The sequence below is a fragment of the Variovorax sp. 05N34 genome, assembly GCF_056397405.1.
In genome coordinates, this window is the sequence record NZ_JBFTNI010000002.1 from 223,516 (window position 1) to 278,616 (window position 55,101).

The window sequence follows — 55,101 nt, forward strand, 5'->3', positions numbered from 1 at the left end:
ATGTTACCTGCGAAGCCGCGTTCCACAGGGAAGACGCACGTTGCCGCGGAAGGGGAATCAGCTTCCGAAGACCCAGCGTCTCCACCACGGACGAGGCGGCGCCGGCGGTTCTTCGGCAAGCTGGTGCATCAGGCTGGTCCTGACGCGGCGGCGCAATTCGACCTCCAGCGCATGTGCGACGCCGTAGGCCGACTTCTCTCCACGCGAGGCGCGGGCGCGCCACTCCGTTGCATAGGCTGCCAGCGCTTCTTCGTCGAGGCTGGCGAGTTCTTCACTGGAGGGTATGGCGGACATGAATCGATGATCGAAAAAAAGCGGGCTGCAAGATCGAGAATCTACACGAGTGAGTGCGCGCGAGCTTCGCGCGCTTGCTTGACTCGCATTCTTGGCAAACCAGAAAGGAAAAATGAATGTTCAATCACGTCATGATTGGCAGCAACGACATCGAACGCTCCAAACGGTTCTACGATGCGGTTCTTCGTGTGATTGGCGCGGAGGGCGCGCCTGTTCGCAACGTTTCGGCGACAGGTCATGTTCGTCTGTTCTATCGCCATGACGGAAACACGCTGGCGATCAGCGAGCCCATCGACGATCAACCTGCCACGTGCGCAAACGGAGGAACCATCGCATTCAAGTGCGCGAGCCCCGAACTGGTGAAAGCGGTTCACGACGCGGCCGTGGCGCATGGCGGCATATCTATCGAAAATCCACCAGGACTGCGCGACGATGCGTTGGGCAAGTATTACCTCGCCTACGTACGCGACCCGGACGGCAACAAGCTTTGTGCCATTCATCGGGTGCGTTCCTAGGCTGTACGGATCGTCTAGCTTTGTGATGTCCTGGCGCGCAACGCCCAGGCGGCGAGGCTGGCGACCTGCCACCAGATCAGCCCCCAAACGATGATGACCGCCAGCCATCCAAAGGGTGAAGGACTTGCCCAGCCCCACGCTTGCGCGGAGGCGTAGACAGGCAGCCCTATCACCTTCAGGAGCGTGAGAGGCAAATAGACCGAGTTCCCGATGAAAGAGGCAAACGGCCCCGGCGGAAACAGAAAGCCGCTCACGTGAAGAAGCACGAGCATTGCGAAGATGTAGCGACTACGCATGAAGGTGGATGATCGCACGGGATTAGAGTAGCCGACAGCCACCCTGCGTCCGGACCTGGAGCATGGCTTCAGGCTTGGCATCTCCACGCCCCTGTACGAACCGCTCGATGCAGAGCATCGATATTTCATGTCCAAACACCCACACCCGTTTCGCGCTGAATGGGCGCCCAGCATTCCACGCGAGCTCATGGCCGGCGCGGTCGCCACGTTCGCCCTCATTCCAGAGGTCATTGCTTTCTCCTTCGTCGCAGGTGTCGATCCTGCTGTCGGACTGTTCGCCTCTTTCGTCATCAGCATCGTGATCGCCTTTGCCGGGGGAAGGCCGGCAATGGTTTCTGCCGCAGCAGGCTCCGTTGCCTTGGTTGCTGCTCCACTCGTACATGCGCATGGCGTGCAGTACCTTCTTGCCGCCGGCATCCTCGCGGGCGCTGTTCAAATCCTGTTCGGGTGGCTGCGCCTCGGCGCACTGATGCGATATGTGTCGGGCTCCGTTCGCACCGGCTTCGTCAACGCGTTGGCGATTCTGATTTTCTCGGCGCAGATGCCGCACCTCATCGGCGCCAACGGCGCCACATGGGTGATGGTCGCTGTCGGCCTGCTGATCATTTACGGATTGCCAAGGCTGACGACCATCGTGCCGTCGCCGCTGGTCTGCATCGTCGTGCTCACCCTCGTTGCGCACTGGATGCATCTGCCATTGAAGACGGTGGCCGACCTGGGCCATCTGCCCGACGGCTTGCCGACGTTCGGCTTGCCTCAGGTACCGCTGTCTTTGGAGACTTTGAAACTCATCGCCTTGCCGGCTGTGGCCATCGCGATGGTGGGACTGCTCGAATCCATGATGACGGCCAGCGTTGTCGACGAGCTCACGGACACTCCGAGCTCCAAGAACCGCGAGTCCACCGGCCTCGGTATCGCCAACGTTGCCGCGAGCTTGTTCGGAGGAATAGCTGGCTGCGGAATGATTGGGCAGACGGTGAGCAACGTTCGCTATGGCGGACGCGGACGTTTGTCGACGCTGTTCGCGGGCGCCTTCCTGCTGATCCTCATGGTGCTTCTGAAACCCTGGGTGTCTCAAGTGCCCGTCGCCGCATTGGTCGCCATCATGGTGATGGTGTCTGTCTCTACGCTGGATTGGGGTTCTGCGCGTGCGCTCTTGAAGCACCCGAAGCTTTCGAGTGTCGTGATGGGCGCAACTGTGGCGGTGACCGTTGCCACTGCCAACCTGGCCGCCGGGGTGACTGTCGGCGTGCTGTTGAGCGGCTTGTTCTTCACCTTCAAGGTCTCGCGTCTGCTTGTTGTCGTGAAGACAGGAACCGAAAGCTTGACCTATCGGGTCTCCGGACAGGTCTTCTTTGCATCAGCGGACATGCTGGTCGATGCGTTCGACGTGCGGGACGTCGAGGGCAAACCCGTCTGCATCGACGTCAGCGAAGCCCACTTCTGGGACATCACCGCCGTGAACGCCTTGGACAAGGTGTGTCAACGGCTGCGTAAACATGGAAGCCCGGTGGAGGTTGTCGGCTTGAATGAACAAGGCCGAATGTTGGTGTCGAAGCTGGACCTCGGTATCGAGTAGCCGGCATCTTCAGTCGCATGGCTGAAAGCGCTTGCACTCGGCGGTGGCGTGAATCGATGTCACGGTGTTCTCGCCATCGATGTGCCTCGAGGTGAACTTGACCCATGATCCTTCCGGGATATCGGCGAGCAGAGAGCGGTCGGGCAGTCTGAAGGTCTGCGTCGCGAAGGGAATCTTGGACCCGGGCAACAGCCTCAACCGAACGTAGAGCTTGCCGCCGGAGTCTTCGTACGATGATGAGAGTCGCGCTCGCGTGAACACCGGGGCTTGCTCGCTGGCCTGCGCCGCAGCGCCGCTCATTGCAATGACGCTCATCGCGGCCGCAATGGTTCTGCACAAGGCTCTCGACATCGTTGACTCCTTGAGTTGGCTCGCATTCTGCATTTCCCGTCAACTTCTATTCGAGAGTGTGATCAGCTTTCAGTTGCCCGGGAGGCGATAGGAAAACTCATAAATGTGAGTGCCATCCGCGACACTGATCTTGAACTCACCCTCGATACCAGTCAGATCTTCTGTTCCTGAGTCCGGCACGACGGTGACAGATAACGAGGCCAGGCCGCGATTCATGGTGCCAGTGTGTTGCAGAACGAATGAGCCGTTCTTTCCCGCCAGAACGCCAGTGACCCGCTCAATGGCAACGTAGGCGGCTGAACCTTTGATGCTCGTCCCGGCACTCAGCATTTGGCCGCGTGTCGTTGCTACGAGGTCACCTGATATCTGCTTGTTGATGGTCAAACGACCCAGTAGCTTCGGCTCTACGTCGTCCCCTTCGAAGGGCATCGGTAGGAGAGTGACGGCGAATGTACCTTTTGCTGTTTCGGTCATTGAGGCTTTCATGTGCACGCGGAGTAGCCACGGCGAGAGTCAAATGGTGGCGAACGCAACCTTCAGTCGGTATTCATGCTACGCCAGCGAAGCCGGTCCGCGTCGCGATGACGACCTTTACTCATTCATGCTCGCACCAATCCGAGTTTGCGCAGCTGCGTCTCGAGTTCGGCTGTCGTGGTCCAAGGCAGGATTTCCGAGTTCTTTCGCTCGTCCGGTGGATTTGACGGCAGGCCATCAGACCATCCCCCATGTCCGACGAGAGGCAGCAATGGCCGGCCGTGCAGCCACGCAAGACAAACTTCGGAAATAGTGCCGGCCCTGCCCCCGATGACGATGCAGGCATCACCAGACAAGGCCATGAGCAAGTTGCGCGCGTCACCCATGCCGCAGGGCACAACTACCGTTGCTGGCCAATCCGGCGGCGGCATCTGGTCAGGTGGCACGATGCTCAACACCAGACCGCCTGCGCCCATCGCACGCTCGGCAGCAACTCTGGTTGCGGGACTACCGCAGCCGCTGACCAAAGTCATGCCGAGCGAAGCGAGGAGCGCCCCCGCTTCGCCGGCCCGCTCAAACGCCGAGGAGCCGGGTTCGGCACTGCCAAGAACACTAACTTGAGGCCGGCGAATGAATGGTGTCGTCATGGTCTGACTGTAGCGGGCCGGCAAGCGCGCCTATATCGAAGGTCTTGATCCGCGGGCCGCCCTCGAAACCATCGATGTTCCACACCGCCTGCGGACCGGTCCCACCCAGCGCCCGCCGGCACACAACGCTGCCATCGTCCAGGTCGAGCTTCACGTGCAGCGTCCATCCACTGCCGGTCTTGTCAGGCTCGACGCGCACCAGCGCATAACCGTTGCCGGTACCGACAGCCGCCGTAACGGCCTGGCCCTTGATCTCGCGACCTCCGAATTTCATGTCGACCGGCCCGTCCAGCCAGAACTCTTCCGGCCGCGAATTGGCAAAGGGCCAGGGCGAATACAGGCCCGACGAGACGATGGAGATCACTTCCACCGGTCCGTGCCGCCCCGTCATCCACAGGCTGGACACGCTGGACATGTGGCGGTCGCCGGCCAGCAGGATGACCTGTCGCACCGGGCTGTCGCGCAGCAGTTCCAGCAGGTCGAACTGCGACTTCGGATAGCCGCTCCAGTCGTCCAGGCCGATGCGCTCGGGCCCCCTGCCGAAGACCGCGGCGCGTGGAAGCGGCAGCAGCGCGACCGATGACACGATGAAAGCGGGTGAATCGGAAGGAAGGTCTTTCACGATCTTCGCCAGATCGAGTCCATCCTGGATGAGCGCGTCACCCAACAGGTGCGCGCCGGTCGTGGGACGCAGCACGCGGCGCTGGCGCTGGCTGCGCGTATCCAGCACCTTGAAGAGACGGCCGGCGACCTTGATGTCGTAGTTCAGTTCGTCGAGCGCCGGGTCCTTCGCCGGGTCCTCCACCCACTTGTGCTGGTTGGCGCGATAGGCGCGCAGGGCCGCCCTCTCCAGCCCGCCATTCAGGGAACCTGGCTCCCAGTTGTCTCCCACTTCGTGGTCGTCGAGCATGGGATAGGTCGGAAGCCGGCGCGTCGCGGCACGCCAGGAGGCAAGCCCGAAGCCCTGGAAGTAGGCGTGCTCGACAGAATCCTTGCCCGCCGGATCGAACAGGCCGGCGGTCTCGTCCACGTACACCTGATCACCCACCAGCAGCAGCAATTGCGGTCGTTCACCGGCCGACGCGCTGTCCACCTGCTGGACCAGCCGCGCGCAGGAGCGCTGAGCCGGGATTTCGTCGAACAGCCCGGGCGGGTATTGGCAACTGGCGAGCGCAAAGCTGAGTGGGCTCCGGGCACCGGAGGTGTCCATCGCCGCCTCGATCCAGGCCGGATCGAGGCGCACGACTGCCGCGTCGAGGGCGTCCGGCAGCCGCTCGCAGCACTGCGGCGTCAACAGCTCCATCACCTTCCTTCGCGTCTCGCCGACGACAGATCTCCTGGGCGAATGAAACAGCGCGTTCACCTCCTCCCAATCAGAGATGTCGAACACGCGCAGCAGCGGCAGATCGTTGTGCACCGTGACGACCGCGAAGCCTGCGTACTTGGGCAGCTCGCTGGCGACCAGCATCACTTCCAATGCACGATGGCGCAGCTCGTGATTGGACGTTGGGTCGATCACCATTTCGTCAAAGCAGAAGCACAGCTGCGCGCCATCGCGTTTCAAAGGGACGTAGACCACCCCCAAGCTCGTGGCACGCGCCGGCGGCGGCAGCACTGCGAGCCGGCAGTGCAGCAGCTTGCCGTCATCGGCTGGACCAACGCGCCCCAGCACAGGCCCCTTCCAGGGCAGTTCGACACGCAATGCCGGTTCCTCCGGATCGGGCGGCTCGGGGTCCAGGCGGCTGCATTCGTCGAGGAAGCGAACCACGTGTTGAAACACCTCCTTGTCCGCGTGCTCGCCGATCAGGCAGTCCTGGTGCCCGTAAGCGTCCAACACCACCAGGCGATGGTGATGATCGTCCTCGCGCACGATGTCACCGCTCTCGCGAGGCGGCTTTTCGAACCAGTCCTTTTTCTTGTTGCCGAAGACGGCGCGCAGAAGGATGAAACTGTCCCAGGCGCCGCGCCAATCGAAGACCGCGTTCTGGCGGCCGTGCAGGAGCATCACGGGAAAGGCAAAGCGCTCGGCAATGTGCTTCTGCGTCACCACCCGGTTCATGCCCTGCGCATCGGTCAGCAACTGCTCGCGCGCATAGTGGCTGACCTGCGCGAGCCCCTTTGCCATGACCCAACCGTAGATGTCGCCCAGATAGGGCAGCAGTGGGTCGCCGATGTTCGCCAGACGCATGGTCTGGCCGAAGATGCCATCTGCGCGATGGCGCACGGCTGCGAAGCCGGGGACCTTGTGAAGGCGTCCGCTCTCGCCATCATGGTCGGGATAGGGGAAGGTGGCCAGCACTGCGTCGGCCAGCAGCACCGCGGGTGTCCGCTCCGCCGGCGTCACGTCGAACTGCTCGGTGCCGAGGTACTGCTCCAGGTAGCTGGCCAGGTAAGCGCGAAAGCGGTTCATCGGGCTGGCGCGCAGCAACGGGCCGACCTGCGAGAGCACCACGGCGCCAATGGATTTGTACAGCTTGTCTTCATTGCGCAGCAGTTCCACACAGAACATCGCCGAGCCGATGCAATGGGCCACCACATCGAGCTGCGCCGCCCCGGAGAGGCCCTTCACATGCGCAATCGCGTCGGGGATGTCTTCGCGCGAGACCTCGTCGAAGGACCAGTACCGGCGATGGTCCAGGTTGAGGCCGATGCTGGTGCGCAGGTCCAGCACCCAGACGTCGCGCCCGGCCTTCATCAGGGTGCTGACCAGATTGTTCGGCAGCATGACGTGCGCGAAAGTGGAGCCGCTGGCGCCGTAGCCGTGGATCAGCAGCACGGGCCGCGCGCCCGGGGGGTCTTTCCGGGGGCGGTAATGCGACAGCTTCCGCAACGGCAGCGCGTCCGTGGTCGTGTACTTCGTGAGATCGAAGTGCGGCACGTCATACACGACAGGGTCGACGCCATCCACCTTTCCCGGCATTCGGCCGTTTTCGCGCGCGGTCTTGTGGTTGTCGTCCGGCGGCAGGAAGCTGACCAGGTGAATGTGCAAGATCACGCGCAGCAACCACAGGCCCAGTTCGGCCAGATCGCCCAGCGCATTGGGCGCATCCTGCTGCGCCGTGATCTTGAGCAGCGGGATGAACTGCTGCACGAAGAAGTCCAGGTCAAGGCGCAGCACACCGCCGTCGTTCGCGCCCATGTCGAGTCGGCCTTCGCTCAGCTGCCGCCACGGGTTGGCGTCCTCCGTCAGGGCCAACCGCTTGGTGAAGTGCATCGTCCGGCCCTTGCGCACCGGCGCGTCCTTGTCGGCCTTGGTCACGGTCCATGCGTAGCGCAGCAGGCGCGCTTCGCCAAAGTGCGTACACAACACGCCCAGGATGTACTCGGCGCCCGGGCTGTGGCCCAGCAGATCCGCCAGCTTGCGCCGTACCAGGCCAAGTACGCGCAGCATGCGATCCTCGCGGTTGGAGGATTCGCGCACCAGCAGCTGGACCTGGCCGGTGCAGGCGGCGGTCGAGGGCGTGCCGTCCGCGGCGGTGAAGCGCAGCGTCACTGCGCGCTGAGCCACCGTGCGCGGCAGGCGGCGCAGGTCCGACGCGGCGAAGGGCGCGAACTCGGCCACGGCTTCCAGCGCAAAGGGCTTGCCATTGACGTGAATGTCCCCTCGCAGGCACTCGCGAATGATCAACTGGGTGGGCAAGGGTGCGGCCGCATGGCTTCGGTCGCGCCGCACCGGGCGCGGCACGCTTTGCAGCCTGGAACTGCCGCGCAGGACCAGGCCCCAGTCCTTCGACAGCATGGGAATGGAGCGCTCGGCCAGCGCCGCGATGGTCAGCGCCGGGTTGATGCCCAAAGCCACCGGAATGATCGAGCCGTCCAGCACCGCCAGGCCGGGCAGCAGACCCGCCTTGGCGAAGACGCGTCCATACGAGTCGACCACGCCAGCGTCGACGGCGTCGGCCATCGGGCAGCCACCCAGCGGATGCACGGTAGCAGCACCGATCTTGGCACCCAGCGGACCGACGTCGGGCAGCGGCTGCCACAGCGGATTGGGCAGCACCCGGCCGCCCAGGCCGCCGAGCCCGAAGAGCCCGCCGTGCGCATGGTGCAGGGCGTCCATCTGCTGCGCGAAGACGGGCAGGTCGCCGACGCCGAGCCACGAGATACCCACCTGCCCATCGCTCAGGGGCGTGTCGGCGTCGCCGGGCTTCAACTCGATCAGGCCGTCGGCGCCGTCGTCGCCCATCATTCCGTACACCGCGGTGTACTCGAGTGCGGCGTCGCTGACCGCCAGCGGATCGTCCAAGGCATCGTTTTCGCTGTGGAGCCGCGAGTCGTCCTCCAACAGCCCGTGCAGGGCTTCGCTGCAAGTCACCACTTCGGCGAACGCGCGGCGCAGCGCGGCTGGAATGCCGAATTCCTCGATCACCACCGGCCGGCCGACTCGGCCCTTCTTGCGCAGCAGCCCCGTGATGGTCGGACCGACGTTGCGCCGATCCGGCGCGTCGCCTTCCTTTGCGCAGGCGTGCGCCAGGGGCTTCTGGCGATGGGCCACGGCGATCAGGTCGCCGTTGGTGGAAAAGCAGCGGCCCAAGCTCTTGCTGCCGCCAACGGGTAGCTCGTCGCCTTGCGAGCGCAGCAGGATCTCGGTGGAGCCGAGCGAGCCGGCCGCCAGGATGACCCGGCGCGCGCGCACTGTGTAGCAGCGCTTGCGGTCGGCACGCGCCTTGTCGGGGTCGGTCAGGAAGAAGTCGACTTCATAGCCGTCATCAATGCCGTCATCAACGGTGCGCAGGCGGTGCACCGTGGCACCGCAAAACAGCCTGGCGCCATTGGCCTGCGCCATGGCCAGGTAGTTCGCGTCCAGCGATTTCTTCGCCCGAAAGTTGCAGCCGCTCACGCAGTCGCCGCACTTGATGCAGGCTCGCGTGTCGACGCCCGCGGGGCTGGTGCCGTCCTTGAAAGCCACGGCGAGCCAAGCCTTGCGCGCGGTGTTGGCGTGCATGGCGCGCCCCGCCTCCATCAATGAATCGAGCTTGGCGACACTGCCCGGGATCTGCTCGGGCATCAGCATGGCGCTCGCATGGCCATAGTCAGACTTGAGCGCGTCGGCCACGCGCAGCGCCTTGGGCCAGCGCTTGTCGTCGAAGGCATCCGCCGTTGCCCTCTCCATCACCGCGGCATTGATGAGCGAGCCGCCGCCCAGCCCGTTGCCCAGCACCACGGCGACCGTGCCCAGGCGCAGGTCGAAGAGGCCCGTGGGCCGGCCGCGCGCTGGCTTGCCGTCCTGCTTGCTGAAGCGCACGTGCCCGGGGATTTCGCCGAAGGTGGCGGGGAACTCGCCCGGAAGGTATTCGTTGCCGCGCTCGAGCACGTAGACCTTGACCGCGGGTCCGCCAGCCGCCGGCTTTGCGCCCGCCAGACGCGCCGCGGCCACCGCGCCCCCGTAGCCGCTGCCGACGATCAGCACCTCGCAATGCCAACCGTCGGGATCTTGCGCGATCTCGTCGACCAGCACCTCGGCGCCGGTGGACAACCAGCGGTCGTTCGCTTGCTCGTTCATCGCAACCTCCATGGCGGGGAAGCCCGCCGTTTTTTCTTCTTGCTCTACCGGGCCGCGATGGCCGCACTGATGGTGCGCCCCAGCGTGGGCGCGTCCACCGGCTTGCGCAGCAAGGCCAACGCGTGCCGGCGCGCGGCGCCGACCACCGCGTCGTCCTTGTCGGCGCTCACCATCACGACGGGTAGCGAGGGTTCGAGTCCGCGCAGGCGCTCGACGGCCTCAAGGCCTTCGACGCCGCCGCCTAGGCGAAAGTCGACCACCGCGGCATCGCAGCTGGCGCCCGAGAGCTGGGCCAGCGCGTCGTCGAGCGTGGCCGCGGCGAGCGCGCGGCAGCCCATGGCGGCCAACGCATTGACATAGGCGCCGCGCACCATCGAATCGTCGTCCAGCACCAGGACGCGCCGGCCGGCCAGGCTCCAGGCGGGCTCCAAGGCCGCGGGCGCCGCCTGCGCCGTGTCGGCCAGAGGCAGCCGCAGCACGAAGGTGGCGCCGGCGCCGGGCAAAGACTCCACAGTGAGGGGCAGCTTCAGCAGGTCCGCCATGCGGCGCACGATCCCCAAGCCGAGGCCATGGCCGCTCACGGTTGCGGGGCCGTCCGCGCCGAGCCGCACCAGGTCTTCGAAGATCAGTTGGTGATGCTCGGGCGCGATGCCAGGGCCCGTGTCGCGCACCGTGAGCTCCACATCGCCTTCATGCGGCAGCACCTGCAGCTCGACCCGTCCACCGGCCGGCGTGAACTTGATGGCGTTGTCGACGAGGTTGGCGAGGATCCGGCGCAGCAGGTCCGGATCGGAATGCACGGCCAGCTCGGGCGGGCAGTGCCAGTCGAGCTGCAGCTGGCGCCCGGCCGCCGCGGCGCCGAAGCCGCCCATCACCGCGGCCACCAGGCGATCGAGCTGCACGCGGCGCGGCTGCGCCACGACCACGCCGGCGTCCAGCTTGGAGACGTCCAGCAGGGCATCGAGCATGGAGCAAAGCTGCTCAAGACTGGTGTCGACCACTTCCGAGACTTGCCGGGCCTCCCCGCTCATCGACAGGTGCCGCAGCGCGCCGACGTTCAGTGCCATCGCCTGCAGGGGCTGGCGCAGGTCGTGGCTCGCGGCGGCGAGGAAGCGGCTCTTGTCCTGGTTCGCCTTCACCGCGGCATCCCGCGCCACCGCCAGTTGCGCCCGCTCGAACTCCAGGCTGGTGGCCAGTGCCTCGTTCTCGAGGCGGATGCGGAATGACTCCTCGAAGGTCTCCAGGTTGCGCCTGGCAAAGCGGGACTGCACGCCAAAGAACATCAGCACCAGCGCCGCGATGCCCAGGCCGAGCCAGGTTCCCGACAACGCCCACATCAGCGCCGTTGGCACAAAGAGGAGGCTGGCATAGGCGAGGAAGGCGGGCCTGATGGTGGCGCTGGTGGAGACCGCGCCGGCGCCCCAGGACACCAGGATCATCGTGAGCACCGCATCGAGCGATGGATCGAGCCAGCTCATGAACAAGGCGGCCGAACCGTTGCATGCGCCGATCAGCGCATTCCACAGCACGGTCGCGTGCAGTCGCGCGGCAATGGGCTGTTGCCGGTCGCTTGCCATGTGCGCGAGTGCCGACGCTCGCAGCTCGCGGCTGCCGATAACGGCGGCGAACCAGGCCAGCACGACCGCCGGCGGCACCGACTGCCAGACGATGGCCGCCACGATGGTCGCTGTCAGCAGGATCTGCCAGCGCAGGCCCACTGCCTGATCGGCCACGACCTGGAGCCGGCGCTCGTCGAGTTCGAGCGATGCGCCATCCATCAGGGCAGCGGCCTCGGCGTTGGCATTCAGGTTCTTCATCATTGAATATCCAGCGTGGCCGCGGCCTGGGCATCGAAGACGCGGCACAGCGCATCCGTGCGATTGCGCGCCCCGAGCGCCCGATAGACCATGGACAGGTGCACCTTCACCGTGCCTTCGGCGATGGCCAGCTGGCGCGCGATCAGCTTCACCGGCGTGCCGCGAATGGCCAGGGCCAGCACCTGGCGCTGGCGCGGCGAGAGCTCGTTGCGCAGAAAGCGCGCCAGGTCCTCGCGCGGCAGCTCGTCGGGCTCGCGCGCACGGGTCACGTCATCGCTGAGCACGAACTCGGCCGGCAGATAGATGCGATGGCGCAGCACGACCCGCAGCGCGGCCTCCATGTCGGCGAGCCGGTATGACTTGGGAATGAAGCCGGCTGCGCCGGCGTCGATCACCTCGCGCACGCGCTGGGGCGAGCTCTCGGCCGACTGCATGCACACGGGTGTGGCCTCGAAATGCGCCTTGACCGCACGCAGCGCGTCCGGGCCCGAGAGAGTGGGCAGGTGATAGTCGAGCAGCACCAGGTCGAAGTCGGCTGCGGTGTGCTGGCATGCGCTCTCGACATCGCGGCTGGCCTCGAAGGCGAAGGGCTGGCCGGGCTCGATCTCCGCGGCGAGCTGCTCGAGCAGGCGGCGCGTGCCGTTCCAAACGATCTCGTGGTCATCGACAAGCAGGACTCGCATGGGCACCTCGTTGTCTTGCGACGCTGAAACGCGATCTCCCGCATTCCGGCTCGAAGGGTAGTCCAAAGACCAGCGATTGGCGCCTATACCAACGGCCTAGTCAGCGCGCTTAGCGGCTTTCGGCCTCGACTAGCCCGGGCGCGCAATTGAACGCGGCACCCCGCCGGCAGACACTGCATTGCACCGACCGACCCCCGCGTCGCATCCCCAACAACAAGGAGCCGAGCATGAACCTCAGCATCGAAGCACCCGTTGCGCGGCCGCACGCCGCCAATGCGCGGCGGCTCTTCGCGCCCCGGCCGCTGCTGGGCGACGAGGCCCTGCCCTTGGGTCTTTCGCCGCAGCGCTTCGCGCATCTGCTGGAGGAAGTCGAGGCGCTGCTCTTTTCCGTGCGCAAGCCGAGCAGCGAAGCGATGGAGGGCGACCGCGCCCTGCTGACGCTCATGTTCACCGACATCGTGGATTCTTCCGGGCATGCCGAGCGACTGGGCGACGAGGCCTGGTCGCGGCTGCTGGAGCGCCATCACACGATCGTGCGTGCGCAACTCGCCACCTGGCGCGGCAGCGAGCTGGACACGGCCGGCGACGGCTTCTTCGCGAGTTTCGACACGCCCACGCGCGCGGTGCGTTGCGCCCTCGCCGTTCGAAGGGCGCTGCATGCGCTCGGCATCGAAATTCGTGTTGGACTGCACACCGGCGAATGCGAGCGCCTGGGCAACAAGGTCGCCGGGCTTGCCGTCCATGTGGCGGCGCGGATCGCGGCCGGGGCGGCCGCTGGGGAAATCATGGTGTCGGGGACGGTGCGCGACCTGGTGATGGGCTCGGGCCTGTGCTTTTCCGGCGGCGAGTGCCATGCGCTCAAGGGGCTGTGCGAGCCATGGCGGCTGTACCGGGTCTGCGGCGACCGGCCGGCTCAGCCCGGCGATGGTCTGCGGCTGCACGGCTGATTGCCATGCATTGCAAGCCGCCCTTTCAACGTGGTGCATTTGGCGGGATGATGCGGAAACGAATGATTGCCAACATCGATGTCTCTGCACCACTTGCTCGCTGACTACGGCTATGTCGCCGTGCTGGCTGGGAGCTTGCTGGAGGGTGAAACCATTCTGATCCTGGCGGGGTTCGCCGCGCATCAGGGGCACCTGTCGCTGCCGTGGGTCATGGCGACTGCCTTTTTCGGTGGAACGCTGGGCGATCAGATCTTTTTCTTCGTGGGCTGGCGCTACGGCGATGCGCTATTGCGGCGCGTGCCGCGCATGGCGCCCAATGCCGAGCGGATCAACCGCTTGTTGCTGCGGCACCATGCCTGGCTGATCGTCGGCATCCGCTTCATGTACGGGGTGCGGATCGCTGGCCCGATCGCCATCGGAATGAGCGATGTGCCGGCACGACGCTTTCTGATGTTCAACCTCATCGGCGCGGCAATCTGGGCTTTCATCATTCCCGGCCTCGGATACATGTTCGGGCACACATTGAAGTGGCTCGTCGTCGACCTGGCGCGCTACGAGGTGATTGCGCTGGCGGTCATCGTCACGCTTGCCGTATTGATCGCGCTGGCGCATCGCTGGCACGCGCGCCGCACAGCCAACGAGCCGCCCAAGTCCTGAACAGCCCGTCGTACGGCGGAGAAGTACCGCACCGGGCGGCGCAAGTGCGCCATTGTTTCCCCCGAACGAACACTGCAGTTCTTTTTGCATTGGTTCTGTCCGGGTAATTTGCCCCAAACTCCTCTTCACACAGAGGCAGCAATGAAAACGACATGGAACTTCATCTTGGCCGGCGCAGTGACTTTGGCATCTGCGGCCGGAATCGTCACTGGCGAAGCCGCAAAGGGTGAGCTACGCCTGGCCGAGGCGGCCACGGCCGTGAGCGCAAGCCCCAACGCATTCGCGTGGCTGACGGGCGGCGTGGCGTCCGTCGCTTCGGCCCAGTAAACAAGGCAGGAAAGACAAGGCAAGAAAGCGGGGTCGCGCGCGGGCTTGTCTTTCAGCGCGGGCCGAGGCAGAGTCGGGCGACTTTTTGGGAGCCCAAGCAATGTCATCCAGCCCGATCGAAACCTGGCACCGGCTCGTCACGGAGCGCGATGTTCGGGGCCTTGACGCACTTCTTGCCGACGACGCGGTCTTCTATTCGCCCGTCGTCCACACCCCTCAGGTCGGCAAAGCCATCACCAAGGCCTATCTCGCCGCCGCCTTCAGCGTCTTCTTCAATCCGTCTTTTCGCTATGTTCGGGAGCTCACGGGCGAGCGCGACGCCGTGCTCGAATTCCAGGTCGAGCTGGACGGCATCAGCGTCAATGGCGTCGACATGATCAAGTGGAACGAGGAAGGCAGGATCACCGAGTTCAAGGTGATGCTGCGCCCCCTGAAAGCCGTGAACCTGATTCACCAGAAGATGGGGGCCATGCTTCAGGCGAATCGGTGATGCACGGTCTGCGGCCCCACCCTCAATCCGCGGGAGGCAGGTTCAGCGCCCTGGCGACGCCTGCGCCGTACGCAGGATCGGCCTTGGTGCAGTTGGCGATGTGGCGGCGCTTGATGAAGTCCGGCGCATCGCCCATGGCGCGGGCCGTGTTGTCGAACAGCACTTGCCGCTGCGCGGGCGCCATCAGGCGGAACAGGTCGCCCGGCTGCTTGTAGTAGTCGGCGTCGTCTTCCCGGAAGTTCCAGAAGTCCCCATCGCCGCGGATCTTCAGCGGCGGCTCGCGGTAGTCGGGCTGCTCCTGCCACTGATTGAAGCTGTTCGGCTCGTAGTGCGGCAGTCCGCCATAGTTGCCATCCACACGCCCCGCACCGTCCCGGTGGTTGCTGTGCACCGGGCAGCGCGCTGCGTTCACGGGAATCTGGTGGTGGTTCACGCCCAGCCGGTAGCGTTGCGCGTCGGAGTAGGCAAACAGCCGCGCCTGCAGCATCTTGTCCGGAGACACGCCGATGCCTGGCACCAGGTTGTTCGGCGCGAAGGCGCTCTGCTCCACGTCGGCGAAGAAGTTCTCGGGATTCCGATTGAGCTCCACGACACCCACTTCGATCAATGGGTAGTCCTTCTTCGGCCAGACCTTCGTGAGATCGAATGGGTGGTAGGGCACCTTCTCGGCGTCGGCCTCGGCCATGACCTGGACATACATCGTCCACTTCGGAAAATCTCCGCGGCCGATGGCGTCGAACAGGTCGCGCTGATGGCTCTCCCGATCGCCACCAACGATGGCGGCGGCTTCCGCATCGGTGAGGTTCTTGATGCCCTGCTGGGTCTTGAAATGGAACTTGACCCAGAAGCGCTCGTTCTTGGCGTTGACGAAGCTGTAGGTGTGCGAGCCGAAGCCGTGCATGTGGCGGTAGCTCGCCGGAATGCCCCGGTCGCTCATCACGATGGTGACCTGGTGCAGCGCTTCGGGCAGCAGCGTCCAGAAGTCCCAGTTGTTGGTCGCGCTGCGCATGTTGGTCTTGGGATCGCGCTTGACGGCCTTGTTGAGATCCGGAAACTTTCGCGGGTCCCGCAGGAAGAACACGGGCGTGTTGTTGCCCACCATGTCCCAGTTGCCTTCTTCCGTGTAGAACTTGAGGGCGAAGCCGCGGATGTCGCGCTCGGCATCGGCCGCGCCGCGCTCGCCGGCCACCGTCGTGAAGCGGGCGAACATCTCGGTTTTCTTGCCGACGGTGCCGAAGAGCTTGGCGCGGGTATACGCAGTGATGTCTTTCGTCACCGTAAAGGTGCCGAAAGCGCCGGAGCCCTTGGCATGCATGCGGCGCTCGGGAATGATCTCGCGGTTCAGGTTGGCGAGCTTTTCGATCAGCCAGACATCCTGCATCAGCAGCGGGCCGCGCGGGCCAGCGGTCATGCTGTTCTGGTTGTCGACTACGGGGGCGCCGAAGGCAGTGGTCAGTGGGGTTTTCTTGGGGGCGTCGCTGGAGTCGCTCATGGTTTCCTCTCGGGTGTCATTGGTTGTACGCACAAGGGCAGCAAATCTGGCACCTTCACGGCCAAAGCGCAACTGCGTCGTTCGGAGGGTGATTTGCCGAACGTCGCGTCTTCGGTCACGGCTTGGCCTTCTTCGATGATTTGGCCTTGCTCGCCTGATTGTGGGCGATAGCTTCGAGAACGAGCGCCTTGAACGCCGACGCATCGACTGCCTCTCCTTCGAGGATGTCGATGGCGCGTCGCACGTTGCCGTCGAGACTCGAATTGAAGAGACCGGCCGGGTCCTTCAATGAAGCACCCTTGGCAAAAGTCAGTTTGATCTTGTCCTTGTAGGACTCACCCGTGCAGATGATGCCGTCGTGCGACCAGACCGGCGTCCCCATCCACTTCACCTCTTCGAGGACTTCGGGGTCCGCTTCCTTGATCAGCTCGCGCATCCTGCCCAAAGTCGCCCCACGCCAGCCGCCGAGTTCGGCGACCTTCGCAGAGATGAGCTCGGATGCTGATGGTGATGGTGGCTGGCCTTGGGTGGCTTCCGACTTTTTCATGCATTTGCCTTGGTTTTCATTCGCACGGCAACGGAGGATAGCCCCAAGACGTTCGCCTTGCGCAATGCGCAAGCGAGTGCAAAATTGCGGGCCATGAACAAACTGATCTCGGCAATGCTCCTGGCGATCACGGGACTGACGGCGTCCGGATCCGCAATGGCTCAATGGCACAACAGCCCCCAGTTCGATCGAGATCTCAGGGCCTGCGACCGCCGCGGCGTGAATTTCGATCGATGCATGTGGGAGCGAGGCTGGCAGCGCGGCGGCCCCGGTCAGCGGTGGAACCACAACCAGAACTGGCATCGCCCGCCCAACAATCCCAACTGGCACAGCCCTCCGCCGAATCACTGGAACAACTCGCCGCCGCGGCGCAATCAACCGCGGCTCAGCGACATGCAGCAGCGCGCGCTCGACAACTGCCGCCTGCTGGCGCCTGCCGAGCAGCCACGGTGCCGCGCCACCGTCATGTCGACCGTAAGACGTTAGTTGTTAGTTCGGCGCTCCGCCTACGTGAAGGCGGAGCGCAGGACTGCCCAAATTCCCGGAGGTGACGGGAGACTGGCATTTCGACTCGCAACCGGCACGAGGAAATAGCCATGAACGATCCGAAGCGCCCCGCCCAATTCTCATGAGGGAGGCCATAGAAGCCTGGTTCTCCGAGCTGGGATGGGTGCCCTTCGGCTTCCAGCGCACCGTGTGGCAGGCGATCGCCGATGGGCACTCGGGCCTGCTGCATGCGACCACCGGCGCGGGAAAGACTTACGCGGTGTGGCTCGGCGCCTTGCTGGCCCTGGCCGAAGAAGCACCCACCCAAGCCGGTCCTCGCATCCGCCCGCCGGCCCCTTTGCGCGTGCTCTGGCTCACGCCGATGCGGGCGCTCGCAGCGGACACCCTGCGTTCGCTTCGGCAGTCGCTCGAAGCCCTCGCGCCTTCGATGCAACCCTGGAGCGCCGGGGCGCGCAGCGGCGATACGCCTTCAGCCGAGCGCGCCGCGCAAGACCGACGGCTTCCCAGCGTCCTCGTCACGACACCCGAGAGCCTGTCGTTGATGCTGTCGCGTGCCGATGCCGAGCAAACGCTCGGTTCGCTGCGTCTCGTGGTCGTCGATGAGTGGCACGAGCTGTTGGGCAACAAGCGGGGCGTGCAAGTGCAACTCGCGCTCGCGCGATTGCGGCGCTGGAATGCAGGCTTGCAGGTGTGGGGCATGTCCGCGACGCTGGGGAACCTCGAAGAAGCCATGCGAACGCTGCTCGGCGGCCGCCAGGGCGTGCTGGTGCAGGGCGACGTGCCGAAGACGCTGGTTGTCGATTCATTGTTGCCAGCGCACGCCGATCGATTTCCTTGGGCCGGACACCTCGGCATCACGATGCTGCCGCAAGTGGCCGACGAGATCGCCACAAGCCGAACGACCCTTGTCTTCACCAACACGCGCTCGCAGGCGGAGATCTGGTATCAGGCCCTGCTGGAGACACGCCCCGAATGGGCCGGCGAGATTGCGCTGCACCATGGCTCCCTCGATCGCGCGGTGCGCGAATGGGTCGAACTCGGACTCAAGGCCGGCTCGCTGCGCGCGGTAGTGTGCACGTCGAGCCTCGACCTCGGAGTGGACTTTCTTCCGGTCGAGCGTGTGCTGCAGATCGGCTCGGCCAAGGGCGTCGCTCGCCTTCTTCAGCGGGCGGGTCGCTCAGGGCACGCGCCCGGCCGCCCTTCGCGCGTCACGCTGGTGCCCACGCACAGCATCGAGATCGTGGAAGGCGCGGCCGCGCGCGCCGCCATCGCGCAAGGGCACATCGAACATCGGCATTCACCCATTCAGCCGCTCGACGTGCTGGTGCAGCACCTGGTGACGGTCGCGCTGGGCGGCGGCTTCGCAGCGGATGCGCTCTATGACGAAGTCCGCGACACGGTGGCCTATGCCGACCTTTCACGCGAGAACTGGCAGTGGTGCCTGGATTTCGTCTCGCAGGGAGGCGCCTCTCTGGCGGCGTATCCGGACTATCGGCGCGCACTGCCGGGCGATGACGGCATCTGGCGCGTCCCCGATGCGCGACTCGCGCGCCGCCATCGCTCGAACATCGGCACCATCGTGAGCGATTCCAGCATGACTGTGCAGTACCTGAGAGGCGCAAAGTTGGGCAGTGTCGAGGAAAGCTTCATCGCGCGCATGAAGCCGGGTGATTGCTTTCTCTTTGGCGGCCGAATGCTGGAACTGGTGCGCGTGCACGACATGACTGCACTGGTACGCCGAGCCAGCGGGCGCCGTCCGGTCGTGCCACGCTGGAACGGCGGACGCATGCCCCTGAGCAGCACACTGGCTGACGCGATGGTCCAGCAGCTCGCGCTGGCAAACGAGGGGCGCTATGAATCGGCCGAGATGCAGCGAGTCCGCCCGCTCCTCGAGCTGCAGCAGAAATGGTCGGCGCTGCCCACGCCGCAAACGCTGCTGGCGGAGACTCTCGTGACGCGCGAAGGCACGCACCTGTTTCTCTACCCCTTCGCGGGCCGTCCGGTACACATGGGCTTGGCGAACCTCATCGCCTGGCGCGCCGCGCAGCATGCACCGGGCACCTTCTCGATCGCAGTCAACGACTATGGCCTGGAACTGCTCAGCGCCGAACCCGTGGACTGGCCCACGCTGCTGCCCGGGCTCCTGCAGCCGGGACATGACGCGCAAGCCCGCGAAGCCATCGCCTTGCATGGCGCCGACGAAGGCGAACGGATCGCGCTGCTGCACGAAGTGCTCGCGAGCCTCAACGCAACGGAACTCGCGCGCCGACGCTTTCGCGAGATTGCTCGCGTTTCAGGACTGATCTACCAGGGCTACCCCGGCGAGCGGCGCAGCAATAGGCAACTGCAGGCCTCGTCGTCGCTCTTCTACGAGGTCTTCCGCAAGTACGACCCGGCCAATCGGCTGCTCGCACAGGCGGAGCAGGAACTGCTGTCCCAGGAACTCGAGATCAACCGCATGCAGGCGAGCCTGCGGCGCATGGCGGCGCAGCGGCTGGTGCTGCGGCCGCTTGCAAGGCCGACGCCGTTCGCCTTCCCGCTGATGGTCGAACTGTTCCGCGAGAAGCTGTCGAACGAAAACGTCGCGGACCGCATCGCGCGCATGGTGGCGCAACTGGAAAAGGCGGCGGGCGATGAAGCGCGTTCGGAGGTGAGCAATGTGCAAGCGGTGTCCGCCAATCTGCAGTTCGGTGTAGATGCCGTCGATGCGATGTCGCCGACCACCAGCGAAGGCGAAGGCGGCAAGCCGCGCCGCTCGCCAGAGCGAAGAAGACGCGCAAACTAGAGAACCTAACCTGACATGGCTTCCAGCACACTGCCCTCATGCCAAGTCATCTGGGCCAATGAGCGACTGCATCTTCTGCCGGAGCGCGCGCTGTGGTGGCCGGCACGGCGCACGCTTTTTGTGGCGGACCTGCATCTGGGCAAGGCCGCCGCTTTCCGCGCGCTCGGCCAGCCCGTGCCTTCAGGCACGACAGGAGGCAACCTCGATCGGCTCGACGCGCTCATTGGCGGCCTCGAAGCGTCGGCCGTTGTTTTCCTTGGCGACTTCCTGCACGCGCGGGAGGCGCGAACCGCGCGTCTGCTGGATGCGCTGGCCGAATGGCGGACGCGGCGCCGCTCAGCGGCGATGACGCTGGTGCGCGGCAACCATGACAGCCGCGCCGGGGACCCGCCCCCTTCGCTCGACATCGAGATCGTCGACGAGCCATGGCTGCTCGGGCCCTTTGCCTGCTGCCATCATCCTCAACAGCATCCGACTCACTTCGTGCTGGCGGGGCATGTGCATCCGGTCTGCCGATTGCAGGGGCGCGGGCGGGACAGCGTGAAGCTGCCCTGCTTCTTGGCCGAAGGCAGGCAAGCCGTGCTCCCGGCGTTCGGCGAATTCACCGGTGGATGGATGATCGAGCCTGCACCGGAGCGCAGTTTTTACGCCGTCGGCGGCGGAGCAGTCTGGGCCGTTCCGGCACAGACCATCCGATGAGGTGGCCACGGGAAGCAACTGCCCGATCAGCCCCCGTCCTTCCCACCCTGTTCCTTCTCACCGCCTTCTTCGTCGTCGCTGCTGTCCGTTTCCTCGTTCTCCATGTCAGCGTCCGGGACCTTGGGAGGCGGCGGCTTCGCAGGCGCCGGGCCGCTGGGGGCAGTTGCGTTCATCGACGACTCCTTGAAATGCGCAGCGGCGAAGCTGCCTGCTGCATCGAGCCACTGTGGGAGCCGCAAAGCGCGGCGCGTGTCAGCCAGCCAGAGGGACGGATGTGCGACCGGGCCTATCTGACGAACTCACGTCCGGACAGCAGCCCGTTGGGGAACGAATCGCACGCAGAGAGCCATGAAAACCAGCAGCAGCAAAGATGCGTAGAGGCGGTTCAGGTGCAAGCCGCCTTCCTTGATCGGTTTGTCCAGGAAATCACCGAGCGTCGCTCCAAGAGGCCGCGTGAGCACGAACGCAGCCCAGAACAGCAGCGTGCGCGAGATCCGCGTCCAAAAATAGAGAGCGGCGACAACCGCCAGACCTCCGCCAAAAATCAGCGCGCCGATCTCGTAGCCGAGCCCGAGGCCGCCCCGGTCGGCGCCGGCCGTCCAATCGCCCAGTGCGGTGCCGAGCGTCTGCGAAAACAGGATCGTGACCCAGTAGAACCATTCGGCTTTCGGCGTGGTGATGCTCTCGACCGAAACCGTGCGCTCGGACCAATACCAGGCGCCCAAACTCACAAGCAGGAGGCAGGCAAGCAGGGCCACGCCGCCCGGGTAGCCGAGACCCATCGAGCGGTCCGCAAAATCCGCAATCGTCGTGCCCAGGGTCGTCGTGCCGACGATGGTCGCCCAGTACAGTGCCGGATGAAAGCGCTTGACCTTGACCTGGGCAGCGACAAGCCCCACGAAGATTGCCGTAAAGACCACGCATCCCACGAGGTAGCCGAGCTTGAGTGACATGGTTACCCAGTCGCCGCCAGTCTCGCCCAGCGTGGTCGCGGCGATCTTGATGATCCAGAAGCCCAGTGTGACTGCCGGGACTTTGCTCAGCCGGAAGTCCACATGTGAGCTTGCCGCAGTCGCATCCTGCATCGCATTCTCCTTGGAAGTGGGTTCGACGATATCGCTCGGACCTGATCCCAATCTGAATGCCTGCGGGATGGCTGCTGCCAGACAGACTCCCTTCAAGGCGTCAGGTGCTGAGCCCCTGAGAGGAATCTCCACCGGCGCGTCGCCCTCAAAGCCCCAGGTACGCCCGACGCAACCCCTCGTCCGCCAGGAGCGTGCTGCCGGGTCCCGACATCACGACCTCGCCATGCTCCAGCACATAGCCGCGCTGCGCCAGGCTGAGCGAACGGTGCACGTCCTGCTCGACCAGCAGGATCGTGATGCCGCGGGCATTGATATGCGGCAACTTCTCGAAGATGTCCTTGACCATGATGGGCGCGAGGCCGATCGAGGGTTCGTCGAGCAGCAGGAGCCTGGGTGACGTCATGAGCGCGCGGCCGATGGCCAGCATCTGCTGCTCGCCGCCGCTGAAGGAGCGCGCCCGCTGGCGCCGCCGCTCGCGCAGGCGCGGGAAGAGCGAGTAGACCCACTCGAGGTTGTCGCGGCTGCGGCGCTCGTCGCGCAGCACATCGCCGCCGACGCGCAGGTTGTCCTCGACCTCCATGTGTCCGAAGAGCCGCCGGCCTTCCATGACTTGCGCCATGCCCAACCGCGCGATCTGGTGCGATGGCTTGCCGCTGATGCGTTCGCCGCAAAAGCGCACCTCGCCGGCGAAGGCCGGCAGCGTGCCCATCACCGTGCGGATCAGCGTGGTCTTGCCGGCCCCATTGGCGCCGACCATGCAGACGATCTCGCCTTCGCTGACGTTCATGTCCACGCCGCGCAGCACCTGAACGTCGCCGTAGCCGGCGTCCAGTCCCTTGACTTCCAGCATCATGCGTGAGCCTCCCCGAGATACGCCTTCACCACTTCAGGGTCGTTCGCCACCGCATTCGGCTCGCCCTCCGAGATCTTGCGGCCGTGATGCACGACCACGATGCGGTCCGACATCTGCATGACTGCTTTCATGTTGTGCTCGATGACCAGCACACTGACGCCGGTACGGCGCAGGTCCAGCACCAGCGACACCATCTCCGCCGTTTCCACGCCGGTGAGGCCGGCCATCACTTCGTCGAGCAGCAGGAGCCGAGGCTGCGTGGCGAGTGCCTTCGCGACCTCCAGCCGCTTGCGTCCCGACAGCGTGAGCGTGCGGGCGACCTGCTGCTCGCGTCCACCGAGGCCGACGCGGCGCAGCACCTTCGTTGCCACCTCCGCCGCTTCGTCGCGGCGCGGATAGCGCAGGAAGGCGCCGATCATGGCGTTCTCGAGAACCGTCATCTCGCCGAAAGGCTTGACGATCTGAAAGGTGCGCACCAGCCCGGCGGCGCAGATGTACGCGGCGCTCTGGCCATCGACCCGGCGGTCCGCGAACCAGATCTCGCCGTCGGTGGGCGCGAGGAAGCCGGAGGCCATCGCAAACAGGGTCGTCTTGCCGGCGCCGTTCGGACCGATCAGGCCGACGATCTCGCCTTCATCGACCGAAAAGCTGACGTTGTCGGAGGCCCGCAGGCCGCCGAAGCTCTTGCCGACACCGCGGAATTCGAGCAGCTTCATGGTGCGCCCTCGGCGGCGCCGAGGGCCGCGGCCCGAGTCGCGCGCCTGCGCTCGCACCAGCGCTCGAAGATCGCCATCAGCCCGCGCGGCTCCCAGCGGATCACCAGCATCAGCAGCAGGCCATACAGCATCATGTCGACGCCGACGAGGCCACCCGAGACGGTGCGCGCGAGTTCCTCGCCCGGCAGCAAGAGCAGCGCACCGATGATTGGTCCCCACAGCGTGCCGCGTCCGCCGATGATGCAGACCACCGCGATGACCACGCCGAGGTTGGCGCCGAACACCTTGTCGGGGCTGATGTAGAGCACGAACTGGGCGTAGAAGGTGCCCCCCAGCGCGGTCAGCGCGGCACTCAGCATCGCGGCCAGCATCTTGTAGCGCAAGATGGGCACGCCCAGAGCCAGCGCCGCTTCCTGGTCGTTGCGCACCGCTGCGAGGTAATAGCCGAAGCGGCTGCGCAGGATCTGGCGATTGATGAACCAGGCGGCTACCGTGAAGACCAGGGCGATCACGTAGTAGAACTCCTTGCGTGTGTGCTGGAAATACAGCGGCGCGTCGCGCAGCAGGGTCACTTCCATGCCGCGTGGCCCGCCCAGCAGGCTGTCGGCGTTCTCGACCAGCGTCTTGAGCACCATCGCGGTGGCGATGGTCGCCAGCGCAAAGTAGGCGCCGCGCAGTTGCATGCATGACAGACCCACCACCACGGCGGCGACGACGGCGATGGCGGCGCCGGCCCACATGCCGAGCCAGGGGCTGAGCCCGAGGTGCACGAACAGCCAGGTCGACGTGTAGGCGCCGATGCCGAAGTAGGCCGAGTGGCCGAGCGAAAGCTGACCGGCAATGCCGCCCAGGATGTTCCACGACAGTGCAAGATAGGCGTACAGCAGCGTGAGGACGGCGATCGACAGCAGGTATTGGCTGTCGGCCAGGAGCGGCACGACGACCGCGGCGGCAGTGAGCGCCACCCTCGCGCCGGCAGGGAAAGTGCGGGTGCTCATCATTCGTTCTCCACACCGAAGAGTCCGCTCGGGCGGAAGTACATCACCCCGAGGAACAACAGGAAGATCAGCGCTTCGGCGTAGGTCACCGGAATCAACTGGCTGCCCACCGATTCGAGCACGCCGACGATGATGCCGCCCCAGAAGGCGCCAGCCACCGAGCCGATGCCGCCGAGCACCACGATGACGAACGCCCGCATGCCGAAGGTGTCGCCGACGAAGGGGTTCGCCGGATAAAGCGGCAGCAGGAGCGCGCCGGCAACGCCGAGCACGCCCAGGCCGATGGCGAAGGACAGCTGGTAGACACGGGCGCTGTCGATGCCCAGCACCCCGGCTGCCTCGCGATCCTGACCCGTGGCGCGGATCGCGCGGCCGGTGCGCGTGTAGCGCAGGAACGCGACCAGCCCGCCCGTGATCAACGCGCCAAACACCAGGCCGGCCACTTGCGGGTAGGTAAAGATCAAGTCGCCGATAACCAAGACCTCGTTGGCCCACGGACTGTCGACCGAGCGGCTGTCGGGGCCGACCAGCGCGAGAAACCCGTAGTCCATGAAGATCCACAGCCCGGTGGTGAAGATCAGCACGCCGATGGGTTCGCGTGCGATCTCCTTGCGGTAGATCGCATCAATGAGCCAGCGCTGGCACGCGTAGCCGACCACGAACAACACCCCCGCGGTCAGCGGCGCGGTGACCAGCGGGTGCAGCCCGGCCTGGGTCGCCAGCGCGTACGACACGTACATGGCCATCATCAGGAAGGAGCCGTGCGCGAAATTGATGATCTTCATCACGCCGAACTGCAGGCTCAGGCCCAGCGCGATGAGGCCGTAGATGGCCCCGCTGGCGATACCGCTCAGCAGGGCCTGTAGATAGGTGCTCGACAAGAAATGCTCCTTGCGGAAGAAATGAAAGCCGGCCGCCTTTGCGGGGCGGCCGGTCGCGGCGCACACGGCGCGCGCGGCGTTCAGGGCGTGGATGCGTTCGCCGGCCACACCATGCGGTAGGTCTTGGACGCCAGGTTCTCCGGCCAGATGGTGCGGTACTCGCCGGCCGGCGTGATCTGCTGCATCACATAGCGCTTCTTCGGGTTCTGGCCCTTCTCGTCGATGACGATGTCATAGCCGACCAGCTTCGTGAGATCCGTGCCCTCGATCCGAGTCTTCGCGAGCGCATTTCGGATGGCCTCGGGGTCGGCCTTGCCGGCGCGTTCCAGCGCATCCTTGATCACCCAGGTGGCGACGTAGGCGCTCACCGAGAGCTCGTTGGGCTCGACCTTGTTCGCAGCCACGAACTCATCCCAGAACTTCTTCGCGAAAGGCGTCGTGATCGAAGACTCGTAGCCGGCCCAGCCATTGGTGGTGAACACCTGGCTCGCGATGCCCTTGCCCACCAGCGGAATGAAGTTGCTGTCGATCTGCCCGCCCGCGCTGCCGACGTAGGCCATCGCGCCCACCTGCATTTGCGCCAGCAGCTTGTGCAGTTGCACGGCGTCGGCCGAGTAGGCGGTGACCGTCACCACGTCCGGCTTCTTGCCCTTGATCTTGAGCACCAGCGGACGCAGGTCCGGTGAGTTCGGCGGGTAGCCTTCGTCGAGCACGACCTCGATGCCGGCCGCCTTGAACTTGGCGCGGAGCGTGTTGGCCATGTCCTGGCCCCAGTCCGTGTTCTCGTAGACCATGGCCACGGTCTTGGCTGGCTTGCCGGTAGTCTTTCCGGCGAACGAAACGAAGTCGGCCATGCTTTCAGCGTTGGACGAGGCCGGCACCTGGGTCGGACGAAACACGTACTTGAAGCCGCGCTCGGTGATGTCGGCCTTGGCCGCGAGGTCGACCACCCACGGCGTGCGGTACTTCTCGGCCACTGCGGTTGCCGGGAAGGTCACGCCGCTCTGGAAAGCGCCCAGCAGCACGGGCGTCTTCTCGCGCGTGATCAGGCGCTCGACCTCGGTGATGGCCACCTTGGCATCGCCGCGCGTGTCGACCTCGATCAATTCGAGCGGCGCGCCGCCCATCGACTTGATGCCGCCGCTTTCGTTGATGTGCTTGACGGCCAGGTGCGTGGCACGCGACATGTCCTTGCCGATCGATGCCGCGGCGCTGCCTGACAGCGGAATGAGATAGCCGATCTTCACTGGATCGGCAGCGTGGACGAGGCTGGCGCCGAGCAGGCTGCTGGCGAGCAGTGCGCCGGCAAGGCCGGCTTTCAGATGACGATGGCGGCGGTTGTTCATGGTGTCTGTCTCCTTGTAGAAAAAGAAAGTGCCGGATGGCGTCTCGAAAACTCAACGGTCGCTCGGCGCCCCATCCAGGACTTCATAGACCGCTTGAACCAGCCGGTCCGCGCGCGCATTGAGCAGCACGCCCGGGCCCATCCGGTTCATCGTGTAGCCGAAGCCCAGCCGGCGCGATGGCGAGGCGAAGGCCAGCGAGCCGCCCGCACCGACGTGGCCGAACGCGTCCCGGCCGATGCAGGCGCTGTCCAGTCCCCGTGCCCGGTTGTCCATCTGGCGCATGAAGCCGGCCGCGAAGCGCGTGGGCACCCGCAGGCAGGCGTCGTCGTGCGTGGCGGAAGACACCGCCGTGGCCTTGGCCAACGTGTCCTCCCGGAGCAGCCGGAAGCCGCCCCGCTGACCGCCGCAAGCCAGCGTGCCGTACAAGCGCGCCAGGCTTCGTGCGTGGGTGATTCCACCGGCCGCGCCGATTTCGGCCGCGTGGCCGGCCCGGCTGTTGAAGCCGCTCGGGCGCCAACCGCCGGTGTTCTTCATGTACAGCGCGGTGGGGCTTTGCGGCTCCTGCATCAGCGCGCGTTCGAACGCGTTGCCGGGCACCGAAATCGGCGCGGGCGGCGCAATGGTAGCGACTCGCGACTCCTCGCTCGACGGCAGCCCGATCCAGAAGTCCAGGCCGAGCGGCTGCGCCACGTGCCGATGGAAGAACGTGCCGAGCGAGCAGCCGCCGATGCGCCGCACCAGTTCACCGAGCAGCCAGCCATAGGTCAGCGCGTGATAGCCCACGCGCGTGCCTGGGGCCCAGAATGGCGCCTCCCGTTCGAGCCGTTCGACCATGAATTCCCAATCGAAGGCCGCTCCATCAGGCAGGCGCTCGCGCAGCGCCGGCAGTCCCGCGGAATGGTCGAGCAGCATGCGCGTGGTGATCGATTCCTTGCCGGCGCCGGCGAAAGCCGGCCAGTAGCGCACGACCGGCTGGTCGAGGTCGAGCTCGCCGGCCTCGGCCAGCAGATGAATGCACAGCGCGGTCGCCGGCTTGGTGTTCGAGAACACCACGCTCATCGTGTCGCGCTGCCACGGCGTGCCGCCTTCGGCATCGGCCCAGCCGCCCCAGAGGTCGACAACGCACTCGCCGTCGATCTCGATGGCGAGCGACGCGCCGAGTTCGCCACCGTGGACCAGGTTGTGCTCGAAGGCCGCGCGCACCGCGTCGAACGCAGGTGCGCAATGGCCGGCGCTGGGCGGCAAGGCTTTCAAGTCGGACATGGTGCGGATCAGCGCGTGAGCGGCGCGCGGGCGCCGAAGCCGAGCAGGTAGCGCGCGTCGTTCGACAGCGTGGGCACCACTTCAGGCGGCAGCGTGCTGGTGAAGTCGGCAAACAGGCGCAGCCACGAGACGTTGTAGTTGCAAAGGATCGCGCGGCGCTGGCCATCGGTGTGGTTCGGCCCGGAGCGGTGCCAGGTGTTCGACAGCCAGATCGCCACCGAGCCTGCCGGCGCGGTGAGGGTCACTTCGCCTTCGAGCGGATCGCTGCCCCAGGGCGGCGACTTGCGCAGCTTGTGGCTGCGCGGCATCACGCGGGTGGCGCCGTTCTCGGCGGTGAAGTCGTCGAGCATCCAGACGTTCTGCAGCGTCAGCGGAAACTCGGGCAGCGGCTCGGCGATCTGGCCCAGCGGCGCATCGACGTGCCAGGCCCCGCCGCCGGTGCGCGGCCCGATGCTGGTGGATTGGAAGTCGTGCAGATTGCAGTCCTGCCCCATGACGTGGCGCACCATCGGCAGCACCACCGGGTGCTCGATGAGAGGGATCAGGTCGGGCGCCTTGTCGAGCAGGTTCCACACCCGTTGCGACTGGTCGTTGTCGAACAGCGTGGGCAGGTGCAGGAAGTTCTTCGACACCTTGTGGATCGGCACGGGCCAGCGCGTGTCGGCGTTGTCGCGGCGGTACTGGTGGATGCGCGCCACCATGCGCTGCGCCTCGGCGTCGCTCACCGTGTAGTGCTTCTTGTAATAGGCGAGGATCTCCGCGTCGTCGTCGTGCTGTTCGCTGTCGGGTGCCAGCGGATTTGCAAGCTCATGGGCCATCACCTCTGCCACGCGTTCGCGCGCTTGCGCGAGCTGCGCGGCATCGAGCACGTTCTCGATCACGGCGTAGCCTTCTTCGGCAAGTTGGGTTTGCAGGGCCTGCAGGTTCAGTTCGGTCTTCATGGTGTCCTTGGAGTCCTTGGAGGAAGCGGGGAGATCGCGACGGGTTCGAGGGTGTTGCGCGCCAGCTTGCCGACGCTGGTACGCGGCAGCCGTTCGACGATGCCGACGCGGCGCGGTACCTTGTAGGCCGCGAGCTGCGCGGCGCAGTGATCGAGCAGACGCTGCACGTCGGGCCGATGGCCGGGAGCCGGCGTGACCCAGGCATGCACCACCTGGCCCATGCGCTCGTCGGGTGCGCCGAACGCGGCCGCCTCGCCCACTTCGGGCTGGGACAGCAGCACCTGCTCGACTTCGATCGGGTAGACCTTGAAGCCCGCGACGTTGATGGTGTCGTGCTTGCGGCCCTGGATGTAGACGTAGCCCTCGTCGTCCCTCAGTGCGACGTCGCCGGTATAGAGCCAGCCATCGCGCAGCGTGCGGGCCGTCAGCTCGGGCAGGTTGCGATAGCCGGCCATCACCTGTGGCCCGCGGACGCGGATCTCTCCGGCTTGCCCGGGTGGCAACGGCGTCGCGCCGTCTTCCACGTCGACCACTTCAAGCTCGCAGGCGGGCACCGGCAGGCCCACCGAACCCGGCCGGCGTTCGCGGTGCATCGGGTTGAAGGCCAGGCAGGGGCCGGCCTCGCTCATGCCATAGCCCTCGTAGATTGCGCAGCCGGTCGCCTGCTCGAAGCGCATCAGCGTCTCGCGCGGCAATGGTGCGGCGCCCGAGAAGCAAGCCCGCAGGCTGGCCAGCGCCTCGCGCGGCAGGCCGGGCTGCTTGAGGATGTCGTAGAAGATCGTGGGTGCTGCGGACATCAGCGTGACGCGATGGTCCGCGATCGCCTGCAGCGCCGCCTTGGCGTTGAAGCGGCGATGGATCAGCAATTCGCCGTGCGCGTACAGGCACAGGTGCAGCGACATCGACACCGCGGACACATGAAACAGCGGCATGGTGCACAGCACGATCTCGGCGCCCCGCCGGGTCGGCAGCCACGCTTCGCGCTGCGCGATGTTGAAGGCGAGCTGCCGATGCAGGATGTTCACGCCCTTGGGCAGCCCGGTCGTCCCGCCGGTGTACTGCAGGGTGGCCAAGTCCTGGTGCGTGGGAAGCTTGGCCGGCAGCGCGCAGGCCTCTGCCTGCAGTGCGACGAAGCCGCTGCCGTCTCCCGTGCACCACAGGGCCTCGCGGGGCAGCGCCGGCCGCAGTGCCTGCAGGTCGATCGTCACGCTCTGGTCGAACAGCACCATGCAAGGGTCCGCGTCTCCGAGCATGTGGGCGATCTCGCGCACGCTGTAGCCTGGATTCAGCGGCACCACTTGCGCGCGCAACGCATGCACCGCAAACGTGGCGACCGCGAGGTCGAGCGAATTGCGCATGACCAGCGCGACCCGGTCGCCGGGCCGCACCCGCGCGCCGAGCCGTCGCGCGACCGCGCCCACGAGTCCGGCGTACTGCCCATAGTTCAGGCGCACGCCCTCGAAGCTGAGCGCCGGGCGCTCAGGCGCTTCGGCGGCGGCATCGCGCAGCAAGTGCACGACCGATTCCGGCACAGACGGCAAGCCGGCCGTCTCTCCATCGATTCGCGTCATTTGCAGTCCGGGCCGGCCTCGCGCCGCTTCTTGAGGTCGCTGGCTTCCCACACCGTGCGCCGGCCGCTTTCGTTGCCCAGGAGGGTGATCGGGTCCTTGTTGTCGATGTGCCCGTACTGGCCCTTGTAGATGCTGTAGCCGCACAGCTCCTGCAGCCGACGCGGGAGACGCCGCGCCACGTCTGCGGGTATGCCCAGCTGCAGGTTTTCCTGCTGGCGCAGCCAGCCCGCGCAGTAATAGCACGAGAGCGCATAGCGCCGCATCGACGTGGTGTTGGCGCCGCCCTTGTGCCAGAGCGCGCTGTCGAACAGCATGACGCTGCCGGCCTCCATGGTCGCCTGCGCCGTCTCGATCTCGGCACCGTAGGGCGGCGAACTGGGCTGCTTGTGGCTACCGGGAACGATATGCGTGGCACCGTTGTCCGATGTGAAATTGCTCAGTGCCCAGATCGCGTTGATGGCCAGCGGTCCGCGCGGGCGCGGCAGCGGGATCTGCTGCGTGTCCTCGTGCAGGGGCTGTGCCTCCTGGCCGGGGCCGAGCGTCAGCGAGCACAGCGACGACAGCAGCAACTCGCGGTCGAGCAGCCGCTCGGCCAGCCCGAGCACTTCGGGCTGCAGCGGCACCGTCCAGAACAGCTCGTCGTGCACCAGCAGGTTGTTGATGCGGACGGTCTTGAGCCCTTCGAATGAAGTCTTGGCATAGCCGAAGCCGTGCTCGGCCTCCACCCGGAGCAAGGCCTCGGTGAGGGCGAGCACACGGGATCTCGGAATGATCTCGGGCAGCACGACGAAGCCCTCACGCTCGAATGAGGCGAGCCACTCGTCCATTTGCTCGGATGTCGCCATCGGCGTTGTCTCCATCGTTGTCGAACAGGGTGCCTATCGTTGCCCGGGCCGGCCGCCAGGGCCAGAGCGCAGCGTCCACGGCGAACGTGCAAAGCGTCCACGGTCCATGCGTGACGATGAGCGCAGGTGCTGGCATGATCGGCGCGCTCCTTCAGTTGACCCATGAACGACTCGTCCTATCACCGCAGCACTCAGATCGTCCGGCCTGGCGAGCAATTCGCCTACTGGCGCGATGCCATCTGCGACGCCTACGTACCCCTCGAGCCCGAACGCGCCGAAGCGCCCGGCTTCAAGGGCCGCATCGACGGCCTCATGCTTCCTGAGTTGCGCAGTTCGACCATCACGGCCGAAGCGCATGAAGTCCGGCTCTCGAGCAGCGGCCTCGCGCGCCAGCAAAGCGCGCCCTTCTTCGTGAACCTGATGCGCGCCGGCGAGGTGGTGGTCCGACAAGATGGCCGCGCGCTGCGGGCCGGACCCGGCGACATCTACGTGGTCGACTGCGCGTCCACATGGGAAGTCGACTTCCGCTCGAGCTTCAGCATGTTCTGCATCGAGATCGATGACGCGCTCTTGCGGCCGCGACTCGGCCGTCGTGGGCGCCTTGTGTCGCCCGTGCTGACGGGCGACGGCGGCACGGGGCGCATTCTGGCCAACTACATGCGGCTGGTGCACGAACTGCCCTCGCAGGACCTGCTGCAGGTGCAGTCACTGATGGTGGGGCACTGCAGCGACCTGTTGTCCCGCGCACAAGTGTCGGAAAAACCGGACACCCGCGCCGACAGGCTCCGGTGCGAGATGCGCGACCGCATCCTCGCGCTGATGAGAAACCGCCTGTCCGACCGCAGCCTCACGCCGGACGCGGCGTGCGCCGAACTCGGCATTTCGCGCAGCTATCTCTTCAAGATCCTCGGCGAGTTCGGTCACACCTTCAGCGGCTACCTGCGGCAATGCCGCCTCGATGAATGCCATCGAGTGCTCAAGGAACAACCGAAGCGGCCCATCGCGGACATTGCCGCCGACTGGGGCTTCGACGAAGTCTCCACCTTCAATCGGGCCTATCGCGCCCGCTTTGGCCAGACGCCTAGCCAGGCCCGCGGGTGCATTTGATAGTAGGCGTACGTTCCTGTCAGGCCGCAGCCTGGACTGAACGCTTGCGCCGCAGTCCTCGAAGCACCGGAACAACCCAGATCAGCACCGACAAGACTGCCAGCGAAGCAGCGATCGGACGCGAGACGAAGCCCAGGAGATTGCCGTCGGACTTGATCATTGACGTGATGAAGTTCTCTTCGAGCATGCCGCCCAGCACCACGCCCAGAATGGCCGGAGCGATCGGGAAATCGTTCTCCTCGAGCAAGTAGGCAACGATGCCGGCGACCAGCATCACGCCGATGTCGAAGAGCGAATTGTTGATGGCAAACGCGCCGACGATGCAGAAGATCAGGATGAGCGGCATCAGCAGGTTGCGCGGCACCCGAAGGATGCGCTTGGACACCTTGATGCACAGGATCCCGAGCGGGATCATGATGAGGTTGGCCACGATGAAAAGTATGAACACCGCATAGATATTCTGCGGGTTCGTGGTGAAGAGGGTCGGCCCGGGGTTGAGGTTTTTCATGTAGAGCACACCGATCACGATCGCCGTGATGGAGTCTCCCGGAATGCCGAACACCAATGCCGGGATCCACGCACCCGCCAAGGCGCTGTTGTTCGCAGAGCCCGATTCGACGATGCCCTCGACGTGGCCAGTGCCGAACTTCTCCGGCTCCTTGGACAACTTCTTGCTCATCGCATAGGACATCCAGGCCGCGATGTCGGCACCGGCACCAGGCAATGCGCCGACGACCGTGCCCAGCGCACTGCCGCGCAAGATCTGAAGCGGGTATTTCTTTGCCAGCGCCCATTGGCCCGCCAGGACACTGCCGACCTTCTCGACCACCAACTCGGCCGGCGGCAGCGTGTCGACGGCATAGCGGATCACCTCCGAAATCGCGAACATGCCGATCATCATCGGGATCATGCCGATGCCGCCAGTCATCTCGGCGTTGCCGAAAGTGAAGCGCGGAAAGCCAGCCGGGTTGCCCAAGCCCACGCACGCCACGAGCAAGCCGAGCATGAGCGTCACGACGCCTTTGAGCGGCCGGTCCGACGTGATGAACACGGCGCAGGTCAGGCCCAGCAACACGAGCCAGAAGTACTCGAAGGAACTGAAGTTGAGTGCGAAGTCGGCCAGCGCAGGCGACGCCACGATCAGCACCGCGGTGCCGAAGAGACCGCCGACGGCCGAGAACACCAGGCCCGCACCAAGAGCGACTTCGGCCTGGCCCTTGCGGGTCATGGCGAAAGCCTCATCGGTATAAGCCGCCGAGGCAGGCGTTCCGGGGATGCGAAGCAGGCAACCGGGAATGTCGCCGGAGAAGATGGCCATCGCGGTGGACGTCACCATCGCGGCAATGGCAGGAATCGGCGCCATGAAGAAAGTGACCGGCACCAGCAAGGCCACGGCCATGGTCGCGGAGAGCCCCGGCACCGCGCCCACGAAGAGCCCGTACAGCGATGCAGCGATCATGACCAGCACGGTGTACGGGTCGAACACCATGGCAAAAGCCTGCGCGAGAGCTGTCGACATGCGTGTTCGATCCTCGGTGGCGTTGTTGCGGGCGGCCTACCAGGCGTAGGGCGTGAGCAGGCCCCATGGCAGCGGAACGCGAAGCAGTTTGTAGAACGCGGCGTGGATGAGCAGCGTCGCAATGACCGCCACCAGCAACGAGCGCCACGGCGGAACGCGCAATGCCGACATGACAGCCGTCAGCAGCAAGGTGGCCGTGATCAGGAAGCCGAGCTTGTCGACGGCCACCATGTAGAACAGCACGCTGCCGATGACTGCGCAGAACGCCACCACATGCCTGGGCGACTTCACCCAATCCCCGGGCTTGAACCAGCCAGTGTCATGGCGCCTGCGCCAGCCACTGATGGTCAACGCCGCGCCGCACACGCACAGGGCGAAAGCGATCAGCCCCGGGAACAGCGCCGGTCCGACCTGCTGGCCGGGGATGGGTGGATAGCTCTGCACCACCAGAAGTACCGCGATCCCCAGCGCCAGCAGGACGCAGCCGAAAACCGCGTCGTTCAATTTCATGACGTCACCGGGCAGAGGCCAGGGCGCATCATTTCGCGATACCGACGGCCTTCATGGTCGCGCCGAGTTCGGCGTCCGACTTGGCCATGTATTTTCCGAAAGCCTCGGGATCCGCGTAGACGACGCCAAATCCGCGCGAAGCCATGAAGTCCCCGTACTCCTTGCTGGCGGCGACTTTCTTCACCGCGGCGCCCAGGCGATCGCGCACCTCCGGCGGGATGCCCTTGGGAGCGACGATGCCGCGCCAGGCGGCCATCGTCCAATCGCTGCCCGTGACGGACTTCAGCGTCGGGATGTTGGGGTACAGCGCCGACGGCTTGTCGCTCATGATGGCCAGGCTCTTGACCTTGCCCGCGTCGATCAGCGGCCGCGCTTCGGGTAGGGAGACCGGCGCGATGTCGATGCCGCCGGCCACCATGTCCTGAAGGCCGGGCGCCGCGCCATTGCTGGGTACCCATGCAACGGCCGCCGGGTCGATCTTCTGGTCGCGCAGCAGGCCGGCAATCGCGAGATGCCAGATGCCGCCCTGCCCTGTCCCGGATGCCTTGAGCTTGCCCGGATTCGCCTTGATGGCCGCGAGCAGGTCAGTCACGCTCTTGTAGGGTGCGTCGGCGCGGACCTCGATCGCCGACGGATCGGCGTTGACCAGCCCGATGGGCGTGTACGACGCACCTGAAAGCTCGGTCAAGCCTTGCCAGTGCATCATGCCGATTTCGACCGTTGCGAGTCCGATCGTGTAGCCATCCGGCGGTGCCGAGGCAATGGCGGCATGGCCCACCACGCCGCTGCCGCCGGTGCGGTTCACCACGGTCACCGGCTGGTTCAGTTCCTTCTCGAGCAGACTCGCGACGATGCGCGCCGTGGCATCCGTGCCGCCACCAGCGCCCCAAGGCACGATGAGCGTGATCGGCCGGGTCGGATAGGTCTGGGCCAGCGCGGACGTGCCGGAAGCCAACACGATCATTCCAGCGGCAAGCGCATGCAGGACAAGGGAACGGCGAGAACGGACGTGCATCGTCATCTTGGGTGTCTCCTTTTTGAGCCTAGGCAACCCATTTCTCGCACTGTTTTCGCTAAAGAGCACTAGGGCGAATTACGCCTTGCGGCCGTGATCAGCCTGTGGTCAGGATCGCGGGCCGCCGGAAATGAGGCAAGGTCAATCTTGCGCAACGCGCACGACCACCTTGCCGAAGTTTCCGCCCTGCAGCAGCCGTATGAGTGCGTCGGGTGCCTGCTCCAGTCCGTCGACGACGTCTTCCTGCAACTTCACGCGACCGGCGGCGATCCAGGCGCCCATCTCGCGCCGGAATGCGTCGAAGCGCTCGCCGTAGTGGTCGAGGATGATGAAGCCCTGCATGTGGATGCGCCGGGCCAGCAGCTTGGACATCAGGCCCGGCAGGCGATCAGGGCCCGTCGGCTTGTCGGCATCGTTGTAGTGCGAGATGAAGCCGCATACGGGCACGCGCGCGCCGATGTTCAGCAACGGCAAGACGGCGTCGAACACCGCTCCGCCGACGTTCTCGAAGTACACATCGATGCCGTCAGGGCATGCCAGGGTCAGCAGCTCTGCGAAGCGCGGGTCATGCCGATCGACGCAGGCATCGAAGCCAAGCACCTCCACCGCGGCGCGGCACTTGTCCGCGCCGCCCGCGATGCCGACCACGCGCGCGCCTTTCAATCTGGCCAGTTGCCCGACCACAGCCCCAACAGCACCGGTCGCCGCCGCCACGGCCACCGTCTCGCCCGCCTTGGGCTTGCCGATATCGAGCAGGCCCACATAGGCCGTGAAGCCCGTCATGCCGAGGCCGCCCAGCGCGAACGAAGGCTGCGCCATGTCGCCTAGGGCCAGCAGGTCGCCGCCGTCTGACAACGCGTTGTCTTGCCAGCCGGCGTTCGCCAGCACCAGTTCACCCACCGGCACCTTTGCGTTGCGCGACGCCACCACGCGGCTGACTGTGCCGCCGACCATGGTGGCGCCGAGCGCGACGGGCGGCGCATAGCCCGGCCCAACGGCCTCCATCAGGTTGCGCATGTAGGGATCGACGGAAAGGTAGAGCGTCCGCAGCAGCACTTGGCCCTCGGCTGGTTTCGGTACAGCCTCGGTCTGAATGCGGAAGTCTTGCGGTGTCGGCAGGCCGCGCGGATGAGCAGCAAGCGCGATGCGACGGTTGACTGAATTCATGGATGACATGTCGAGTTCGAGATCAAGCGATCGCCGGCCGAGGTCCAAAACGCAGCGTCAGCAGCAGACCCAAAGCGACAGCCACGACTGCAAAGATCGGCCCACCGAGCGCTCCGACATGGTCGACCAGCATGCCGCCGCCGATCGCGCCGATCGCAATGGCGATCTGGAACGCTGCCACCAGCAAGCCGCCCGCGCCCTCGGCCTGGTCCGGCGCGACACGCACGATCCAGGTCTGGAATCCCACGGGGAACGCGCCAAACGCGAAGCCCCACAGCGCAATGGCGCCTGCCGTGACGACAAACGAATCGCCGGCCACCCACAAGCTCGCGGCCATCGCCACGATCAGCGCCGCACCCGACACAATCGCCCGGCGTTCGCTGCGTTCGGCGATGAAGCCGCCCGCAAAGTTGCCGAAGAAGCCGCCGATGCCATAGGCCAGCAGAACGCCGGAGATCGCGCTGACCGACAGATGCGTGACGTTCTCCATCAAGGGGCGGATGTAGGTGAAGCCCGCGAAGTGGCCGGAGATCACCAGCAGCACGGCCAGCAGCGCAACGCGCACGCCGGAGCGCTGCAGCAACTGGCCCAGCACGCGCAGGTTCGGGTTGTCGCGCGGAGGCAGCGACGGCACCGTGAGGACCTGCACGAGGAGCGTCAGCACACTGACCACGCCTGCAGCCATGAACGCGCTGCGCCAGCCCCACATCGCGCCCATCCACGCACCGATGGGCGCGGCGCTGACGGTGGCCACCGAGACGCCGGTGAGCACGAGCGACATCGCACGCGCAAAGAGGTTCTCCGGGACCAGCCGCATCGCGAGCGCCGCGGCCATCGACCAGAAACCGCCGAGTGCCACGCCCAGCAGCACGCGCGCGACCAGCAGCGCAGGCAGACTGTGCGCCGTGACCGCCAGGACGTTGGAGATCACCAGCAGCACCATCAACGCCAGCAGCACCGACTTGCGATCGAAGCGGCGGGTGAGCAGCGGGATGGCAGGTGCGGCCACGGCACCGACCAGCGCGGTGGCGGTGACGGCCTGGCCCGCAGCACCGTTGCTTACCCCAAGGTCATTCGCGATGGCCGTCAGCAGGCTCGCGGGCAAGAACTCTGCGGTGACGAGCCCGAACACGCCGAGCGCGAGCGAAGCCACTGCGGGCCAACGAGCCGACGCTTCGGTGTTGGGAGAGGTGGCAAGAAGCGCTGGCGCTTGCGCGCCGGCTGCGATGCATTCTGAGCAAGATGAAGAGGGCACAAGGTCATTCGGTTGTTGGAAGCAGACAAGAAAGTGTAGGAATACCATCCCGGCGATCCCATACCTGAATATCCGAAATGCTTGACGATTTCTCCAACTCATCGCGTGATGCGCCGATGGACCGATCCGACTCCACCGGAAGCCTCGACATGCTCACGCGCATCCTGCTGGACCTGCGCCTGGACGGTGTGGAATACGGACGCTGCCTGATGCACGCGCCCTGGGCCATCGCATTCCCGGCGCAGCGCGATGCGCGGTTTCACTTCGTCGCGCACGGCGCCTGCTGGCTGCACACCGCGTCGACTGGCTGGCTGCAGCTCAACCCGGGCGACGCGGTGCTGCTGCCCAGAGGCAGCGCCCATGTGCTGGCCAGCGACCCGAAGGTGCCCGCGTTGGACATCGGTTCGCTGGGGCGCGTGCCCGTTTCCGACAACATCTACCTAGTGCGCGGAGCCGACGAACGCAACGACGCAGCGCCCGCCGACGTGATGTTCTGCGGCGCCATGCGCTTCAACCTAGACCCGCTGCACCCACTGCTGGCGATGATGCCGGACGTCATGCGCGCGGGCGACCTTGCCAAGAAGGATCCCACGGTGCCCGTGCTGCTGAACGCCATGGAGCGCGAGATCGCGCTGGACCGCATTGGCGCCTGCGGCATCCTCGCGCGCATGGCGGACGTGCTGGCCGCCACCATCATCCGCGCATGGGTCGAGTGCGAATGCAGCGACTCCACGGGTTGGATCGCCGCCGTGCAGTGCCCCAAGGTCGGCAAGGTGCTGGCCGCCATCCATGCCGACCCGGCGCGCGACTGGAGCGTGCCGACGCTGGCCAAGTTGATGGGCGCGTCGCGCTCGAGCTTTGCCGAAGCCTTCAGCGCCACGGTGGGCGAGAGTCCGGCAAAGTACGTCGCCAAGCTGAAGATGGCGCAAGCCCGCCGCTGGATTGCCAACGACGGCGTGCGCGTGGCCGTGGCGGCCGATCGACTGGGCTATGACTCGGAGGCCTCCTTCAGCCGCGCGTTCAAGCGGATCGTCGGGCACTCCCCGAGCGCCGCACGCGGGGCGCAGCAGCCTTCAGCTTTTCAGCGCGCGATCTGATTCGGTGCCCTCTTACTCCTCTTCATCGTCCTCTTCATCGAAAGTCCTGCCCAATGCCTACGCCAGAGACCATTGAACGCTTCGTCGCACTCGTCGAGGCCAACACCCACGCGGAGGCCGTCGAGGCCTTCTATGCTCCCGACGTCGTGATGTACGAAAACCAGTCCGCGCCGCGGGTCGGCCGCGATCAGGCAATCGCCAACGAGCGCGGGATCCTCAAGAAGACGAAGGCCATTCGCTCGCACTGCGTGAGACCCGTGATGGTCAGCGGCGACCACGTGGCCATTCGCTGGATCTTCGAGTTCGACTGGCTCGATGGCACGCGCACCCACATGGAGGAAGTCGCATGGCAGCGCTGGCAGGACGAACGCATCGTCGAGGAAACCTTCTTCTACGACCCCGCGCAGAGAATCCCCAAGTAGAGCGTCTCGTGCTGATGAAACCCACCCTGCCCCAACTCATGAGCCTCAACGGCGGCTTCGTGGACACAGCCGGCTTCCTCGCGCTGCATGGCCTGTTCACGGCCCATGTGACGGGCAACTTCGTGACCATCGGCGCGGCATTTGTGCATGGAAGCTCGGGCGCCCTCACCAAGCTGCTGGCCTTGCCCGTGTTCTGCGCTGTGGTGGTGCTCGCGCGCTGGCTGAGCTATGGCCTCCCGGGGCTGGGGCTCCCCGAGCTGCGCACGATGCTGGTGCTCAAAACGGCCCTGCTGCTGGTGGGCGGTGTGCTCGCGATTCGCTTCGGCCCTTTCCCGGATGGCGACAGCGCGATGGCGATGCTCGCTGGCCTTGTGCTGGTATCAGCCATGGCGATCCAAAACGCCGTGCACCGCATCCACCTCGGCAGCGCGCCCCCCACGACGCTGATGACCGGCACGACGACACAGGTGATGATCGACCTGGCCGACCTGCTGCGCGGCGGGCAGCCACCGGAAGAAGCCGCCGCCGCGCGGGCTCGCATGCGGCGCATGGCCGCGGCGGTGGCCTGGTTCGCCGCGGGCTGCGCGGCAGCCGCGCTCATCTTCATGCGGTGGAACGTGTGGTGCTTTGCGGTGCCGCCTGTGCTGGCCGCATGTTCGGTGCTGCTGCAACGCGGCACGCACGAGGGCGAGGCGGCAGCGGCGCCGCCGGTCTCGGTGCCTCACCTGTAGAGCTGGCGCGCCCTTGCGGACGCAAGCAGCGTCAGCCCTGGATGAACGCCAGCAGGTCGGCATTGACCTGATCGGCGTGGGTGTTGCAGGTGGCGTGCGGCGCACCAGCGTAGACCTTGAGCTGGGCGCCCTTGATCATTTGCGCTGCGAGCTTTCCCGTCGCCTCGATCGGCACCACCTGATCATCGTCGCCGTGAATCACGAGCGTGGGCACGTCGATCTTTGCCATGTCGGGGCGGAAGTCGGTCTCAGAGAACGCCGTCACGCAGTCGATGGTGGCCTTGATCGAAGCCTGCAGCGCGATTTGCAGCGTTTGCTTGAACACGCCCTGCGACACCTTCGCCCCGGGGCGGTTGGTGCCGTAGAACAGTGTGCTGAAGTTGTCCAGGAACTGCGGACGATCGGCGGCCAGCCCGGCGCGGATGCCGGCGAACAGCGAAGCATCAGGGCCCACCGGATGGTCGGCCGTTTTCATGAAAAGCGGCGTCACGGCGCTGATGAGCGCAAGCTTGGCGACGCGCGCTGAGCCCTTGCGCGCGATGTAGCGGGTGACGTCGCCGCCGCCCATCGAAAAACCCGCGAGGACCACATCCTTCAGGTCGAGCTTCTCGATCAGCTCGGCAATGTCGTCGGCGAAGGTGTCGTAGTCATAGCCGGTCCAGGGCTGACTCGAGCGGCCAAAGCCGCGGCGGTCGAAGGCAATGGTGCGGTAGCCGCGCTCAGCGAAGAACAGCATCTGGGCGTCCCACATGTCGGCGCTCAGGGGCCACCCGTGGCTGAAGACGATGGGCTGGCCCGAGCCCCAGTCCTTGTAGTAGAGCTCGGTGCCGTCGCGCAAGGTGAGAGTGGTCATGGATTTTTCTGTGAAGTGAAGGGGAACGAAGGATCAGAGCGAAAGAAAGTGATGCGCCACCGGCTTCTCGGGCCCGATGTGGAAACGCACAGCCTCGCTCTGCAGATCGGCATCGGCGTGCGAGACGCGGTGATGCTGGCGCAGGTGCTCGGCCCATGATTCCACCAGGAACCACTCCATCACGCGCTCGGCGTCGCCTGTGTGCTCGGTCACCCCCCAGGCATAGGCACCGTCGCGGCGGCGCTCCAGGGACAGGCGCTTCATCGCGTCGAGGAATGCGGGGCGGTCTTCCTTGCGGATGCGGTACTCGATCTGCACCATCACCGGGCCACGGTCGTTCGCGACGGGCTCGGTCACCAGCGGCTCGGGCCAGTGGTTGGATGCCTGCAGGTCCGACTCGCCCGCAGGCAGCCTCGCACGATGGAACAGCAGCGCCACGACCAGGAGGCCGGCAGCGCCCGCCACGAGTGTGTACGGCACCCCGATCGCCTGCGCCACAAGGCCCCAGCCGAGGCTGCCAGCCGCCATCGCGCCATTGAACACGGTGAGGTACACCGCCAGTCCGCGACCGCGCACCCAGTTCGGCAGGATCGCCTGCGCCACGCCGTTGAGCGTGGTCAGCGCAATGATCCAGCCCAGGCCCAGCAGCAACAGCAGCAGCAAGGCCAGCCACTTCGGCGGCGCGAACACCAGCGCAGCCATAACGCTGGCAGTGATGACCGACGCCAGCAGCACCAGGCCATCGGCGTCGAGCAGCGCGCGCAGGCGCGGCATGACGAGCGCGCCTGCGATGGCGCCTGCGCCCACCGCCCCCAGAAGCACGCCGTAGAAGCCGGCCGTTCCGCCCAGCATCTGACGCGCCACGAGCGGCAGCAGCGCCCAAACCGAACTCGCGAACAGGAAGAACACCGCCGCACGCAGCATCACGCGGTGCAGTTCCTTGCTGGCGCGCGTGTAGCGCAAGCCGGCCCGGAAGGCGCCCAGGAAGTTCTCCGACAGCCCGCTGTCCACCGCGGCCGGGCGCTTCCACCAGATCAGCGCGGCAATGACGAAGACATAGCTCAGCACGTCGGCGCCGTAGGTCAGGGCTGCGCCGAAGCTCGCAAGGATCAGCCCGCCCGCGGCAGGCCCGATCGATCGCGCGATGTTGATGCCCAGTGAATTCAATGCCACCGCGCTCTTCAGGTCGGACCTGGGCACCAGTTCGGGCACGATCGACTGCCACGTCGGCCCCATCAGCGCCGCACCGATGCCGCCCACGAAGGTCAGCGCGATCAGGTACTGGACAGTGAGCGAGCCCGTGTGCGAGAGCACCAGCAGCGTGCCGCTGACGCTCGCGAGCACCAGCTGCACGAAGATCAGGAAGCGGCGGCGGTCGAGGATGTCCGAGAGCACGCCCGCCGGAATGGCGAGCAAGAAGATCGGCAGCGTGGCCGCCGTCTGGATCAACGCCACCGCGGTGGGGCTGGCCGAAAGATCGGTCACGAGCCAGGAACTGGCCACGTCGCGCATGAAGCTGCCGATGTTGCCGAACACGGTGGCGGTCCACAGCACGGCGAACACCGGCTGGCGCAGCGGCGCAAAGCCGCTCGCAGCCTTCGCGGAACCTGCGGGTTCTGCAGAGACTGCAGGAGTCGGGGAGTCGGTGATCTCAGCCATTCGCGCGCGCCTTCAAGTCATGCCACGCCACCAGCAGGAAGCCGCCGACCAGCCCGAGGTGCTCGAAGAACGAGTTCGCGGCCATGAAGCGTTCGGGTTGCGGCATTTCCCAGAAGCGCAGCGCCACGAACGTGGCGAACAGCGTGAACGCGCCCAGCGCCAGGGCGCCCAGCCAGCGGTAGAAGCCCGTCAGGATGAGGGCCGAGGCACCCAGTTCCAGCACGATGACGGCCATGGCCATCGGCGCCGCGGGAGACACGCCGAAGTGGTTCATCTCGGCAACGGCGGACGCGAAGTCGGTGGCCTTGTTGAAGCCGCCCTGCAGGTAGGCAGCGCACAGCAGCAGCAAGGCGATCCAGCGCAGCGCGGGTGAAAGGGTCCAGCGCATCTCAGACCGCCCAGCAGGCGCAACCGAGCGCGCCCCAGAAGCTCTTCAGGTCGGCAATCGGCAGCTTGCTGCTCCATGCGGTGGCGTGCCGGTGCCCGTGCACGTTGCAGGTGTTGGCGCAGGCGCAGTCCGCTGCAGCCTTGCGCAGCACCTTCTGCATCGGTGCGCCCTCCTTCGTGTCGGCCCAACCTGCATAGCCGCCGAAGGTGCGTGCGGGCGACCAGTCGGGCATGGCTGCGGGCGGTGTGCCTTCGTCGAGTGAGGCGAACGGGCCGGCGCCGTAGACGATCTTGCCGCCCACCATGGTCAGCAGCGCCGTGGTGTCTGCAATGTCCGATTCAGCGCACGCGAAGTAGTCCCGGTCGGGCACGATCAGGTCAGCCAGTTGGCCGGCTTCGATGCGGCCCTTCTTGCCGACCTCGTTGGAGAACCAGGTCACCTTTTCCGTCCACATGCGCAGCGCGGTCTCGCGGTCCACGCAATTGCGCTGCGGGTAGAGCTGCATGCCGCCCACGGTGCGGCCCGTGACCAGCCACGACAGGGACACCCACGGGTTGTACGAGGCCACGCGCGTCGCGTCGGTGCCAGCCGAAACGTTCACGCCCTTCTCCAGCATGCGCTTGACCGGCGGCGTGGCCTCGGCCGCGCCAGCGCCGTAGCGCTCGACGAAGTACTCGCCCTGGTAGGCCATGCGGTGCTGCACGGCAATGCCGCCGCCCAGCGCCGCGATGCGGTCGATCGACTTTTCGGAGATGGTTTCGCAATGGTCGAAGAACCAGTTCAGGCCCGCCAGGGGCGTGTCCTGGTTGACCTTCTCGAATACATCGAGTGCGCGGTCGATGGTCTCGTCATAGGTGGCGTGCAGGCGCCATGGCCAGCGGTTCTGCGCGAGCACGCGCACGACCTCCTCGAGCTCGCCTTCCATCTCGGGCGCCATGTCGGGACGCGGCTGGCGGAAGTCCTCGAAATCCGCCGCGGAGAACACGAGCATCTCGCCCGCGCCGTTGTGCCGAAAGTAGTCGTCGCCCTGCTTGTACCTGGAGGTGGCCGTCCAGTTCAGGAAGTCCTGCTTTTCCTGTTTGGGCTTCTGCGTGAACAGGTTGTAGGACAGACGGATGGTGAGTTGGCCGGCATCGGCCAGCTGCTGGATCACCTGGTAGTCCTCGGGGTAGTTCTGGAAGCCGCCGCCCGCATCGATGGCGCCGGTCACGCCCAGCCGGTTGAGCTCGCGCATGAAGTGGCGGGTCGAGTTGACCTGATAGTCCAGCGGCAGCTTCGGGCCCTTGGCCAGCGTGGCGTAGAGGATGGACGCATTGGGCTTTGCGAGCAGCAGGCCGGTGGGGTTGCCTGCGCCGTCGCGGACGATCTCGCCGCCGGGCGGCGCCGGCGTGTCCTTGGTGTAGCCCACGGCGCGCAACGCTGCACCGTTGAGCAGCGCGCGGTCGTACAGATGCAGGATGAACACGGGCGTGTCGGGCGCCACCGCGTTGAGCTCGCCAATGGTCGGCAGGCGCTTCTCGGCGAACTGGTGTTCGGTGAAGCCGCCCACCACGCGCACCCATTGCGGCGCCGGCGTGATCGCAACCTGGCGCCGGAGCATGCCCATGGCGTCCGCCAGGCTGCGCACCCCGTCCCAGCGCAACTCGAGGTTGTAGTTGAGTCCGCCGCGGATGATGTGCAGGTGGTTGTCGATGAGGCCCGGCAACACGGTCTTGCCTTGCAGATCGATCACGCGGGTTCCGCTGGCGGCCAGCGGCAGCACGTCTTCACGGCGGCCGACGCGCAGGAAGCGTCCGTTCTTGATGGCCACGGCGCTGGCCACGGGGTTGGCTCGGTCCAGCGTGGTGAAGCGTCCGTTGTGAAGAATCAGATCGGGTGTGTCGTCTCCCGCCATGTCGGATTTCCTTGAAGCATCGGGTAGGGCCATCGCCGTTCCAGCAATGGCAGCGCCGAGTGTGCCCAGGCACAGCCGGCGGCGTTGTTCGTCGAAAGAATCGCTCATCACGTCTTGCGTGCCGTGGCGGCCGGGGCCGCCTTCTCGGATTGCGGCAGCTCACCGAACACATGCGGCTTGACCTGGTGGTGCAGCCACGAGGTGGTCACCGCGTCGGGCTTGAGCACGCTTTTGATGAGCGGCGGGATCTGCTCGCCGAGCAGGATCCCCAGAAGTCCGACAAGCGCAATGACCGGCGGGGCCGGCGAGCGCACCTGGAACAGCGCATAGATCACGCCGACCAGCAGGCCGAGCGCAAGCGACAGAACGTAGGGCTTCATCTTGATCACCAACCCGCTCAGCCTTCGTGCGCGCCGAACATGGTCTTGGCGTAGGTCACGCCCAGGCCGTAGGCGCCGCCGAACTTCCTCGCGATGCCGGTGGTCAGCTCGTAGGTGTCGGTGCGGGCCCAGTCGCGCTGGAGTTCGAGCAGGTACTGCAGCGAGGTCATGGGCCGCGCCCCAGCCTGCACCATGCGGTCGATCGCGCGGTTGTGCGCCTCGGCGGACACGTCGCCGCACGCGTCGGCGATCACGAACACCTCGAAGCCCTGGTCGATGGCCGACAGCGCAGGCCCGACGATGCACACGCCGGTCCACAGGCCCGACAGCACGATGCGCGGCTTGCCGATTTCGTTGACGCGTGCGATGACGGCCGCGTCTTCCCAGGTGTTCATCGATGTGCGGTCGAGCATCTTCTGACCCGGGAAGGCATCGGTGATTTCGCTGAACATCGGGCCCGAGAAACTCTTCTCGGCCACGGTGGTGAGGATGGTCGGCACGCCGAAGCCGGCAGCGGCATTCGCGACCAGCGCCGCGTTGTTGCGCAGGTTGACCGCGTCGATCGAATGCGTGGCAAAGGCCATTTGCGACTGGAAGTCGATCATGACCAGCATGTGGTCCTTGGGGGTGAGGAGCTTGGCGCCGGCGGTCGGGGTGGCTTGGATGGACATGTAGTAACTCGGTGTTGAACGGGTTGTGGGCATGCATCCTCGTTTTAGCAAGGGTGCGTGTCTTGTCGATTAATCAGATGTTTTGGACGTTCGCCGACCCTCGAAGGGCAGACAGTTTCATGTGCCGGTGCGCCCAAGTGCGGAGGCCACTGCGGCGGATTTCCGGCATGATTCGCTCCTTTGCGATGTTCGAGTTCGATTGAATTCACTCTTGGCGCCCGGAGGATTTCCGAGTGACGGAATGAATCTTCGGGCCGGAGGCGTGGCCCTTCGGCGAAACTTTTAGGCCTCTATGAGCGAATTTTTCGAACATCGCCCGACAAACCTGTTCATCGCCAAGGAACCCCCGCGTGCTCAAGCTCAGCCTGGAAGCCATCGAGGTGGTCGACGCCATCGACCGCCACGGCTCGTTCGCGGCCGCCGCCGTGCGCCTGAACAAGGTGCCCTCCACGATTTCCTATGCGGTCGGCAAGCTCGAAGATCAACTCGGTATGCAACTGTTCGAGCGCAACGGCCCACGCGTGACGCTGACCGCCGCCGGCAGCGAAATGCTCAAGGAGGGGCGCTGGCTGCTGGGAGCTGCGAGCGAGCTCGAGTCGCGCATGCGGCAGATCGCCACCGGGTTCGAATCGGAGCTGCGGCTGGTGCACGACTCGCTGATCCCGACAGTGGCGCTCATCGATGATGTGCGCGCCTTCGAGGCCCTGCGCTGCGGCACGCGGCTGCGCATCGGCTGCGAGGCGCTCACCGGCAGTTGGGAGGCGCTGCGCGAGGGCCGTGCCGACGTGGTCATCGCCGCGGGCGAAGGGCCTGCGGGCGGCGGCTACGAGGCAGTGATGGTGGGCAGCCTCGACTTCGCCTTCTGTGTCGCGCCCACCCATGCCCTGACGCGCGTCAAGCGGCCACTGGGGCGCGGCGACCTTCTGGAGCACAACGCCATCGTGGTGAGCGACAGCGCGCGAACGCTGTCCGAACGCACGGTCGGACTGCTCGCGGGACAGCCACGGATCGCCGTGCCCTCGATGGCCGCCAAGGTGGCCTGCCAGGTCGCCGGACTCGGGCATGGTTTTCTGCCGCGCGCCTGCATCGGCGGCGAACTGGCACGTGGCACGCTGGTCGAGCTGCAGACCGAGGAACCGCGCCCGCCCGAGGCGTTCTGGCTCGGCTGGAAGAACGGCGTGATGGGGGAGGCCCTCAAATGGTGGGTGAAGCAGCTGAACCGGCAGTTGGTGCCCGCCTTGTTGCCGAAATCAGTGTGATGCCAAGGTGCCTGCGGGACGCGCTCTAGCCGTGGATCTTCTCGCCTCGTGCCAGCATCGCCACGAGCTTTTCGATCCGACGGGAACGTGTCTCGGGCTTCTTGGCAGTCTCGATCCGCCACAGCACGGCATAGCGGTTCGCGCTGTCCAGTTGGGTGAAGAAACCCAGTGCTTCGGGCTGGGCGTCGAGTGCAGTCTGCAGATCAGGCGGCACCACCGCCGTTCGCGCGCCGGCGTAGGCTGCGTCCCATCGCCCGTCGGCTCTGGCTCGGTCGATCTCGGCCATTCCAGTGGGCTGCATTCGACCCGATTCGATCAACGCCTCCGCTTTCGCGCGGTTGACTTTCGACCACAAACTCCGCGCACGTCGCGGTGAGAAGCGCTGCAGCCAGTGCTGTGCGTCAACAGACTTCTTCTGCCCGTCGATCCAGCCGAAGCAAAGCGCCACTTCCAGTGCCTCCGGGTAAGTGACGGTCGCCTTCTCGGCACCCGCTTTCGCAATGAGCAGCCAAATGCCGTCGGATGTCGAACAGTTCTTCCGAAGCCAAGACTCGAAGGCGCGTTGAGTTGCAAATCGACGTGGATCAGGCACTGTAGGTTTCATCGGTTATCGCGGGAAGTGTACGTGTCGCACTGACGGAGGAGAGTTTGGGAAGAGGTGTCATTCTTAACTCCTAGGCTGGAACCGCACTCGAATCCCGGTTTCGGAAAGCCGCATTCAAATAGCGAATACCTCATTCGTTCTTCGCATATGACTTCCAATAATGGGTCCAGTAGTCTGCGGATCCGTGACATATCTCGATGGTGGCGGTCGAAAAGCTCTCCGTCCAGAAGTGCTTCCACCTCGCGAGCGCGCGCGTCGCCGCAGACTCTTGAACTCATCGACCGCGACCAGCAGCTGAAGATGCCGCAGGCGGATCTTCGACGTCAGTCTTGCGAAAAGCACTGGAGACGAAATGGCTTGGCGGCTCATCGAAGACGGCCTTCGGCGATTGAAATTGAACCAAGCTCGTACGATGCCAAAGCCGCGCGATGGTGGACGCCAAGACGTCCACCTGCCGTGTAGAGCAAACGAGGGTTCGCTCTTGTCGGATTCAGTCCGCGTATTCGCCAGCGTCCTTGATCACCTTCGCCCAGCGGTTCTTCTCCGCTTCCAAGAACTTCCTGTGATTTGCCGGCTCGAGCCGGTCGTCGGTCACAACGGTCAGGCCAAGCGCCTCCTCGCGCTTGATCAACTCAGGGTCTTTCAACGCGGCGCGGAGCGCAGTGTTCAGCTTGGCGACCACGGCCGGCGGCGTTCCCTTGGGTGCGTAGAGCCCATGCCAGACTTGCACATCGAAGTCCTTGAGGCCCGATTCCGAAAGCGTCGCGGTGTCCTTGAGAGCCGGCAGCGGCAAGCGCTGCAGGCTCGTCACGCCATAGGTCTTGACCTTCTTGCCTTCGATCTGCGGCACCGCGTTGACGGCTTGCTCGCACATGAGGTCGACCTGGCCGCCGATCAGGTCGGTCATGGCGGGAGCCGTTCCCTTGTAGGGGACCGTCGTCATGGTGGTCTTCAGCGCGTTCTGGAACATCAGGCCGCAAAGGTGCGATGCGGATCCCAGTCCCGCATTGGCGATGTTCACCTTGTTCCCGTTCGCTGCAATCCATTGACGAAGCTCGGCAAAGTTGTTGGCCGGGAGCGAGGGCTTGCCAATCACCACCGAGGGCGCTTCGTTGACGAGGCCCAGCGTCTCGAAATCGTCAGGCACCTTGTAGCTCAGCTTCCGGTACAGGGCAGGCGCAGTCGCCATGCCGATGTGGTTGACCAGTAGGGTGTAGCCATCCGGAGTGGCTCTGGCTACCTTGGCCGAACCGATCGTGCCGCCCGCGCCGATGACGTTGTCGACGACGATGGTCTGGCCCAGCGGCTTGCGGAGCGCCTCGGCAAGGTCGCGAGCGATCCTGTCGGTCGGGCCGCCCGCGGCGAACGGCACAACCAGCGTGATCGGCTTGTCCGGAAATTCAGCGAGGGCCACGGAAGCGGCGCTGGCCAATGCCACGCCGGCAATGAAGCGCATTGAGCGCATTGAACGCGTTGAATTGATCATGTCTTGTCTCCTGTATTTTTTGTTGAACTTCAGGCCGACAGGGCCTGCATCTCGCGATACAGATCGGCCTTGCCTTCAAAGCCGATGCCGGGGAGGTCGGGCAGCGTGACGAAGCTGTTTTCCACCTTCACGCCGTCCGGGAAGCCACCGAAGGGCTGGAAAAGATCGGGGTACGACTCGTTGCCCCCCAGGCCAAGGCCCGCGGCAATGTTGAGCGACATCTGGTGGCCGCCGTGCGGGATGCAGCGGCTTGCCGACCAGCCGTGCTCCTTGAGCATGTCGAGCGTGCGCAGGTACTCCACCAGCCCATAGCTGAGGGCGCAATCGAACTGCAGCCAGTCGCGATCCGGGCGCATGCCGCCGTAGCGGATCAGGTTGCGCGCGTCCTGCATGGAGAACAGGTCTTCGCCGGTGGCCATCGGGTTCTTGTAGAAATTGCGCAGGGCGGCTTGCAGCTCGAAATCGAGCGGATCGCCCGGCTCCTCATACCAGAAGAGGTCGTATTGCGACAGGGCCTTGGCGTAGGCGATCGCCGTCTCCAGGTCGAAGCGGCCGTTGGCGTCGACGCAGAGCTTCTGCCCGTCTTGCAGCACCTCCATGATGGAGTCGATGCGACGCAGGTCCTCGTCGAGGGAGGCGCCACCGATCTTCTTCTTCACGACCGTGTAGCCGCGGTCGATGTAGCTGCGCATCTCGTCCTGCAGCTTCTTGTGGTCCTGCCCCGGATAGTAGTAGCCGCCCGCGGCATAGACGAAGATCTTGCGGTTGGGCTTGCCGTTGCCGTATCGGTCCGCAAGGAGCTGGAAAAGCGGTTTCCCTTCAATCTTCGCGACAGCGTCCCAGACGGCCATGTCGATCGTGCCGATGGCGACCGATCGCTCCCCGTGGCCGCCGGGCTTCTCGTTGGTGAACATGGTGTTCCAGATCTTGTGCGGGTCGAGGTTGTCGCCCGTCGCATCGATCAACGAAGAAGGATCCGCTTCCATGATCCGAGGGATGAAGCGCTCGCGCATCAGCTTGCCTTGGCCATAGCGGCCGTTTGAATTGAAGCCATAGCCGACCACTGGCTTGCCATTGCGGATCACGTCGGTGACGACTGCGACGAGGCTCAGCGTCATCTTGCTAAAGTCGATGTACGCGTTTCGAATCGGCGAACTGATCGGCATCGTCTTCTCTCGGATCTCGACAATCTTCACTCTTGACTCCTGATGTGTATGCAAAAGCGTGATATTGACGGCCTGCCGCGCGTTTGAACAATGCTCTTTTTCTTGCCTCTGATGCTCTGAAAGCACTGCCGATGAATTTCGTATGGTTTGAAGATTTCAAGGTGCTGGCAACCTCGGGCAACTTCTCCCGCGCCGCGGATGAGCGCAATGTCACGCAGCCGGCATTCAGCAGGCGAATCAGGGCCCTGGAGACCTGGCTCGGCGTCGATCTCTTCGATCGCACTTCGCAACCCGCGAAGCTGACAGTCGCGGGCGAATGGTTCGGCGAAGTGGCCGAGAAGCTGCTGGAGCGCGTAGCTTCGCTGCCCGAAGAGGCAAAGGCAGTTGCGCAGATGCACTCTGCGACCTTGCGGCTGGCTGCCACACACGCGCTTTCATTCACGTTCCTGCCGCGCTGGTTGCGAACCCTTGAAGCCCACGCCACATTGGGGCCGGTGCAACTCATGTCCGACGTACTGCCGAAGTGCGAAGCGCTGCTGCATCAAGGCAAGGTTCAGTTCGTGCTGAGCCACGCGCACCCCACGACCCACGGCGCATTGCAGTCGGACGCATACACGTCGATGGTGGTTGGAAACGATCAGCTTCTGCCGGTGTGTGCGCCTGATGCAAGTGGCAAGCCGCTTCATTGGCTTGAGACAGGCGCCAATCAAGTGGTGCCAATCCTGCAATACAGCGTGGAGTCGGGCATTGGACAGATCAAGCGCGCCGTTCTTGGCCCGAAACTGGCGGCGTTGAAAGTTCAGGTCGTCTTCACTGCTCATCTGGCCTCGGTTCTTCGGACCATGGCGTTGGACGGCCGTGGGATTGCGTGGCTGCCCCGGACCTTGATCGAAGAAGACCTGGAAGCGCATCGGCTGGTGAAAGCGACTCAGGACGATAGCTTTGACGTTCAACTGCAGATATGCCTTTATCGCGCGAGACAGCCTGCGGGTGCTGCAGGCGAGGCGCTTTGGGCTGCAGCAGTCAAGGGTGGGGCGACGCCGCTCGGGAGTCCCGGCGCTGGCCGATAGCGGCGTGCCGGCACTGCTGAAACTGATGGCAACGTGTGGTCTTTGAAAGCATCAAATGCATAAAAACCGGCATTGGCGCGATGCGGGCCAGTTAGCAATGGTCTCCGTGATAGGTCAAACGGAGACAGCAATGCAAAAAGGACACATCTTGGCCATCGCGTTGGCCGCATCCCTTCTCAGTGGATGTGGTGGCGGGGGCAGTCATGGCGCCATCAGGGCCATTGGCACCCTCCCCGCGTCGCCTGGCCCTGCTGCGGAAGCCCCGCCCAGTGCCGCCAGCGCTGCGGCGCCCATCACCTGCGAAACATCAGCAGCGGCGCTTGCTGAAAGCACAATCGCCGTCGCAATCCTTGCGGGCAGCGCACAGTTGCCGTCTTGATGATGACTCTTTACAGATCCCGACTAAAGCGAAAATCTGCATCAGACGGTTTAGCTCCGTTTGTCCATTCGTTCATGAGCATCCACAAGCTGACTAAGCAGTTTCATGAAAACGGCGCGATCCTCTGGAGGAAGAGGCTCGACCAACAGTTCTTGAGAAAGGTATATGCTTTCTTGCAAATCGTTGATCAGCTTTAAGCCCTCTTTGGTGATCACTGAAAGTCTTGAGCGACGATCGTCTGGATTTACTCGAGTCTCAACCAATCCTTTGTCGCTCAAACGCTTCAGCACTTCTGCAGTGGTCGTGCGGTCCAGGGCAAGCTCTCGACCAATTGCTTTCTGATCAAGCCAAGGGTTCATCGAAAGCGCCGTCAGCATACCGACCTGAAGCGGCGTGATGCTTTCGGACTTGCACAAATCGAAGAAAATCGCCTGGCCGATCTGAGTCAGCCGACGGATCAGGAAACCCGGACGACGCCACATTACTTGGCGCAGCGGATTAAAAGGCTCGGGGCCTGAGGGCTTGGCTACATCAGTTGAGCGGCCTGTCTTTTTCCGAGCGGGAGCACGCTTTGTCGTCATCTCTAGGTCGCCGATAGTGTCATCCGGTGAGTGTATCGACTCCCTCGCTTGTGAATAGGAGATCAACTTCGCCTCAACTTGCGCTACAGCAAGTCGACATTCAGGTACCCGCCAAGAAGGCTATAAAAGTCTTCCTCGTCATCCCACGGGATCATGTGGCCAGCGCTGGAGGCCGTACATTGCTCCAAGCCAGGCGCTAGCGCTTTGATCTCAGCCAAGTCTTCCGGGAGCATCACTCCTCCACGCCCCGCAGCCATTAGAAGTCCGGGCCTATGCAGCTTGGACAGATCGGCGTGGATATCGTCCTCGTGGAAGCCAACATGCGCTTGGACGATCGCATCCTCATTGCACGTATGGAGCCATTCGGCGCGCAGTTGCAGTTGTTCATCTGTCCAGGTTGGGGCGTAGAGGCGCAACTCTTCGGCCGTTATGCCTTGGACGGCCAGATGAATAGACTCTATGTACCAGGACAGAGGTACTGGATAGGCCCGGCGACCAGGGCCTGACACTGGGGGGTCCACAAGCAGCAGCTTGGCTATGCGCTGTGGGTCGCGCGCGGTGGCGCGAATCGCAACTCGGGCGCCCATCGAGTGACCCAGCAGCGTCACGGATGACCATCCCAGAACATCCAGCAGATCGAGCACGTCGGCCGACATTGCATCAAGACTTGCGACCATCCCAGGTGCGCTGAAGGACAAGCCGCGGCCCCGGAAGTCAAGGACATGGACGTCGAAGTGCCGAGCCAATCGCTCGGCGACGAAGCCCCACGTAATGGCTGGGCTGGTGATGCCGGGCAACAGGAGTAAGCGAGGGCCCTGCCCTCCATAGCGCAAGAGGTGCAGGCGCACCCCGTTAGCGCGTACGTGATAGCCATAGAGAAAGGAACTCATCGCGACTCCGAGCCGAGCTAGACCTGCGGGTTCTTTCCAAACCAGCCACGTACGCGATTCCAAAGCACGCTCCACATCATCCCGGCGATCGAGACCGTGGGCTGTGGTTCGTTGGAAGCAACCGTTTGCCCGCCCAGCCTTCGCGTGATCTGCTTGCCGAAATCCGCGACCATGCGGCGCACGAAATCCTTTACCAGTCCGGAGCGGGAGAATTGGGCGAGTGGGCCCTGTAGTGCATAAATCATGTCTACGTGCACACGGGTGTTATCGGCCGACAGTGCTTCCAGCCGATAAGTAATGTCTCCTTGCGTGCGCGACTTGCTCAGACTGTCTTGGCCGGCACCGCGAAGGACGGCCCGCTTTTCAGCGTCGTCACGCTCCAGCCGCGCTGCACCAGCGAAAGCCGCAGACATCGGGCCGAACTTGATGGCGATCGTGCCCTTGACCCTCTCGCCTTCGTGCGAGTCGATGGTCGCACCAGGCAAGCAGGACGCAACCGCCGGCAGGTCGCCCATGAATTCCCACACCCGATTCACCGGATAAGGTACATCGAAATAGACTTGGATCGCGTTGCCCTTGGCCTTAGCCCTAGCCATCGCCACCGGGTCGACTTCCGCCATCTCCGCAGGAGCGATCGAATCCGCGCTTGTTGGTTTGCTTGGGGAGCGAGAGGACTGTTCGGTCTGTCTTGGTGTAGAGATTCGACTCATCGCAACAGCTGGTGACGAGCTCAGTCTTTCCCGCAGTTTTTCAAATCGCACGTCGGGAGCATCGCGCTGCTGTTGTAATACGTCCAGGATGGCATCCACAATCCCCTGGTATCCGGTGCAACGGCACAAGTTCCCGGATAGCTCGAGCCGTACGCGCGCTTCGTCAGCGTCGGGCAAGCGAAGCACGATGTCGCGCGCCGTCGTGAGCATTCCAGGTGTGCAGAAGCCGCACTGCAGCGCGTGGTGGCGCGTGAACGCCGGCCGCAGCAGTTGCATCACGGCATCATCGTCGTAGCCCTCGATGGTGGTGACCTCTTGGCCTTCACATGCCACCGCGAAAGTGATGCACGAACGCGTGGGCTGGCCGTTGACAAGCACTGTGCACGCGCCGCAGACCCCATGCTCGCAGCCGAGATGAGTCCCTGTCAGGCGCAGTTCGTCCCGCAGGAAGTCGCCAAGATGCATCCTTGGCTCCGCCTCCCGGCTGAAGCTGCGGCCATTTACTTGAATAGAAATCGGGTCCAAGTCTTTTACTCCGCTTGTTTTAGCTCGGCGAAAACGCCGGACTGCTCGAGTGCGCGTTCCACACAGGCTGTGAAAAGCTTCAGATCGATGGCGTCGCGTTCGGGGAGCGCGACGCTGACGGCCTCTTGCAGCAGTTCACGCCGCGCAGCGCCGGCGCCCTTGCTGGCAATTTCAGCCGCTAATTCATTCAGCAGAATGGGTGGACCGTCCGCGGCGCCGAGAACAATTCGCGCACACTTGCGCGAGACTTCGAAGTAAACCGCCGCGCTGGCTTCAGCGAATTCGCCAGGCTTGCGGCAGACCTTGTGATACCCCCAGTGCGTCGTCGGCGTCTCGGAAGGCACGTTGATGGCCACAATTAACTCGTCGGACTCAAGCACGGTTGTATAGGCGCCGAGCATGAGCGCGTCGGCCTCGATCGTGCGCTCACCGCGCGGCGACCTAGCCACGATGCGCGCACCAAGTGCCGCGAGCGTAACCACCCAGTCAGCCGCAGGATCGGCATGCGCCAAGCTACCTCCGACGGTGCCGCGGGTACGAATCGCGCGGTAGGCGATCCCGCTTGCGACTTGACGCATCGGATGCCCAGCCAACGCCTGGTGTATGCCATCCTCGATCTCGGCGTGCGTCACGGCAGCGCCGATCTCAACCCAT

General features: G+C 65.0%; 54 protein-coding genes (1 of these 54 only partly in view). 15 read left to right on the top strand and 39 right to left on the bottom strand.

Annotation, left to right across the window (positions count from 1 at the left end):
• Positions 1-57 precede the first annotated feature (57 nt).
• On the bottom strand, positions 58-294 hold the full coding sequence (locus AC1DMA_RS05440) for a hypothetical protein (RefSeq protein ID WP_478124104.1): 237 nt from the start codon (positions 292-294) through the stop codon (positions 58-60).
• A 116-nt stretch (positions 295-410) separates the two neighbouring features.
• On the opposite strand from AC1DMA_RS05440, the gene AC1DMA_RS05445 reads away from it, so the two are divergent.
• Positions 411-809 carry a VOC family protein gene (locus AC1DMA_RS05445; protein WP_478143523.1) on the top strand — a complete coding sequence of 133 codons (399 nt, stop codon included), beginning with the start codon at positions 411-413 and terminating at the stop codon, positions 807-809.
• 14 nt (positions 810-823) lie between these two features.
• Here the strand turns inward: AC1DMA_RS05445 and AC1DMA_RS05450 are convergent, their stop codons facing one another.
• On the bottom strand, positions 824-1,105 hold the full coding sequence (locus AC1DMA_RS05450) for a hypothetical protein (RefSeq protein ID WP_478143524.1): 282 nt from the start codon (positions 1,103-1,105) through the stop codon (positions 824-826).
• A 127-nt stretch (positions 1,106-1,232) separates the two neighbouring features.
• Here AC1DMA_RS05450 and AC1DMA_RS05455 point away from each other — a divergent pair, with 127 nt between their 5' ends.
• Entirely contained in the window at positions 1,233-2,684 is a 1,452-nt protein-coding gene (locus AC1DMA_RS05455) for a SulP family inorganic anion transporter (protein WP_478124107.1), read from the top strand.
• A 9-nt stretch (positions 2,685-2,693) separates the two neighbouring features.
• On the opposite strand, the gene AC1DMA_RS05460 is transcribed toward AC1DMA_RS05455, so the two are convergent.
• The 6 genes from AC1DMA_RS05460 to AC1DMA_RS05485 form a co-directional block, all read right to left on the bottom strand.
• A complete protein-coding gene (locus tag AC1DMA_RS05460; RefSeq protein WP_478143525.1) occupies positions 2,694-3,035 on the bottom strand; it encodes a hypothetical protein in 342 nt (113 codons plus the stop codon).
• A 69-nt stretch (positions 3,036-3,104) separates the two neighbouring features.
• Positions 3,105-3,509 (bottom strand): DUF3224 domain-containing protein, encoded by a 405-nt coding sequence (locus tag AC1DMA_RS05465; RefSeq protein WP_478143526.1) that lies wholly within the window; start codon positions 3,507-3,509, stop codon positions 3,105-3,107.
• 125 nt (positions 3,510-3,634) lie between these two features.
• Complete coding sequence (locus AC1DMA_RS05470) at positions 3,635-4,156, bottom strand: SLOG cluster 4 domain-containing protein (RefSeq protein WP_478143962.1); 522 nt, start codon at positions 4,154-4,156, stop codon at positions 3,635-3,637.
• Positions 4,122-9,659, bottom strand: a complete 5,538-nt coding sequence (locus tag AC1DMA_RS05475; protein WP_478143527.1) for a GMC family oxidoreductase N-terminal domain-containing protein — start codon at positions 9,657-9,659, stop codon at positions 4,122-4,124. The genes AC1DMA_RS05470 and AC1DMA_RS05475 overlap by 35 nt, the downstream gene beginning before the upstream one ends.
• A 44-nt stretch (positions 9,660-9,703) precedes the next feature.
• Positions 9,704-11,476, bottom strand: coding sequence for a sensor histidine kinase (locus AC1DMA_RS05480; protein ID WP_478143528.1), 1,773 nt, complete (start codon positions 11,474-11,476; stop codon positions 9,704-9,706).
• Positions 11,476-12,159 carry a response regulator gene (locus AC1DMA_RS05485; protein ID WP_478143529.1) on the bottom strand — a complete coding sequence of 228 codons (684 nt, stop codon included), beginning with the start codon at positions 12,157-12,159 and terminating at the stop codon, positions 11,476-11,478. The genes AC1DMA_RS05480 and AC1DMA_RS05485 overlap by 1 nt, the downstream gene beginning before the upstream one ends.
• 227 nt (positions 12,160-12,386) lie before the next feature.
• Between AC1DMA_RS05485 and AC1DMA_RS05490 the strand changes: the two genes are divergently transcribed.
• The 4 genes from AC1DMA_RS05490 to AC1DMA_RS05505 all read left to right on the top strand — a co-directional run bounded on the left by AC1DMA_RS05490 (position 12,387) and on the right by AC1DMA_RS05505 (position 14,580).
• Positions 12,387-13,106 carry an adenylate/guanylate cyclase domain-containing protein gene (locus tag AC1DMA_RS05490; protein WP_478143530.1) on the top strand — a complete coding sequence of 240 codons (720 nt, stop codon included), beginning with the start codon at positions 12,387-12,389 and terminating at the stop codon, positions 13,104-13,106.
• 78 nt (positions 13,107-13,184) lie between these two features.
• The gene (locus AC1DMA_RS05495) at positions 13,185-13,763 is read left to right on the top strand and encodes a DedA family protein (RefSeq protein ID WP_478143531.1); all 579 of its coding nucleotides are present in this window, start codon (positions 13,185-13,187) and stop codon (positions 13,761-13,763) included.
• Positions 13,764-13,904: 141 nt separating this feature from the next.
• Positions 13,905-14,090, top strand: coding sequence for a hypothetical protein (locus AC1DMA_RS05500; RefSeq protein ID WP_478124116.1), 186 nt, complete (start codon positions 13,905-13,907; stop codon positions 14,088-14,090).
• Positions 14,091-14,190: 100 nt separating this feature from the next.
• Complete coding sequence (locus AC1DMA_RS05505) at positions 14,191-14,580, top strand: nuclear transport factor 2 family protein (RefSeq protein ID WP_478124117.1); 390 nt, start codon at positions 14,191-14,193, stop codon at positions 14,578-14,580.
• A gap of 22 nt (positions 14,581-14,602) precedes the next feature.
• Here AC1DMA_RS05505 and AC1DMA_RS05510 read toward each other — a convergent pair whose 3' ends face one another.
• Together AC1DMA_RS05510 and AC1DMA_RS05515 are read right to left on the bottom strand one after the other, a co-directional pair.
• A complete protein-coding gene (locus AC1DMA_RS05510) occupies positions 14,603-16,072 on the bottom strand; it encodes a catalase (protein WP_478143532.1) in 1,470 nt (489 codons plus the stop codon).
• 115 nt (positions 16,073-16,187) lie between these two features.
• The gene (locus tag AC1DMA_RS05515; RefSeq protein WP_478143533.1) at positions 16,188-16,619 is read right to left on the bottom strand and encodes a DUF1801 domain-containing protein; all 432 of its coding nucleotides are present in this window, start codon (positions 16,617-16,619) and stop codon (positions 16,188-16,190) included.
• Between the two features lie 93 nt (positions 16,620-16,712).
• Here AC1DMA_RS05515 and AC1DMA_RS05520 point away from each other — a divergent pair, with 93 nt between their 5' ends.
• From AC1DMA_RS05520 to pdeM, 3 genes are all read left to right on the top strand, one after another.
• On the top strand, positions 16,713-17,105 hold the full coding sequence (locus AC1DMA_RS05520; RefSeq protein WP_478143534.1) for a hypothetical protein: 393 nt from the start codon (positions 16,713-16,715) through the stop codon (positions 17,103-17,105).
• A gap of 142 nt (positions 17,106-17,247) precedes the next feature.
• Positions 17,248-19,911, top strand: coding sequence for a ligase-associated DNA damage response DEXH box helicase (locus tag AC1DMA_RS05525; protein ID WP_478143535.1), 2,664 nt, complete (start codon positions 17,248-17,250; stop codon positions 19,909-19,911).
• Positions 19,912-19,926: 15 nt separating this feature from the next.
• Complete coding sequence (gene pdeM, locus AC1DMA_RS05530; RefSeq protein ID WP_478124122.1) at positions 19,927-20,610, top strand: ligase-associated DNA damage response endonuclease PdeM; 684 nt, start codon at positions 19,927-19,929, stop codon at positions 20,608-20,610.
• Between the two features lie 26 nt (positions 20,611-20,636).
• Here pdeM and AC1DMA_RS05535 read toward each other — a convergent pair whose 3' ends face one another.
• The 11 genes from AC1DMA_RS05535 to AC1DMA_RS05585 all read right to left on the bottom strand — a co-directional run bounded on the left by AC1DMA_RS05535 (position 20,637) and on the right by AC1DMA_RS05585 (position 31,109).
• Entirely contained in the window at positions 20,637-20,783 is a 147-nt protein-coding gene (locus AC1DMA_RS05535) for a hypothetical protein (protein ID WP_478124123.1), read from the bottom strand.
• 126 nt (positions 20,784-20,909) lie between these two features.
• Positions 20,910-21,695, bottom strand: a complete 786-nt coding sequence (locus AC1DMA_RS05540) for a COG4705 family protein (RefSeq protein WP_478124124.1) — start codon at positions 21,693-21,695, stop codon at positions 20,910-20,912.
• Between the two features lie 145 nt (positions 21,696-21,840).
• Positions 21,841-22,548: an ABC transporter ATP-binding protein gene (locus AC1DMA_RS05545; protein WP_478124125.1), complete on the bottom strand. Its 708-nt coding sequence runs from the start codon at positions 22,546-22,548 to the stop codon at positions 21,841-21,843.
• Positions 22,545-23,264, bottom strand: a complete 720-nt coding sequence (locus AC1DMA_RS05550) for an ABC transporter ATP-binding protein (RefSeq protein WP_478124126.1) — start codon at positions 23,262-23,264, stop codon at positions 22,545-22,547. Before AC1DMA_RS05550 ends, AC1DMA_RS05545 begins: the two co-directional genes overlap by 4 nt.
• On the bottom strand, positions 23,261-24,262 hold the full coding sequence (locus AC1DMA_RS05555; protein WP_478143536.1) for a branched-chain amino acid ABC transporter permease: 1,002 nt from the start codon (positions 24,260-24,262) through the stop codon (positions 23,261-23,263). The genes AC1DMA_RS05550 and AC1DMA_RS05555 overlap by 4 nt, the downstream gene beginning before the upstream one ends.
• Complete coding sequence (locus AC1DMA_RS05560; RefSeq protein WP_478143537.1) at positions 24,262-25,143, bottom strand: branched-chain amino acid ABC transporter permease; 882 nt, start codon at positions 25,141-25,143, stop codon at positions 24,262-24,264. The genes AC1DMA_RS05555 and AC1DMA_RS05560 overlap by 1 nt, the downstream gene beginning before the upstream one ends.
• 80 nt (positions 25,144-25,223) lie before the next feature.
• Entirely contained in the window at positions 25,224-26,489 is a 1,266-nt protein-coding gene (locus tag AC1DMA_RS05565; RefSeq protein WP_478143538.1) for an ABC transporter substrate-binding protein, read from the bottom strand.
• A 51-nt stretch (positions 26,490-26,540) separates the two neighbouring features.
• A complete protein-coding gene (locus AC1DMA_RS05570; RefSeq protein ID WP_478143539.1) occupies positions 26,541-27,752 on the bottom strand; it encodes a serine hydrolase domain-containing protein in 1,212 nt (403 codons plus the stop codon).
• Between the two features lie 8 nt (positions 27,753-27,760).
• Positions 27,761-28,693: a phytanoyl-CoA dioxygenase family protein gene (locus tag AC1DMA_RS05575; protein ID WP_478124131.1), complete on the bottom strand. Its 933-nt coding sequence runs from the start codon at positions 28,691-28,693 to the stop codon at positions 27,761-27,763.
• A complete protein-coding gene (locus tag AC1DMA_RS05580; RefSeq protein ID WP_478143540.1) occupies positions 28,690-30,264 on the bottom strand; it encodes an AMP-binding protein in 1,575 nt (524 codons plus the stop codon). The genes AC1DMA_RS05575 and AC1DMA_RS05580 overlap by 4 nt, the downstream gene beginning before the upstream one ends.
• Complete coding sequence (locus AC1DMA_RS05585; protein WP_478143541.1) at positions 30,261-31,109, bottom strand: phytanoyl-CoA dioxygenase family protein; 849 nt, start codon at positions 31,107-31,109, stop codon at positions 30,261-30,263. The genes AC1DMA_RS05580 and AC1DMA_RS05585 overlap by 4 nt, the downstream gene beginning before the upstream one ends.
• A gap of 162 nt (positions 31,110-31,271) precedes the next feature.
• On the opposite strand from AC1DMA_RS05585, the gene AC1DMA_RS05590 reads away from it, so the two are divergent.
• Complete coding sequence (locus AC1DMA_RS05590) at positions 31,272-32,216, top strand: AraC family transcriptional regulator (RefSeq protein ID WP_478124134.1); 945 nt, start codon at positions 31,272-31,274, stop codon at positions 32,214-32,216.
• A 19-nt stretch (positions 32,217-32,235) separates the two neighbouring features.
• Here the strand turns inward: AC1DMA_RS05590 and AC1DMA_RS05595 are convergent, their stop codons facing one another.
• From AC1DMA_RS05595 to AC1DMA_RS05615, 5 genes are all read right to left on the bottom strand, one after another.
• The gene (locus tag AC1DMA_RS05595) at positions 32,236-33,735 is read right to left on the bottom strand and encodes a tripartite tricarboxylate transporter permease (protein WP_478143542.1); all 1,500 of its coding nucleotides are present in this window, start codon (positions 33,733-33,735) and stop codon (positions 32,236-32,238) included.
• Positions 33,736-33,771: 36 nt separating this feature from the next.
• On the bottom strand, positions 33,772-34,245 hold the full coding sequence (locus AC1DMA_RS05600; protein WP_478124136.1) for a tripartite tricarboxylate transporter TctB family protein: 474 nt from the start codon (positions 34,243-34,245) through the stop codon (positions 33,772-33,774).
• A 28-nt stretch (positions 34,246-34,273) separates the two neighbouring features.
• Positions 34,274-35,260, bottom strand: coding sequence for a tripartite tricarboxylate transporter substrate binding protein (locus AC1DMA_RS05605; RefSeq protein WP_478124689.1), 987 nt, complete (start codon positions 35,258-35,260; stop codon positions 34,274-34,276).
• 141 nt (positions 35,261-35,401) lie between these two features.
• Entirely contained in the window at positions 35,402-36,436 is a 1,035-nt protein-coding gene (locus AC1DMA_RS05610) for an NADP-dependent oxidoreductase (RefSeq protein WP_478143543.1), read from the bottom strand.
• A 13-nt stretch (positions 36,437-36,449) separates the two neighbouring features.
• Positions 36,450-37,682, bottom strand: coding sequence for an MFS transporter (locus AC1DMA_RS05615; RefSeq protein WP_478143544.1), 1,233 nt, complete (start codon positions 37,680-37,682; stop codon positions 36,450-36,452).
• A 116-nt stretch (positions 37,683-37,798) separates the two neighbouring features.
• On the opposite strand from AC1DMA_RS05615, the gene AC1DMA_RS05620 reads away from it, so the two are divergent.
• The 3 genes from AC1DMA_RS05620 to AC1DMA_RS05630 are packed head-to-tail and all read left to right on the top strand — an operon-like array spanning position 37,799 to position 39,932.
• A complete protein-coding gene (locus tag AC1DMA_RS05620; RefSeq protein ID WP_478143963.1) occupies positions 37,799-38,779 on the top strand; it encodes an AraC family transcriptional regulator in 981 nt (326 codons plus the stop codon).
• Between the two features lie 53 nt (positions 38,780-38,832).
• Positions 38,833-39,201: a nuclear transport factor 2 family protein gene (locus AC1DMA_RS05625; RefSeq protein ID WP_478143545.1), complete on the top strand. Its 369-nt coding sequence runs from the start codon at positions 38,833-38,835 to the stop codon at positions 39,199-39,201.
• Between the two features lie 14 nt (positions 39,202-39,215).
• Complete coding sequence (locus AC1DMA_RS05630) at positions 39,216-39,932, top strand: YoaK family protein (RefSeq protein WP_478143964.1); 717 nt, start codon at positions 39,216-39,218, stop codon at positions 39,930-39,932.
• Positions 39,933-39,963: 31 nt separating this feature from the next.
• On the opposite strand, the gene AC1DMA_RS05635 is transcribed toward AC1DMA_RS05630, so the two are convergent.
• The 6 genes from AC1DMA_RS05635 to AC1DMA_RS05660 form a co-directional block, all read right to left on the bottom strand.
• Positions 39,964-40,785 carry an alpha/beta fold hydrolase gene (locus AC1DMA_RS05635; RefSeq protein WP_478143546.1) on the bottom strand — a complete coding sequence of 274 codons (822 nt, stop codon included), beginning with the start codon at positions 40,783-40,785 and terminating at the stop codon, positions 39,964-39,966.
• Between the two features lie 33 nt (positions 40,786-40,818).
• Positions 40,819-42,444, bottom strand: a complete 1,626-nt coding sequence (locus AC1DMA_RS05640) for an MFS transporter (RefSeq protein WP_478143547.1) — start codon at positions 42,442-42,444, stop codon at positions 40,819-40,821.
• On the bottom strand, positions 42,437-42,832 hold the full coding sequence (locus AC1DMA_RS05645; protein ID WP_478143548.1) for a DoxX family protein: 396 nt from the start codon (positions 42,830-42,832) through the stop codon (positions 42,437-42,439). Before AC1DMA_RS05645 ends, AC1DMA_RS05640 begins: the two co-directional genes overlap by 8 nt.
• A 1-nt stretch (position 42,833) precedes the next feature.
• Positions 42,834-44,726, bottom strand: coding sequence for an amidohydrolase (locus tag AC1DMA_RS05650; RefSeq protein ID WP_478143965.1), 1,893 nt, complete (start codon positions 44,724-44,726; stop codon positions 42,834-42,836).
• Between the two features lie 107 nt (positions 44,727-44,833).
• Positions 44,834-45,106, bottom strand: a complete 273-nt coding sequence (locus AC1DMA_RS05655; protein ID WP_478124143.1) for a DUF1427 family protein — start codon at positions 45,104-45,106, stop codon at positions 44,834-44,836.
• Between the two features lie 17 nt (positions 45,107-45,123).
• Positions 45,124-45,777, bottom strand: coding sequence for a hydrolase (locus AC1DMA_RS05660; RefSeq protein ID WP_478143549.1), 654 nt, complete (start codon positions 45,775-45,777; stop codon positions 45,124-45,126).
• A gap of 350 nt (positions 45,778-46,127) precedes the next feature.
• On the opposite strand from AC1DMA_RS05660, the gene AC1DMA_RS05665 reads away from it, so the two are divergent.
• On the top strand, positions 46,128-47,036 hold the full coding sequence (locus AC1DMA_RS05665) for a LysR family transcriptional regulator (RefSeq protein WP_478124145.1): 909 nt from the start codon (positions 46,128-46,130) through the stop codon (positions 47,034-47,036).
• A gap of 25 nt (positions 47,037-47,061) precedes the next feature.
• On the opposite strand, the gene AC1DMA_RS05670 is transcribed toward AC1DMA_RS05665, so the two are convergent.
• The 3 genes from AC1DMA_RS05670 to AC1DMA_RS05680 form a co-directional block, all read right to left on the bottom strand.
• Entirely contained in the window at positions 47,062-47,640 is a 579-nt protein-coding gene (locus tag AC1DMA_RS05670; RefSeq protein ID WP_478143550.1) for a YdeI/OmpD-associated family protein, read from the bottom strand.
• 490 nt (positions 47,641-48,130) lie between these two features.
• The gene (locus AC1DMA_RS05675; RefSeq protein WP_478143966.1) at positions 48,131-49,105 is read right to left on the bottom strand and encodes a tripartite tricarboxylate transporter substrate-binding protein; all 975 of its coding nucleotides are present in this window, start codon (positions 49,103-49,105) and stop codon (positions 48,131-48,133) included.
• A gap of 50 nt (positions 49,106-49,155) precedes the next feature.
• A complete protein-coding gene (locus tag AC1DMA_RS05680; protein ID WP_478143551.1) occupies positions 49,156-50,322 on the bottom strand; it encodes a mandelate racemase/muconate lactonizing enzyme family protein in 1,167 nt (388 codons plus the stop codon).
• A 101-nt stretch (positions 50,323-50,423) separates the two neighbouring features.
• Between AC1DMA_RS05680 and AC1DMA_RS05685 the strand changes: the two genes are divergently transcribed.
• The gene (locus tag AC1DMA_RS05685) at positions 50,424-51,362 is read left to right on the top strand and encodes a LysR substrate-binding domain-containing protein (RefSeq protein ID WP_478143552.1); all 939 of its coding nucleotides are present in this window, start codon (positions 50,424-50,426) and stop codon (positions 51,360-51,362) included.
• Positions 51,363-51,791: 429 nt separating this feature from the next.
• Here the strand turns inward: AC1DMA_RS05685 and AC1DMA_RS05690 are convergent, their stop codons facing one another.
• The 4 genes from AC1DMA_RS05690 to AC1DMA_RS05705 form a co-directional block, all read right to left on the bottom strand.
• Positions 51,792-52,322 carry a MarR family winged helix-turn-helix transcriptional regulator gene (locus AC1DMA_RS05690; protein WP_478124149.1) on the bottom strand — a complete coding sequence of 177 codons (531 nt, stop codon included), beginning with the start codon at positions 52,320-52,322 and terminating at the stop codon, positions 51,792-51,794.
• Between the two features lie 83 nt (positions 52,323-52,405).
• The gene (locus tag AC1DMA_RS05695; protein WP_478124150.1) at positions 52,406-53,212 is read right to left on the bottom strand and encodes an alpha/beta fold hydrolase; all 807 of its coding nucleotides are present in this window, start codon (positions 53,210-53,212) and stop codon (positions 52,406-52,408) included.
• 17 nt (positions 53,213-53,229) lie between these two features.
• Positions 53,230-54,447, bottom strand: coding sequence for a xanthine dehydrogenase family Fe-S subunit (locus tag AC1DMA_RS05700; RefSeq protein ID WP_478143553.1), 1,218 nt, complete (start codon positions 54,445-54,447; stop codon positions 53,230-53,232).
• A gap of 5 nt (positions 54,448-54,452) precedes the next feature.
• A protein-coding gene (locus tag AC1DMA_RS05705) for an FAD binding domain-containing protein (RefSeq protein WP_478143554.1) crosses the window boundary here: on the bottom strand, positions 54,453-55,101 show its 3' portion. Its footprint extends 203 nt past the window's final position; the window shows 649 of its 852 coding nt (coding positions 204-852); its start codon lies beyond the right edge, outside the window — the gene reads right to left on this strand; the stop codon is at positions 54,453-54,455.

Excerpts from the sequence above, each read along its gene's own strand:
- AC1DMA_RS05440 (WP_478124104.1), bottom strand. The coding sequence starts at position 294 with ATGTCCGCCATACCCTCCAGTGAAGAACTCGCCAGCCTCGACGAAGAA.
- AC1DMA_RS05445 (WP_478143523.1), top strand. The coding sequence starts at position 411 with ATGTTCAATCACGTCATGATTGGCAGCAACGACATCGAACGCTCCAAA.
- AC1DMA_RS05450 (WP_478143524.1), bottom strand. The coding sequence starts at position 1,105 with ATGCGTAGTCGCTACATCTTCGCAATGCTCGTGCTTCTTCACGTGAGC.
- AC1DMA_RS05455 (WP_478124107.1), top strand. The coding sequence starts at position 1,233 with ATGTCCAAACACCCACACCCGTTTCGCGCTGAATGGGCGCCCAGCATT.
- AC1DMA_RS05460 (WP_478143525.1), bottom strand. The coding sequence starts at position 3,035 with ATGTCGAGAGCCTTGTGCAGAACCATTGCGGCCGCGATGAGCGTCATT.
- AC1DMA_RS05465 (WP_478143526.1), bottom strand. The coding sequence starts at position 3,509 with ATGACCGAAACAGCAAAAGGTACATTCGCCGTCACTCTCCTACCGATG.
- AC1DMA_RS05470 (WP_478143962.1), bottom strand. The coding sequence starts at position 4,156 with ATGACGACACCATTCATTCGCCGGCCTCAAGTTAGTGTTCTTGGCAGT.
- AC1DMA_RS05475 (WP_478143527.1), bottom strand. The coding sequence starts at position 9,659 with ATGAACGAGCAAGCGAACGACCGCTGGTTGTCCACCGGCGCCGAGGTG.
- AC1DMA_RS05480 (WP_478143528.1), bottom strand. The coding sequence starts at position 11,476 with ATGAAGAACCTGAATGCCAACGCCGAGGCCGCTGCCCTGATGGATGGC.
- AC1DMA_RS05485 (WP_478143529.1), bottom strand. The coding sequence starts at position 12,159 with ATGCGAGTCCTGCTTGTCGATGACCACGAGATCGTTTGGAACGGCACG.
- AC1DMA_RS05490 (WP_478143530.1), top strand. The coding sequence starts at position 12,387 with ATGAACCTCAGCATCGAAGCACCCGTTGCGCGGCCGCACGCCGCCAAT.
- AC1DMA_RS05495 (WP_478143531.1), top strand. The coding sequence starts at position 13,185 with ATGTCTCTGCACCACTTGCTCGCTGACTACGGCTATGTCGCCGTGCTG.
- AC1DMA_RS05500 (WP_478124116.1), top strand. The coding sequence starts at position 13,905 with ATGAAAACGACATGGAACTTCATCTTGGCCGGCGCAGTGACTTTGGCA.
- AC1DMA_RS05505 (WP_478124117.1), top strand. The coding sequence starts at position 14,191 with ATGTCATCCAGCCCGATCGAAACCTGGCACCGGCTCGTCACGGAGCGC.
- AC1DMA_RS05510 (WP_478143532.1), bottom strand. The coding sequence starts at position 16,072 with ATGAGCGACTCCAGCGACGCCCCCAAGAAAACCCCACTGACCACTGCC.
- AC1DMA_RS05515 (WP_478143533.1), bottom strand. The coding sequence starts at position 16,619 with ATGAAAAAGTCGGAAGCCACCCAAGGCCAGCCACCATCACCATCAGCA.
- AC1DMA_RS05520 (WP_478143534.1), top strand. The coding sequence starts at position 16,713 with ATGAACAAACTGATCTCGGCAATGCTCCTGGCGATCACGGGACTGACG.
- AC1DMA_RS05525 (WP_478143535.1), top strand. The coding sequence starts at position 17,248 with ATGAGGGAGGCCATAGAAGCCTGGTTCTCCGAGCTGGGATGGGTGCCC.
- pdeM (WP_478124122.1), top strand. The coding sequence starts at position 19,927 with ATGGCTTCCAGCACACTGCCCTCATGCCAAGTCATCTGGGCCAATGAG.
- AC1DMA_RS05535 (WP_478124123.1), bottom strand. The coding sequence starts at position 20,783 with ATGAACGCAACTGCCCCCAGCGGCCCGGCGCCTGCGAAGCCGCCGCCT.
- AC1DMA_RS05540 (WP_478124124.1), bottom strand. The coding sequence starts at position 21,695 with ATGCAGGATGCGACTGCGGCAAGCTCACATGTGGACTTCCGGCTGAGC.
- AC1DMA_RS05545 (WP_478124125.1), bottom strand. The coding sequence starts at position 22,548 with ATGATGCTGGAAGTCAAGGGACTGGACGCCGGCTACGGCGACGTTCAG.
- AC1DMA_RS05550 (WP_478124126.1), bottom strand. The coding sequence starts at position 23,264 with ATGAAGCTGCTCGAATTCCGCGGTGTCGGCAAGAGCTTCGGCGGCCTG.
- AC1DMA_RS05555 (WP_478143536.1), bottom strand. The coding sequence starts at position 24,262 with ATGAGCACCCGCACTTTCCCTGCCGGCGCGAGGGTGGCGCTCACTGCC.
- AC1DMA_RS05565 (WP_478143538.1), bottom strand. The coding sequence starts at position 26,489 with ATGAACAACCGCCGCCATCGTCATCTGAAAGCCGGCCTTGCCGGCGCA.
- AC1DMA_RS05570 (WP_478143539.1), bottom strand. The coding sequence starts at position 27,752 with ATGTCCGACTTGAAAGCCTTGCCGCCCAGCGCCGGCCATTGCGCACCT.
- AC1DMA_RS05575 (WP_478124131.1), bottom strand. The coding sequence starts at position 28,693 with ATGAAGACCGAACTGAACCTGCAGGCCCTGCAAACCCAACTTGCCGAA.
- AC1DMA_RS05580 (WP_478143540.1), bottom strand. The coding sequence starts at position 30,264 with ATGACGCGAATCGATGGAGAGACGGCCGGCTTGCCGTCTGTGCCGGAA.
- AC1DMA_RS05585 (WP_478143541.1), bottom strand. The coding sequence starts at position 31,109 with ATGGCGACATCCGAGCAAATGGACGAGTGGCTCGCCTCATTCGAGCGT.
- AC1DMA_RS05590 (WP_478124134.1), top strand. The coding sequence starts at position 31,272 with ATGAACGACTCGTCCTATCACCGCAGCACTCAGATCGTCCGGCCTGGC.
- AC1DMA_RS05595 (WP_478143542.1), bottom strand. The coding sequence starts at position 33,735 with ATGTCGACAGCTCTCGCGCAGGCTTTTGCCATGGTGTTCGACCCGTAC.
- AC1DMA_RS05600 (WP_478124136.1), bottom strand. The coding sequence starts at position 34,245 with ATGAAATTGAACGACGCGGTTTTCGGCTGCGTCCTGCTGGCGCTGGGG.
- AC1DMA_RS05605 (WP_478124689.1), bottom strand. The coding sequence starts at position 35,260 with ATGCACGTCCGTTCTCGCCGTTCCCTTGTCCTGCATGCGCTTGCCGCT.
- AC1DMA_RS05610 (WP_478143543.1), bottom strand. The coding sequence starts at position 36,436 with ATGTCATCCATGAATTCAGTCAACCGTCGCATCGCGCTTGCTGCTCAT.
- AC1DMA_RS05620 (WP_478143963.1), top strand. The coding sequence starts at position 37,799 with ATGGACCGATCCGACTCCACCGGAAGCCTCGACATGCTCACGCGCATC.
- AC1DMA_RS05625 (WP_478143545.1), top strand. The coding sequence starts at position 38,833 with ATGCCTACGCCAGAGACCATTGAACGCTTCGTCGCACTCGTCGAGGCC.
- AC1DMA_RS05630 (WP_478143964.1), top strand. The coding sequence starts at position 39,216 with ATGAAACCCACCCTGCCCCAACTCATGAGCCTCAACGGCGGCTTCGTG.
- AC1DMA_RS05635 (WP_478143546.1), bottom strand. The coding sequence starts at position 40,785 with ATGACCACTCTCACCTTGCGCGACGGCACCGAGCTCTACTACAAGGAC.
- AC1DMA_RS05640 (WP_478143547.1), bottom strand. The coding sequence starts at position 42,444 with ATGGCTGAGATCACCGACTCCCCGACTCCTGCAGTCTCTGCAGAACCC.
- AC1DMA_RS05645 (WP_478143548.1), bottom strand. The coding sequence starts at position 42,832 with ATGCGCTGGACCCTTTCACCCGCGCTGCGCTGGATCGCCTTGCTGCTG.
- AC1DMA_RS05650 (WP_478143965.1), bottom strand. The coding sequence starts at position 44,726 with ATGGCGGGAGACGACACACCCGATCTGATTCTTCACAACGGACGCTTC.
- AC1DMA_RS05655 (WP_478124143.1), bottom strand. The coding sequence starts at position 45,106 with ATGAAGCCCTACGTTCTGTCGCTTGCGCTCGGCCTGCTGGTCGGCGTG.
- AC1DMA_RS05660 (WP_478143549.1), bottom strand. The coding sequence starts at position 45,777 with ATGTCCATCCAAGCCACCCCGACCGCCGGCGCCAAGCTCCTCACCCCC.
- AC1DMA_RS05670 (WP_478143550.1), bottom strand. The coding sequence starts at position 47,640 with ATGAAACCTACAGTGCCTGATCCACGTCGATTTGCAACTCAACGCGCC.
- AC1DMA_RS05675 (WP_478143966.1), bottom strand. The coding sequence starts at position 49,105 with ATGCGCTCAATGCGCTTCATTGCCGGCGTGGCATTGGCCAGCGCCGCT.
- AC1DMA_RS05685 (WP_478143552.1), top strand. The coding sequence starts at position 50,424 with ATGAATTTCGTATGGTTTGAAGATTTCAAGGTGCTGGCAACCTCGGGC.
- AC1DMA_RS05690 (WP_478124149.1), bottom strand. The coding sequence starts at position 52,322 with ATGACGACAAAGCGTGCTCCCGCTCGGAAAAAGACAGGCCGCTCAACT.
- AC1DMA_RS05695 (WP_478124150.1), bottom strand. The coding sequence starts at position 53,212 with ATGAGTTCCTTTCTCTATGGCTATCACGTACGCGCTAACGGGGTGCGC.